The organism is Azospirillum sp. (genome assembly GCF_050789165.1).
In genome coordinates, this window is record NZ_JBOZRT010000085.1 from 1 (window position 1) to 55234 (window position 55234).

54 protein-coding genes are annotated in these 55234 nt (G+C 70.1%); 24 read left to right on the top strand and 30 right to left on the bottom strand.

All coding sequences use genetic code 11. The features are described 5' to 3' along the window. Window positions 1-186 precede the first annotated feature (186 nt). The 3 genes from ACRWK7_RS18675 to ACRWK7_RS18685 form a co-directional block, all read right to left on the bottom strand. Window positions 187-1563: a sensor histidine kinase gene (locus ACRWK7_RS18675; RefSeq protein WP_431857792.1), complete on the bottom strand. Its 1377-nt coding sequence runs from the start codon at window positions 1561-1563 to the stop codon at window positions 187-189. Between the two features lie 2 nt (window positions 1564-1565). Further along, window positions 1566-2243, bottom strand: coding sequence for a winged helix-turn-helix domain-containing protein (locus ACRWK7_RS18680; protein ID WP_431857846.1), 678 nt, complete (start codon window positions 2241-2243; stop codon window positions 1566-1568). Between the two features lie 85 nt (window positions 2244-2328). Next, window positions 2329-3867, bottom strand: a complete 1539-nt coding sequence (locus ACRWK7_RS18685; RefSeq protein WP_431857793.1) for a DegQ family serine endoprotease — start codon at window positions 3865-3867, stop codon at window positions 2329-2331. Window positions 3868-4250: 383 nt separating this feature from the next. Between ACRWK7_RS18685 and ACRWK7_RS18690 the strand changes: the two genes are divergently transcribed. The 3 genes from ACRWK7_RS18690 to ACRWK7_RS18700 are packed head-to-tail and all read left to right on the top strand — an operon-like array spanning window position 4251 to window position 8584. Beyond that, on the top strand, window positions 4251-5366 hold the full coding sequence (locus ACRWK7_RS18690; RefSeq protein WP_431857794.1) for a ferritin-like domain-containing protein: 1116 nt from the start codon (window positions 4251-4253) through the stop codon (window positions 5364-5366). Between the two features lie 51 nt (window positions 5367-5417). Continuing rightward, window positions 5418-7454, top strand: coding sequence for a LodA/GoxA family CTQ-dependent oxidase (locus ACRWK7_RS18695; RefSeq protein ID WP_431857795.1), 2037 nt, complete (start codon window positions 5418-5420; stop codon window positions 7452-7454). After that, a complete protein-coding gene (locus ACRWK7_RS18700; protein ID WP_431857796.1) occupies window positions 7454-8584 on the top strand; it encodes a tryptophan 7-halogenase in 1131 nt (376 codons plus the stop codon). The genes ACRWK7_RS18695 and ACRWK7_RS18700 overlap by 1 nt, the downstream gene beginning before the upstream one ends. A 129-nt stretch (window positions 8585-8713) precedes the next feature. On the opposite strand, the gene ACRWK7_RS18705 is transcribed toward ACRWK7_RS18700, so the two are convergent. The 11 genes from ACRWK7_RS18705 to gcvA form a co-directional block, all read right to left on the bottom strand. Continuing rightward, window positions 8714-9586, bottom strand: coding sequence for a heme-binding protein (locus ACRWK7_RS18705; RefSeq protein WP_431857797.1), 873 nt, complete (start codon window positions 9584-9586; stop codon window positions 8714-8716). A 197-nt stretch (window positions 9587-9783) separates the two neighbouring features. Continuing rightward, the gene (locus ACRWK7_RS18710) at window positions 9784-10941 is read right to left on the bottom strand and encodes a thiolase family protein (RefSeq protein ID WP_431857798.1); all 1158 of its coding nucleotides are present in this window, start codon (window positions 10939-10941) and stop codon (window positions 9784-9786) included. A 10-nt stretch (window positions 10942-10951) separates the two neighbouring features. Further along, on the bottom strand, window positions 10952-12379 hold the full coding sequence (locus tag ACRWK7_RS18715) for an AMP-binding protein (protein ID WP_431857799.1): 1428 nt from the start codon (window positions 12377-12379) through the stop codon (window positions 10952-10954). Continuing rightward, window positions 12379-12933 (bottom strand): biotin transporter BioY, encoded by a 555-nt coding sequence (locus tag ACRWK7_RS18720; RefSeq protein WP_431857800.1) that lies wholly within the window; start codon window positions 12931-12933, stop codon window positions 12379-12381. The genes ACRWK7_RS18715 and ACRWK7_RS18720 overlap by 1 nt, the downstream gene beginning before the upstream one ends. 164 nt (window positions 12934-13097) lie before the next feature. Further along, window positions 13098-13697 carry an energy-coupling factor transporter transmembrane component T family protein gene (locus ACRWK7_RS18725; RefSeq protein WP_431857801.1) on the bottom strand — a complete coding sequence of 200 codons (600 nt, stop codon included), beginning with the start codon at window positions 13695-13697 and terminating at the stop codon, window positions 13098-13100. Next, window positions 13697-14371 (bottom strand): energy-coupling factor ABC transporter ATP-binding protein, encoded by a 675-nt coding sequence (locus ACRWK7_RS18730; protein ID WP_431857802.1) that lies wholly within the window; start codon window positions 14369-14371, stop codon window positions 13697-13699. The genes ACRWK7_RS18725 and ACRWK7_RS18730 overlap by 1 nt, the downstream gene beginning before the upstream one ends. Window positions 14372-14382: 11 nt before the next feature. Continuing rightward, window positions 14383-15366 (bottom strand): zinc-dependent alcohol dehydrogenase family protein, encoded by a 984-nt coding sequence (locus ACRWK7_RS18735; RefSeq protein WP_431857803.1) that lies wholly within the window; start codon window positions 15364-15366, stop codon window positions 14383-14385. A 310-nt stretch (window positions 15367-15676) separates the two neighbouring features. Further along, window positions 15677-16816 (bottom strand): DegT/DnrJ/EryC1/StrS family aminotransferase, encoded by a 1140-nt coding sequence (locus ACRWK7_RS18740; protein WP_431857804.1) that lies wholly within the window; start codon window positions 16814-16816, stop codon window positions 15677-15679. A 233-nt stretch (window positions 16817-17049) separates the two neighbouring features. Next, complete coding sequence (locus ACRWK7_RS18745) at window positions 17050-17430, bottom strand: cupin domain-containing protein (protein WP_431857805.1); 381 nt, start codon at window positions 17428-17430, stop codon at window positions 17050-17052. Between the two features lie 36 nt (window positions 17431-17466). Further along, the gene (locus ACRWK7_RS18750; RefSeq protein WP_431857806.1) at window positions 17467-18177 is read right to left on the bottom strand and encodes a nitroreductase; all 711 of its coding nucleotides are present in this window, start codon (window positions 18175-18177) and stop codon (window positions 17467-17469) included. A 129-nt stretch (window positions 18178-18306) separates the two neighbouring features. Next, complete coding sequence (gene gcvA, locus ACRWK7_RS18755; protein ID WP_431857807.1) at window positions 18307-19182, bottom strand: transcriptional regulator GcvA; 876 nt, start codon at window positions 19180-19182, stop codon at window positions 18307-18309. A 104-nt stretch (window positions 19183-19286) separates the two neighbouring features. Between gcvA and ACRWK7_RS18760 the strand changes: the two genes are divergently transcribed. The 11 genes from ACRWK7_RS18760 (at window position 19287) to ACRWK7_RS18810 (ending at window position 28179) form a co-directional block, all read left to right on the top strand. Next, window positions 19287-19751 (top strand): Zn-ribbon domain-containing OB-fold protein, encoded by a 465-nt coding sequence (locus ACRWK7_RS18760; RefSeq protein WP_431857808.1) that lies wholly within the window; start codon window positions 19287-19289, stop codon window positions 19749-19751. 7 nt (window positions 19752-19758) lie between these two features. Next, window positions 19759-20910 carry a thiolase family protein gene (locus ACRWK7_RS18765; RefSeq protein WP_431857809.1) on the top strand — a complete coding sequence of 384 codons (1152 nt, stop codon included), beginning with the start codon at window positions 19759-19761 and terminating at the stop codon, window positions 20908-20910. Window positions 20911-20935: 25 nt separating this feature from the next. Continuing rightward, on the top strand, window positions 20936-21682 hold the full coding sequence (locus tag ACRWK7_RS18770; protein ID WP_431857810.1) for an SDR family oxidoreductase: 747 nt from the start codon (window positions 20936-20938) through the stop codon (window positions 21680-21682). A gap of 8 nt (window positions 21683-21690) precedes the next feature. Then, on the top strand, window positions 21691-22494 hold the full coding sequence (locus ACRWK7_RS18775) for an enoyl-CoA hydratase/isomerase family protein (protein ID WP_431857811.1): 804 nt from the start codon (window positions 21691-21693) through the stop codon (window positions 22492-22494). Window positions 22495-22556: 62 nt separating this feature from the next. Then, the gene (locus ACRWK7_RS18780) at window positions 22557-23096 is read left to right on the top strand and encodes a TRAP transporter small permease (protein WP_431857812.1); all 540 of its coding nucleotides are present in this window, start codon (window positions 22557-22559) and stop codon (window positions 23094-23096) included. Beyond that, window positions 23093-24379 carry a TRAP transporter large permease gene (locus ACRWK7_RS18785; protein ID WP_431857813.1) on the top strand — a complete coding sequence of 429 codons (1287 nt, stop codon included), beginning with the start codon at window positions 23093-23095 and terminating at the stop codon, window positions 24377-24379. Before ACRWK7_RS18780 ends, ACRWK7_RS18785 begins: the two co-directional genes overlap by 4 nt. 68 nt (window positions 24380-24447) lie before the next feature. Beyond that, entirely contained in the window at window positions 24448-25482 is a 1035-nt protein-coding gene (gene dctP / locus ACRWK7_RS18790) for a TRAP transporter substrate-binding protein DctP (RefSeq protein ID WP_431857814.1), read from the top strand. A 40-nt stretch (window positions 25483-25522) separates the two neighbouring features. Further along, a complete protein-coding gene (locus ACRWK7_RS18795; RefSeq protein ID WP_431857815.1) occupies window positions 25523-26761 on the top strand; it encodes a CaiB/BaiF CoA transferase family protein in 1239 nt (412 codons plus the stop codon). Beyond that, window positions 26758-27162: a PaaI family thioesterase gene (locus ACRWK7_RS18800; RefSeq protein WP_431857816.1), complete on the top strand. Its 405-nt coding sequence runs from the start codon at window positions 26758-26760 to the stop codon at window positions 27160-27162. Before ACRWK7_RS18795 ends, ACRWK7_RS18800 begins: the two co-directional genes overlap by 4 nt. Further along, window positions 27162-27863: an AzlC family ABC transporter permease gene (locus tag ACRWK7_RS18805; RefSeq protein ID WP_431857817.1), complete on the top strand. Its 702-nt coding sequence runs from the start codon at window positions 27162-27164 to the stop codon at window positions 27861-27863. The genes ACRWK7_RS18800 and ACRWK7_RS18805 overlap by 1 nt, the downstream gene beginning before the upstream one ends. Further along, complete coding sequence (locus ACRWK7_RS18810) at window positions 27850-28179, top strand: AzlD domain-containing protein (protein WP_431857818.1); 330 nt, start codon at window positions 27850-27852, stop codon at window positions 28177-28179. The genes ACRWK7_RS18805 and ACRWK7_RS18810 overlap by 14 nt, the downstream gene beginning before the upstream one ends. A 167-nt stretch (window positions 28180-28346) precedes the next feature. Here ACRWK7_RS18810 and ACRWK7_RS18815 read toward each other — a convergent pair whose 3' ends face one another. Further along, the gene (locus ACRWK7_RS18815; RefSeq protein WP_431857819.1) at window positions 28347-29159 is read right to left on the bottom strand and encodes a class I SAM-dependent methyltransferase; all 813 of its coding nucleotides are present in this window, start codon (window positions 29157-29159) and stop codon (window positions 28347-28349) included. A 227-nt stretch (window positions 29160-29386) separates the two neighbouring features. Between ACRWK7_RS18815 and ACRWK7_RS18820 the strand changes: the two genes are divergently transcribed. From ACRWK7_RS18820 to ACRWK7_RS18835, 4 genes are all read left to right on the top strand, one after another. Continuing rightward, window positions 29387-31381: a BTAD domain-containing putative transcriptional regulator gene (locus ACRWK7_RS18820; RefSeq protein WP_431857820.1), complete on the top strand. Its 1995-nt coding sequence runs from the start codon at window positions 29387-29389 to the stop codon at window positions 31379-31381. Window positions 31382-31550: 169 nt separating this feature from the next. Then, window positions 31551-32681: a CaiB/BaiF CoA transferase family protein gene (locus ACRWK7_RS18825; RefSeq protein WP_431857821.1), complete on the top strand. Its 1131-nt coding sequence runs from the start codon at window positions 31551-31553 to the stop codon at window positions 32679-32681. 8 nt (window positions 32682-32689) lie between these two features. Next, complete coding sequence (locus tag ACRWK7_RS18830; RefSeq protein ID WP_431857822.1) at window positions 32690-33061, top strand: hypothetical protein; 372 nt, start codon at window positions 32690-32692, stop codon at window positions 33059-33061. A 13-nt stretch (window positions 33062-33074) separates the two neighbouring features. Beyond that, window positions 33075-33311: a hypothetical protein gene (locus ACRWK7_RS18835; protein WP_431857823.1), complete on the top strand. Its 237-nt coding sequence runs from the start codon at window positions 33075-33077 to the stop codon at window positions 33309-33311. A 76-nt stretch (window positions 33312-33387) separates the two neighbouring features. Here ACRWK7_RS18835 and ACRWK7_RS18840 read toward each other — a convergent pair whose 3' ends face one another. Next, on the bottom strand, window positions 33388-33867 hold the full coding sequence (locus ACRWK7_RS18840; protein ID WP_431857824.1) for a VOC family protein: 480 nt from the start codon (window positions 33865-33867) through the stop codon (window positions 33388-33390). A gap of 203 nt (window positions 33868-34070) precedes the next feature. Further along, window positions 34071-34958, bottom strand: coding sequence for a DMT family transporter (locus tag ACRWK7_RS18845; RefSeq protein WP_431857825.1), 888 nt, complete (start codon window positions 34956-34958; stop codon window positions 34071-34073). Window positions 34959-35111: 153 nt separating this feature from the next. Here ACRWK7_RS18845 and ACRWK7_RS18850 point away from each other — a divergent pair, with 153 nt between their 5' ends. Both ACRWK7_RS18850 and ACRWK7_RS18855 read left to right on the top strand, forming a co-directional pair. After that, the gene (locus ACRWK7_RS18850) at window positions 35112-35555 is read left to right on the top strand and encodes a MarR family winged helix-turn-helix transcriptional regulator (protein ID WP_431857826.1); all 444 of its coding nucleotides are present in this window, start codon (window positions 35112-35114) and stop codon (window positions 35553-35555) included. Window positions 35556-35852: 297 nt separating this feature from the next. Then, entirely contained in the window at window positions 35853-38837 is a 2985-nt protein-coding gene (locus tag ACRWK7_RS18855) for a hypothetical protein (RefSeq protein WP_431857827.1), read from the top strand. Window positions 38838-39045: 208 nt separating this feature from the next. Here ACRWK7_RS18855 and ACRWK7_RS18860 read toward each other — a convergent pair whose 3' ends face one another. Continuing rightward, complete coding sequence (locus tag ACRWK7_RS18860; protein ID WP_431857828.1) at window positions 39046-40239, bottom strand: MFS transporter; 1194 nt, start codon at window positions 40237-40239, stop codon at window positions 39046-39048. 355 nt (window positions 40240-40594) lie between these two features. Here ACRWK7_RS18860 and ACRWK7_RS18865 point away from each other — a divergent pair, with 355 nt between their 5' ends. Further along, window positions 40595-41467 (top strand): LysR substrate-binding domain-containing protein, encoded by an 873-nt coding sequence (locus ACRWK7_RS18865; RefSeq protein WP_431857829.1) that lies wholly within the window; start codon window positions 40595-40597, stop codon window positions 41465-41467. A 107-nt stretch (window positions 41468-41574) separates the two neighbouring features. Here the strand turns inward: ACRWK7_RS18865 and ACRWK7_RS18870 are convergent, their stop codons facing one another. From ACRWK7_RS18870 to ACRWK7_RS18900, 7 genes are read right to left on the bottom strand one after another with little or no spacing between them, the layout of a single operon-like run. Further along, window positions 41575-42537, bottom strand: a complete 963-nt coding sequence (locus ACRWK7_RS18870; protein WP_431857830.1) for a ribokinase — start codon at window positions 42535-42537, stop codon at window positions 41575-41577. A gap of 11 nt (window positions 42538-42548) precedes the next feature. Next, window positions 42549-43025, bottom strand: a complete 477-nt coding sequence (gene rpiB / locus ACRWK7_RS18875) for a ribose 5-phosphate isomerase B (RefSeq protein ID WP_431857831.1) — start codon at window positions 43023-43025, stop codon at window positions 42549-42551. 27 nt (window positions 43026-43052) lie between these two features. Continuing rightward, the gene (locus ACRWK7_RS18880; protein WP_431857832.1) at window positions 43053-43820 is read right to left on the bottom strand and encodes a FadR/GntR family transcriptional regulator; all 768 of its coding nucleotides are present in this window, start codon (window positions 43818-43820) and stop codon (window positions 43053-43055) included. Between the two features lie 30 nt (window positions 43821-43850). Continuing rightward, a complete protein-coding gene (locus ACRWK7_RS18885; RefSeq protein ID WP_431857833.1) occupies window positions 43851-45134 on the bottom strand; it encodes a TRAP transporter large permease in 1284 nt (427 codons plus the stop codon). Next, complete coding sequence (locus tag ACRWK7_RS18890; protein WP_431857834.1) at window positions 45131-45652, bottom strand: TRAP transporter small permease; 522 nt, start codon at window positions 45650-45652, stop codon at window positions 45131-45133. The genes ACRWK7_RS18885 and ACRWK7_RS18890 overlap by 4 nt, the downstream gene beginning before the upstream one ends. Window positions 45653-45681: 29 nt before the next feature. Beyond that, window positions 45682-46680, bottom strand: a complete 999-nt coding sequence (locus ACRWK7_RS18895) for a TRAP transporter substrate-binding protein (RefSeq protein ID WP_431857835.1) — start codon at window positions 46678-46680, stop codon at window positions 45682-45684. 42 nt (window positions 46681-46722) lie between these two features. Further along, window positions 46723-47883, bottom strand: coding sequence for an ADP-ribosylglycohydrolase family protein (locus ACRWK7_RS18900; protein WP_431857836.1), 1161 nt, complete (start codon window positions 47881-47883; stop codon window positions 46723-46725). Window positions 47884-48166: 283 nt separating this feature from the next. On the opposite strand from ACRWK7_RS18900, the gene ACRWK7_RS18905 reads away from it, so the two are divergent. The 3 genes from ACRWK7_RS18905 to ACRWK7_RS18915 are packed head-to-tail and all read left to right on the top strand — an operon-like array spanning window position 48167 to window position 49869. After that, a complete protein-coding gene (locus tag ACRWK7_RS18905) occupies window positions 48167-48304 on the top strand; it encodes a hypothetical protein (protein WP_431857837.1) in 138 nt (45 codons plus the stop codon). Between the two features lie 3 nt (window positions 48305-48307). After that, window positions 48308-49255 (top strand): alpha/beta fold hydrolase, encoded by a 948-nt coding sequence (locus ACRWK7_RS18910; RefSeq protein ID WP_431857838.1) that lies wholly within the window; start codon window positions 48308-48310, stop codon window positions 49253-49255. 14 nt (window positions 49256-49269) lie between these two features. Next, window positions 49270-49869, top strand: a complete 600-nt coding sequence (locus tag ACRWK7_RS18915; protein WP_431857839.1) for a LysE family translocator — start codon at window positions 49270-49272, stop codon at window positions 49867-49869. Between the two features lie 30 nt (window positions 49870-49899). Here ACRWK7_RS18915 and ACRWK7_RS18920 read toward each other — a convergent pair whose 3' ends face one another. From ACRWK7_RS18920 to ACRWK7_RS18940, 5 genes are all read right to left on the bottom strand, one after another. Beyond that, the gene (locus tag ACRWK7_RS18920) at window positions 49900-51003 is read right to left on the bottom strand and encodes a LacI family DNA-binding transcriptional regulator (protein WP_431857840.1); all 1104 of its coding nucleotides are present in this window, start codon (window positions 51001-51003) and stop codon (window positions 49900-49902) included. A gap of 93 nt (window positions 51004-51096) precedes the next feature. Beyond that, entirely contained in the window at window positions 51097-52383 is a 1287-nt protein-coding gene (locus ACRWK7_RS18925) for a TRAP transporter large permease (RefSeq protein WP_431857841.1), read from the bottom strand. Then, window positions 52380-52871 carry a TRAP transporter small permease gene (locus tag ACRWK7_RS18930; protein ID WP_431857842.1) on the bottom strand — a complete coding sequence of 164 codons (492 nt, stop codon included), beginning with the start codon at window positions 52869-52871 and terminating at the stop codon, window positions 52380-52382. The genes ACRWK7_RS18925 and ACRWK7_RS18930 overlap by 4 nt, the downstream gene beginning before the upstream one ends. A 91-nt stretch (window positions 52872-52962) precedes the next feature. Continuing rightward, entirely contained in the window at window positions 52963-53946 is a 984-nt protein-coding gene (locus tag ACRWK7_RS18935) for a C4-dicarboxylate TRAP transporter substrate-binding protein (RefSeq protein WP_431857843.1), read from the bottom strand. 84 nt (window positions 53947-54030) lie between these two features. Beyond that, window positions 54031-55200, bottom strand: coding sequence for an AGE family epimerase/isomerase (locus tag ACRWK7_RS18940; protein ID WP_431857844.1), 1170 nt, complete (start codon window positions 55198-55200; stop codon window positions 54031-54033). Window positions 55201-55234: the final 34 nt, after the last annotated feature.

Here is a 55234-nt window from a genome sequence, read left to right on the forward strand (position 1 = left end):
CATGCGCAAGATCATCGTCATCCTCAATGCCATGGTCCGCGACGGCAAGCCCTGGGAGCACGCCACCGGGTAACCTCAACAACATGGTTGCTCCCCCACTTCGCGGGGGAGGGGGCAGAGCCGCGGAGTTCCTCCCCCCGTCGAAGACGGGGGAGGTTAGGAGGGGAGCTCAGCGCAAGGACTTTCCTACGCCCCTACCGGCAGCACCAGACTCGCCCGCAGGCCGGGCGCGTTGTCCTCCAGCCGCAGCTGGGCGCGGTGCAGGCGGGCGACCGCCTCGACCAGGCTGAGGCCCAGGCCGTTGCCGGGCGTGGCGCGGGCGGCGTCGAGGCGGACGAAGCGCTGGCGCACCGCCTCGTGCATGTCCGCCGGAATGCCGGGGCCGCTGTCGGCGACGGTGACGCGGGCCTCCGGCCCCTCCGCGCCGACGCTCAGCACCACCCGCCCGCCCTCGGGCGTGTACTTCACGGCGTTGTCCAGCAGGTTGGCCACCGCCTGCGCCAGCAGCTGCGCGTTGCCCGGCACCGACGGGCGCGCCCGGATCTCCACGGTGAAGGCCAGCCCCTTCTCCTCGGCCAGCGGTTCGTACAGCTCGGCGGCGGCCTCCGCCAGCCCGGCGAGGTCGACGGGGCGGAAGTCGTCGCGCTGGGCGTGCGCCTCCACCTGCGCAATGGACAGCAGCGCCTTGAAGGTGGCGAGCAGCCGGTCGGCCTCCGCCAGCGCGTCCTGCAGGGCGGCGCGGTAGTCCTCGGCGTCCTCGTCGGGGTGCAGCAGCACCAGCTCGATGCGCGAGCGCAGACGGCTCAGGGGCGTGCGCAGGTCGTGCGCGATGTTCTCGGTGACCTGCCGCATGCCGGCCATCAGCGCCTCGATGCGGTCCAGCATGGCGTTCAGGTTGCCGGCGAGGCGGTCGATCTCGTCGCCGTTGCAGCTGCGCGCCACCCGCTCCGACAGGTCGCCGTCCATGATGCGGCGGGTGGTGCGGTTAATCGCCTCGATGCGCGTCAGCACGCTGCGGCTGAGCAGCAAGCCGCCCGAGACGCCGAGCGCCGCCGCCACCGCGGCGATCCAGCCCAGCGAGCCGATGATCTGCTTGGCGACGAGGTCCAGCTCGGTCATGTCGCGGCCGACCAGCAGGCGCAGGTTGCCGGGCAGCGCGAACACCACCGCCTGCGCCGTCGCCGGGTTGCCGGCCGGGCCGCCGGTCTCCGACACCTTGAAGTGCAGCCAGCCCTGGTCGTCCGGCGTGGCGGACGGCCAGCCCGACAGGTTGCCGGCGAGCGGCGCGCCGGCCGGCGTGGCCACCAGGTAGAAGGAGTTGGTGTGCGGGTCGGCGCTGCGGCGGCGGATCTCCTCCACCAGGCCCGACAGGCCATAGCGCTCGAAGCGGTCGCGCAACACGCCGACGTCCTCGGCGATGGCCTCGTCCAGCTCGCGCTCGACGAAGCCGGCGGTGGAGCGGTAGACCACCCCCAGCACCACCCCGACCGAGCCGAGGAACAGGCACAGGTACAAGAGCGCCACGCGGAAGGTGGTGGTGCGCAGCAGCCGCGGCACGGACACGCTCAGGCCGCCGCGCGCAGGCTGTAGCCGGCGCCGCGCACCGTGTGGATCAGCGGCGTCGGGAAGTCCTTGTCGATCTTCTGCCGCAGCCGGGCGATGTGCACGTCGATCACGTTGGTCTGCGGGTCGAAGTGATAGTCCCAGACGTTCTCCAGCATCATGGTGCGGGTCACCACGCTGCCGGCGTTGCGCATCAGGTATTCCAGCAGCGTGAACTCGCGCGGCAGCAGGTCGATCTCCCGCCCGGCGCGCCGCACGGTGCGGGCCAGCAGATCCATCTCCAGGTCGCCAACGGCCAGCTTCGTCTGCGGCTGCGTGGCGCTGCGGCGGCGGGCCAGCACCTCGATGCGGGCCAGCAGCTCGGAGAAGGCGAAGGGCTTGGTCAGGTAGTCGTCGCCGCCCGAGCGCAGGCCCTTCACCCGGTCCTCGACGCTGCCGAGCGCCGAGAGGAACAGCACCGGCGTGTCGTTACCGGCGGCGCGCAGCACCTCGACCAGCGACAGCCCGTCGCGGCCGGGCAGCATGCGGTCGACCACCATCACGTCGTAATGCTCCGAGCCGGCGAGGAACAGCCCCTCGCGCCCGTCGTTGGCGACGTCCACCACATGCCCGGCCTCCTTCAACCCCTTGGCGAGGTAGGCGGCGGCCGTGCGGTCGTCCTCGATGACCAGAACCTTCATGGGGGTCATGCTACGCTCCGGGACGGCAGGAAGGAAAGCGGGACGAAGCCCCTCTCCCTTGACGGGAGAGGGGCTGGAAGACGGTTCACGCGTGAACCAGCTTCAGGGCCACGAAGCTCTCGGCGCCCTGGCGGTTGACCAGCAGCAGCACCGCCTTCCGGCCCTCCTTGCCGGCCTCGGCAACCTTGTGGGCCAGCTCGGCGGGGGTGGCGACCGGCTCGTCGCCGACCGCCTCGATCAGGTCGCCGGGCTTCACCGGCTGCGCGCCGGCCTTCGACACGCCGAGCACCACCACGCCCTTCGTCCCGCGCTCCAGGCCGAGCTGCGCGCGCAACTCCGGGGTCAGGGCGGCGAGCTTCAGCCCCTGCAGCGCCGGGTGCGCCGCCTGGTCCGGGCCGGAGTCGGCGGCGGCCACGCGCTGCTCGTCGGCCTGCTTCTCGATGCGGGTGGTGAGCGTCGCCGGCTTGCCCTTGCGCAGCACGTCGATCTTCGCCTCGCTGCCGGCCGTGGTGTCGGCGACGCGGCGGGAGAGGTCGCGGGCGCTGTCGACCGGCTTGCCGTCGAAGCCGGTCACCACGTCGCCCAGGCGGAGGCCGGCCTTGGCCGCCGGGCTGTCCGGCGTCACCTCGGCGACCAGGGCGCCGCGCGCCTTGTCGAGGCCGAGGCTCTCGGCGAGGTCCGGCGTCACCGGCTGGATGCGCACGCCGAGCCAGCCGCGCTCCACCGACCCGTGCGCCTTCAGGTCGGCGACCACGTGCTTCGCAAGGTTGGACGGGATGGCGAAGCCGATGCCGACCGAACCGCCGGAGGGCGAATAGATCGCCGTGTTGATGCCGATCACCTCGCCGTTCATGTTGAACATCGGCCCGCCGGAGTTGCCGCGGTTGATCGCCGCGTCGGTCTGGATGAAGTCGTCGTAGGGGCCGGCGTTGATGTTGCGGCCGCGCGCCGAGACGACGCCGGCGGTCACCGTGCCGCCCAGGCCGAACGGGTTGCCGATCGCCACCACCCAGTCGCCGACGCGGGTGCCGTCGCTGTCGCCGAACTCCAGATGCGGCAGGTCCTTGTCCGCCTTGACCTTGAGCAGCGCCAGATCGGTCTTGGCGTCGCGCCCGACCAGGGTGGCCGGCAGTTCGGTGCCGTCGTTCAGCGTGACCGTGATGTCCTTGCCGCCGTCGATGACGTGATTGTTGGTCACCACATAGCCGGCGCCGTCGATGATGAAGCCCGAGCCCAGCGAGGTCGCGCCGCCCGCCGGCGGCCCGTCCTCGTCCGGCTGGTCCTGATTGGGCTGGTCGCCCGGTTGGCCGAACTGGCGGAAGAAGTCATCGAACGGCGAGCCCGGCGGGAACGGCAGGCGGCGCATCGCCGCGCCCTCGCTCTTGGCCGGGTGGGAGGCGGAAATGGTGACGACCGCCGGCGACACCCGCTCGGCGAGCGGCGCCAGACTCTGCAGCGGGCTCAGGCTCTGGCCCTGCGTCGCGATGGGGGCCGCGACGGCGTGCGGCGGGATGGAAACCACCGCCGTCCCCGCCAGCATGGTCGTGCCCAGCAGGACGGCGGCGACCGCATGGCGCAGCCGGCGCTTCGGCGCGCCGCGGTCGGTTTGGGGGGCCGTGGTCATGGCAAGTCTCCTTCGAAGCGTCGCGGGCGGAGCCCGCTTTCCGACGATGAGGATTACCAGCCCCGCCCTGACAGCCGCCTTGCGGCCGGATGAAATGATTGTCATGCGGCGAAAGCCGGGCTTCCCCCGGCCTACGCCGTTCAGCCAGTCATCAGGTTGCATTTTGATCGAAAATAACTCTGGAAACGCGAATATTGCGTCAATAGCATCGGAATAAGAGCATGACATGAGGCACCAACAGTTAGCAGCCTCACTATACGATCGTGTGGTTTTACATACGCGAGCATTCACTCCCCGGTCATGTGACTTGGGAGACGGGAAAAGCGTGGGCATTTGCAGCCCCGACGGACAACAAATCAGCGCATCGCAAGGGAGATTTCTTCATGAGCAATGCCGGCGCGGCGGAACAGACCAGCGAGCCGACCTGGACGATCGAACAGTTGCGGGACCATCTGCAAGCGGCGGTGGACCTCGAGTTCTGGACGATTCCTTTCTACATGTCGGCCATGTACTCGATCAAGGACGCGGGCACCGCGGCCTACCAGGCCATCCTGTCGGTGGTGAACCAGGAGATGCTGCACGTGCAGCTGGCGGCGAATCTGGCGAACGCTTATGGGCTGTCGCCGCGCTTCGCGCAGCCGGTCTACTACGGGCAGCACATCCCGCACCTCGACTTCGACCTCGACCATCCCGACCCGCGCGCGACGTTCTCGCCCTATTCGGCGGAGATCGGCCCGTATGACCAGGAGCGGCTGAACGCCTTCTGCCTGATCGAATACCCGATGTGGATCGGCACCGAGACGCCGCGCGGCAACCCGGACGTCGCCACCTACGGCTCGATCGGCGAGTTCTACAGCGCCGTCGCCGTCGGCGCCGCGCAGCTGAAGGAGCACATCCGGCCGGTCAACCAGGTCAACCACTTCGCCCGCTTCTACAGCCACTTCGAGGGCATGACGATCACCAGTGCGGGCGCCGCCGGCTTCCCGCAGGTGGCCAACATCGTCCAGGCGATCTGCGACCAGGGCGAGGGGCGCAGCGACCAGGGCGTCTCGTGGACGCAGCACAGCGTGCCGAAGGAATACCAGAACACCGCGGACGACACCGACCCGAACTGGTCGCACTTCCAGAAGTTCATGACGCTGTGGAACGCCGACACCTTTCCGGCGACCTACGAGGCGGTCACGAACCCGACCGCCGGCAGCGCCGGCCACAAGGCGCAGCTGATCCTGGAGGCGAACTTCGACGCGTTCCTCGACGGCCTCGACGCCATGTTCTCCGGCGGCGACCCGAAGGCGTTCATGACGCAGATGTTCGCGCTGGGCGGCAACATCCTGAACTGCTGGAAGAACGGCGCGGTGCCGAAGTTCGGCCTGCCGATCGGCGCCGGGGTCGGCCTCGCCGCCGCGGCCGGCCGGCGGCAGTACCCGGCGCAGGACCGCCTCTCCAGGGGGTTGCCGCCGGTCCGCACGGCGCCGCGCAAGGCGGTGGTGTCGGCCTGACCGCCACGTCCCGCACCCCGCTTCCACACGCATGAGTTCACGGAGACGACAATGACGTCGAGCGTTTTCCGCATCCACCCCGCCATCGGGTTCGCCCGCGTCGGCGACAGCGAGGAGTACTATCTGGCGCCGGAGACCATGGCCGGCATGCCGGTGCCCGGCCGGCCCGGCCTGACCGGCGGCCTGCCCGTCAAGCCCGGCACCGAGGACGAACCGATCACCGCCAGCGACCTGCGCGACGCCGACGGCCGGCTGAAGCGGCAGGCCGCCCGCTTCCGGATCTTCGCCTACCCGGCCGAGGGGGCCGCCGCCTACCCGGCCGGCGGCGGCAGCGAGGTGAAGCTCGGCGACCGCATCGGCGACAAGACGGTGGTCGACATCCTCTGGACCGTCCACGTCGCCAACAAGAAGGGCAACGCCTACGTGCTCGACGTGCCGGGCTACGACGGCTCGATCATCGAGCGCTACGCCGACGGCCGCACGCCGCCGCTGCGCAACGTCCCGAGCGAGGTGAACCAGACCTCGCTGACCGTCCAGGTGCCCAACATCAACGATCCCGAGCGCGTCAGGGCCTGGACCACCGACCCCGGCCCGCGCGCCGTCGGCAAGGACCGGCGCAAGGCGGCCTTCGACGCCGCCACCGAGGCGCGCGCCGGCCTCACCCCGCTGCCCGGCTATCCCAAGCTGTTCCCGGCCGGCGATCCCAACACGGTCTACGCCCCGCGCGGCCCGATCGACACGCTGGGCCACATCGAGACCGACGAGCAGGGCCGGCTGATCGTGCTGGGCGGCTACGGCCGCGCCTGCTCGGTCAACGGCTATCAGGTGCTCGGCTCCGACGTGGACAACGACGGCTGGTTCGACGACACCAGCGACGGCCCGGTGACCGCCACCCTGGTGCTGCGGGGCGCGGACGGCGTGCTCGAGCACGCGGACGCCGGGCAGGCCTGGGTGGTGACCGCCGACCCGGCCTACGCGCCGCAGATCCTCAACACCGTCTCGCTGTGGGACGAGCTGTACGACACCTTCGTGCGCTCCTTCGACCTGCAGCCGGAGCTGTACACCCGCAAGGACGGCTACAGGCGCGACTACGCGCCGTCCTTCCCCGACCATGTCGAGCCGGTCTTCAAGGCCGCCTCGCTGCAGGAGTGGACGACCAACCTGCCGGGCATGGCGCGTCAGGCGCACAAGGTGGTCGGCGAGATCTCGGCCAAGGACGACCCGGCGCGGACGATCATGGCCGGCCTCGCCTTCGTGCGCGATCCGAACCTGCCGACCCAGTCCAACCTCGGCGCGCCGCTGATGCCGCTGGGCCTCGGCGATTCCGGCAAGGCGTTCCTGTCGCCCACCTACACCCAGTACTTCTTCCTGGAGCAGTGGGACACGGGCCGCTTCGAGGCGGAGCCGTCGCGCCCGCTGGGTTCCGGCGAGCGGCTGGACCGCGCGGCGCTGTCGGCCTGCCTGGGCGGGCGCTTCAGCCCCGGCATCGACCTGACCTTCACGGTGCGCCAGCCCGACGTCTATCAGGCGGACTGGTGGGAGGTCGGGCCGTTCCGCATCGCCGCGCGGCCGCTGAACTATTCCCGCGCCGTGCCGGACCAGCCGTTCCTGACCGGCGGCTACGTGCCGCTGAACAGCGGGCACGACACGGTGGAGCCGGGCGACATGACCAAGTTCATGTCGGTGCCCTGGCACACCGACTACAACTCCTGCGCCACCCACCCGACCTCGCCGTCGATCCGCAACATCACGACGCTGTACTGGTCGTGGCCGGCGCAGCGCCCGGTCCACGTCCGCGTCGCCGCCGAGGTGCAGCCGGACGGCGCGCTGGGTCCGTACCGCTACTCGGTGCGCGGCACCGGCACCGGCGATCCGGATCCGGCGAACCAGGGCCGCTACCAGGACCGCGGCCAGATCATCCCGAACTGGTCGAACATCGGCGTGGTGCTCCAGGGCTCGGCCATCGACACGGTGCCCGGCAGGACCATGCCGCCCGACGCCTTCCTGGAGGCGGAGAGCCGGCTGGACGGCCTGCCCGACCCGGCGGTCGAGGTCTGGCCGATGAACGAACTGGAGCCGACCGCCTGATGTCCCGCTGGGACGTGGTGATCCTGGGCGGAGGGCCGGCGGGGTGCGGAACCGCGCTGGCCCTCCAACGCCGGGGGGTGGAGCGGGTGCTGGTCGTCGAGGCCGGCGCCTACGGCGCGGTGCGCATCGGCGAGAGCGTGCCGCCCGACATCCGCGCGGTCCTCGGCGGGGACCTCGGCCTGTGGGACGCGTTCCTCGCCGAAGGGCACGAGCCCTGCTTCGGCAGCCGTTCGGCCTGGGGCAGCGACGTGCTGGGCTTCAACGACTTCCTGTTCAACCCGCACGGCCACGGCTGGCACCTCGACCGCCGCCGCTTCGACGCGTTCCTGGCGCGTCAGGCGGCGGAGCGCGGGGTCGCCGTGGCCACCGGCGTCCGCTTCGCCGGGTCGGAGCCGCTGGAGGGGGGCGGGCACCGCCTGCACCTGTCCGGCGCCGACGGCAGCGCGGCGACGGTGGAGGCCGGCATCGTGGTCGACGCCACCGGGCCGCGGGGGCGCTTCGCGCGCCTCCAGGGGGCGCGGCCACGGCCGCTCGACCGCTTGGTGTTCGTCGCCGGCTTCTTCGCCTTGCCCGAGGGCGGCCCGCTGACCCGGCAGACCATGCTGGAGGCGGCCGAGCACGGCTGGTGGTACGCCGCCCGCCTGCCGGACACGCGCTGCGTGGTGGCGCTCGGCGCCGACGCCGAGGAGGTGCGCGCCGCCGGCCTGACCCGGCCCGACGCGTTCCTGGACCGGCTGCGCCGCACCCGCCACCTGCTGCCGGCGCTCGACGGCGCGGGCCTGGAGGACGGCGGCGTGGCGACCTGGGTGGCGGTCTCCTACCTGCGCGAGCGGGTGGCGGGGAGCGACTGGCTGGCGGTCGGCGACGCGGCGTCGGGCTACGACCCGCTGTCCTCGCAGGGCATCCAGAAGGCGCTGACCGACGCGGTGGACGCCGCCGGCGCCATCGTCGCGCGGCTGGGCGGTGGGGAGGATCTCGGCACGCATTATCCGCATGCGGTGAATGGGCGGTTCGCCGACTACCTGCTCAACCGCAACCGCTTCTACGCAACGGAAGAGCGCTGGCCCGACGCCCCCTTCTGGCGCAACCGCCGCGCCCGCACGGAGTTGAGGCCGGCGGGGCGGGCGTGAGCGCTCGGCCCGAACCCGCTCATTTTCGTCATCCCCGCGACGGCGGGGATGACGAATAAAATAGTGACTGGCCCCTTGGAAACGTTCTGAAGGGAACCCCTCTCCCGCAAGGGGAGAGGGGCTTCTGCGTCACTGCTTGACCAGCGTCGCCACCGAGATGTGCGGCCAGTCGATGTTGTCGAAGTTCAGGATGACGGTCTGCGTGTACTGCAGCTGCTGGAACTGCGTGCCGTCGGCCTGCTCGACCGTCTCGATCCAGAAGATGGCGTCGAGCTTCGTCGCGTTGGCGTTGGCGGTGACGAAGGGGATGTTGACGATGCCGCCGACCGGCTGCGTCGACACCTGGATCACCTGGGTGCGCACCACCTTCATCCCCTTCTCGGCCTGGGCCTCCAGGGCGTTGGTCAGCAGGATGTTGGGGTTGATCTGCGCGCCGCGCGGGATGCCCGCGGGCAGTGCCGGGTTGAGGTACGGGTCGGTATAGCCGGTGCGCTTCAGCTTCGGGTCGTCACCGGTGGGGATGGTGCTGACCTCGTCGATGGTCGGACCGCCGGCGATGTCCGTCAGGAAGGTGCTCTGCGCCAGCAGGGAGTCGCCGTGCGGGATGGTCGACTGGCGCACGATGGTGGCCGGCGCCTCGGGATCGGTGGTCGCCGGCACGTTCAGCCACAGGCCGGGCTCGACGTGCAGGCCCTCGAAGGTGGTGGAGTCGCTGACCTGCTGCAGGTAATGCAGGCCGAACAGGCTGATGTCGCCCTGCACCGAACCGCGGTTCGGAATGGCGCCGCCGACGGGGGTGAAGCTCAGCGTCTCGATGGTGGCGTTCAGCTTGAGACGGAAGCCGCCGTGGCCGGTGGGCAGCGCCACCACGTTGAAGCCGCCGCCGACCCAGGTGCCCGGCAGGTCGGCCAGCAGGCCCAGCTGATCGGCCTGGGTGGCCGGCGGCGCGCTGGCGCGCAGCGGACGGCGGAGCCCCTCGTCGAGTTCTATAACCATAGTCATGCCGTGATCTCCTCGCCTTGATTATTGGGCGCGTCGGGAACAGACGCCCCCGTTCCGGCCCGCAGAGCAGTACCGGTGGCGCCGTTGACGTCGTTTTTGGATCGCGCGAGTTGAAGGCTATGGATGCAACCGACGGGACGCAACGCCAATTGTCGTAAATGCTGTGGCGATATGCGGCAATTCTCTGCGCGCGTCGATCAGGCCACCCGCTCCAGCAGCGTGGCCAGCCCGAGGCCGCCGCCGATGCCCAGCGTCGCGAGACCGCGCTGCCCGGGCGCCAGCTCACCGAACAGCCGGGTCACCAGCACCGCCCCCGACGCACCGTAGGGGTGGCCGAGCGCCAGCGCGCCGCCGCCGACGCTGACCCTGTCCTCGGGGATGTGCAGCGTGTCCAGGCAGGCCAGCACCTGCGCGGCGAAGGCCTCGTTGAACTCGATCAGGTCGATGGCGTCGAGGCGGAGGCCGGGGTTGCGCGCCAGCAGCCGGCGCACGGCCGGGATCGGGCCGGTGCCCAGCAGGTTCGGATCGACGCCGGCGGCGGCGGAGTCCGCCACCAACAGGCCGCGGGCGCCGGCCATGGCGGCGAAGCGCCGCTCCGACACCACCGCCACCACCGCCGCGCCGTCGTTGACCGGACAGGCGTTGCCGGCGGTCACCGTGCCGCCGGGCACGAACACCGGCGGCAGGCGTGCCAGCTTCTCCGCGCCGGTGTCGGCGCGCGGGCACTCGTCACGGTCGACGACGCGGCCGTCCGGCAGCGCCAGCGGCACGATCTCGCGGGTGAAGCGGCCGGCGGCCTGGGACTCCACCGCCTTGCGGTGGCTGGCCAGCGCGAAGGCGTCCTGGCGCTCGCGCGTGATGCCCCAGGCGCGGGCGACGTTCTCCGCCGCCACGCCCATCTCCGGGTCGCCGACGCTGTCCGGCGCGAAGCGCGCGCGGTCGTAGAAGCGCGGCGAGCGCCAGGGGGTGGCCGGCTTCTCGACGCGCCAGGGCGCGGTGCTGGTGCTCTCGACGCCGCCGGCCAGATAGACCTCGCCGGCCCCGGCCTCGATCAGGCGGGCGGCCATGTTGATGGCTTCGAGGCCGGAGCCGCACTGGCGGTCGACGGTGACGCCCGGCACCTCCACCGGCAGCCCGGCGGCCAGCGCCGACAGCCGCGCCACGTTGCCGCCGGGGCCGACGGCGTTGCCCAGCAGCACGTCGTCCACCTCGCCCGGCTCCAGGCCGGCGTCGGCCAGCACGGCGCGGAGCACCGGGGCCGCCAGATCCTCCACGGTCCGGTCGCGCAGGGTGCCGCCGATGCGGCCGATCGGGGTGCGGCGGGCGGCGACGATGACGGCGCGCGGCCCACTCATGAGTGCCTCCTCATCGGATCTCCTCCACCCGCGGGTCGCCGGCTTCGATCCAGGCGCGCAGGGTGGCGCCCGCCAGCTTGCCGCTGGTGGTCAGCGGCAGCTCCCGCACCGCGTAAAAATGGCGCGGGCACTTGTGGGCGTCGAGCCGGCCGCGGCACCACGCGCGCAGATCGGCCAGCGACGGCGGAGCATCCCCGCGCCCGCGCAGCACGGCGCAGATCTCCTGGCCCCAGTAGGGGTCGGGGCGGCCGAAGACGTGCGCCTCCTCGACCGCCGGATGAGCCTTCAGCGCCGCCTCGACCTCCGCCGGGTAGGCGTTGAGGCCGCCGGAGATCAGCATGTCGCCCTCCCGCCCGATCAGGTGCAGGAAGCCGCGCCCGTCCACCCAGCCGCGGTCGCCCACCGTCGCCCAGCCGTTTTCCATGCGGAAGCCGGCGCCGTCCGCCGGGCCGACGTAGCCGCGGCTGAGCATGGCGCTGCGCACCCACACCGTGCCGGGCTCGTCGGGGGCGGCCGGGGCGCCGTCGTCGCGGCGCAGGTCGATCTCCACGCCGCGGAAGGCGCGGCCGACGGACTCCGGCGGGCACGCCTCGGTCGAGGCGGCGACGCTGACGAAGCTCAGCTCCGACGCGCCGTAGTATTCGTAGACGATGGCCTGCGGGAACAGCCCGGCCAGCTCGGCGCGCAGCTGCGGCGACAGCTTGGCGCCGGCCGAGACGATGCGGCGCACGTCGGGCAACCGCGCGCCATCCGCCGCGCGCAGCAGCGCCACCAGCATGGTCGGCACCGCCACCACCGCGGTCAGCCGGTGCCGGGCCAGCGCGTCCACCGCCTCCGCCGCGTCGAACCTGCGCAGCAGGTGCACCGAGGCGCCCGCCGCCAACCCCTCCACCGCGCCGTACAGGCCCAGGCCGTGCACCAGCGGCCCCGGCACCAGGATACGGTCTTGCGCCGAGACGCCGAACTCGGCCCAGCCGGCCTCCAGCGTCGCCGCCCAGGAGCCCTGGTCGCGGGTGAACGCCTTCGGCCGGCTGGTGGTGCCCGACGTGAAGCCGATCAGGAACGGCCGGTCCGGCGGCACCGGGCGCAGAGCCGCCGCCGGCCCCTGCGCCGCGATCCAGGCGCCCGCGGCGTCCGCGTCGTCGAACAGCCGGTCGAGCGGCAGGGAGTCCAGCACCGCGGCGCGCTGCGGCGGGCTCCATTTCGGGTCGAGGATCACCGCCACGCCGCCGGCCAGCACGGTGCCGAGGAACAGCGCCAGGAACTCGACGCCGTTGCCGAGCAGCAGGCCGACCCGCGCCCCCTCCTCCACCCCCGCAGCGGCCCGGCGCGCCCGGTCGAGCAGCGCGCCGAAGCTGACGGCCTCGCCGCCGATCCACAGCGCCGTCTTGTCCGGATGCCGTTCGGCGATGGCGGCGAAGGGGGCGGCGAAGGACATCAGTGCGCGGCCAGCGTGGGATAGCCGCGCCGCACCGCGGCGGCGGCGAACGCCGCGATGCCGGCCTTGACCAGATCGCCGGGGACGAAGGCGAGCGAGCCGTACAGCGCCTTCTCGAACGGCAGGCCGCCGACCAGCACCAGCCACGGCACGCCCAGCGCGTACACCGCGCCGATGCCGCCCAGCGCGCAGGCGACGAACAGCGTCAGCACGTTGCCGCTGCGCGGCAGCCGTTCGGCCAGCAGGCCGATGACGAAGGCGCCCAGCGGGAAGCCCAGAACGAAACCGCCGGTCGGCCCGAGGAAGATGCCGATGCCGCCGCGCCCGCCGGCCAGCAGCGGCAGCCCCGCCGCCACCAGCAGCACGAACAGCACCAGCGCCAGCCCGCCGCGCTTCGCGCCCAGCAGCGCGCCGGCCAGCATGACGCCCAACGACTGCGCGGTGACCGGCACCGGGATGAAGGCCAGCGGGATCGGCGGCAGGAGGCCGAGCGCCGCGACGATGGCGGCGAACAGGGCGCAGTGGACGAGGTCTCGGGTGGACAGGGTGGTCACGTGTGGTTCTCCAAAATGCAGCGATGCGGGCGGTGGCCGGTGACGTCTCTTCGTCCGTCCCCCACCCTAACCCTCCCCCACTTCGCGGGGGAGGGAACCGACTCCTTCCCCCGCGAAGTGGGGGAAGGCTGGGATGGGGGCCCGATGCTGGCGCTTCCCCGCCCTCATCGCGGATCATACCCCCGCGCTTCCAGCGCATCGCCCAGCGTGTCGGCCATGCGCAGGGTCTTCACCAGGAGCGGGACCAGCAGCGCCAGCGCGCTGCGCTCCACGCCGCGGGCGCGCTGCGCCATGCGGATCTCCTGCACCAGGTCGAACAGCACGGGGATCAGCCGGATGGTCAGCGCCAGCATCAGGCTGAGCTTCCCGGCGTTCACCCCCAGGGGCCGCAGCACGCCCAGCACCCGCTCCAGCGTCTCGATCATGTCCGACGCGCGGGTGGTCAGCGTCACCAGGGCCGACAGCAGCACCAGCAGGCACACCCGCGCCGTCACCACCGCCGCGGTCTGCCAGTCGGCGAAGACCGCCTGCGCCGCGAACAGCACCAGCAGGATGGGCAGCAGCGGGCGCAGCTGGTCGGCCGCCGTGCGCGCCGGCAGCCGGGCCAGCGCGAACAGCCCCAGGCACGCCACCAGCGCACCCCCCAGCAGCGCCAGGTCGGCGACGAAGAACACCCCCGTCGCCGCCACCGCCAGCCCCGCCAGCTTCCAGCCGGCCGGCAGCGCGTGCACGGGGGATTCGCGGTGCAGGTACAGCCCAAGCATCAATCCATCCTCGCCACGTAGGCGGCGAGCGCCGGCCCGGGCGCGCCGTCGGCGACCACGCGGCCCTCGTCCAGCACGATGACCCGCTCGGCCTCGGCGACGAGGTCGAGGTCGTGCGAGACGACGATGGCGGTCTCCGGCAGGTCGCGGATGACCCGGGCGATGGCGCGGCGGTTGCGCAGATCGAGCAGCGTGGTCGGCTCGTCGAACACCACGTGCGCCGGCTCCAGCACCAGCACCGAGGCGATGGCCAGCAACTGCTTCTGCCCACCGCTCAGCAGGTGCGCCGGCCAGCTGCGGTGCCCGGTCAGGCCGAAGCGCTCCAGGGCCGCGTCCACCCGCCGGGCGATCTCGTCGCGCGGCAGGCGCAGGTTCTTCAGGCCGAAGGCGACGTCCTCCTCCACCGTGGGGTAGACGATCTGCACGTCCGGGTCCTGGAAGACGAAGCCGACGCGGCGGCGCACCGCCCTGGCGTCCTTGCGGGTGTCGAGGCCGTCCACCAGCACCTGGCCCTCGTTGGGCACGATCAGGCCGTTGAGCAGCCGGGCCAGCGTGCTCTTGCCCGAGCCGTTGCTGCCGACGATGGCGATGCGCCGTTCGGCCAGGGTCAGGTCGATGCCGCGCAGCACCTCCCGCTCGCCGTACCGGTGCCGCACGTTGCGCAGCTCGATCACTTCCCGTCCTCCTAACCGACCAGCAGCACCTTGCCGCGGCGCCCCGAAGCCTCGGCGGCGCGCACGGCGGATGCCGCGTCGGCAAGGTCGTAGGTCGCCGCGACCGGCAACGCAAGCCGGCCGTCGGCCACCCGCGCGATCACCGCGTCGAACGCCGCCCGCCACTCGGCGGCGGAACACCGGTCGACCCAGCGGCGCAGCCAGTAGTCGGCGGCGCGCAGGCCCCGCCGCGCGAGGTCCGCCGGGTCGGGCCGCAGCAGCGCGCCCGAAAGCAGGCCGTAGGACAGCAGCACCCCGCCCGGCGCCAGATGGTCGAGCAGCGCCGCCCCCTCCGCCCCGCCGACCGCGTCCAGCCCGGCCGCCGCGCCCTCCGCCGCGCCGAGGCCGGCCAGCACCGGACCGAGCGGCTCGCGCGCCGTGTCGACCACCGCGGCGGCGCCGAGGGCCAGCAGCTCGTCGGTGTAGGCGCCGCTGCGCACCAGGGCGACCATGCGCAGCCCCAGTTCCCGGCACAGCCCGGCGGCGAGGCGCCCGCAGGCCGAGCCGGCTGCGTTGACCAGCAGCACGCTGTCCGGCGGCAGCCGCAGCTCCTCCGTCAGCATCAGCCAGACGGCGACGGGGTTGATGTAGAGCTGCGCCGCCGCTCCGTCCTCCACCGCGTCCGGCACCGGCACCGCCCATTGGGCCGGGGCGGTCACCAGCTCCTGCCACGTCCCGGCGCCGCGCAGCGGCAGCACGCGCCTGCCGATCAGGTCCGGCGGCGCGCCGGGCCCGGCGGCGAGCACGGTGCCCACCCCTTCCCAGCCGGGAACGGAAGGCAGCGGCGTGTGCTTCGCGTAGGTGCCGCGGATGGTCAACAGGTCCGAGGGGTTGATGGAGCGCGCGTGCACGCGCACCAGCAGCTCGCCGGGGCCGGGTTCCGGAGGCGGCGCCTCGGTCAGACACAGCACCTCCGCCGGCTCGCCGAAGCGATCGTAACGGAGGACACGGGGCATGGCGGGACTCCCTTGGTGACGGCGCCGTCGCATTTATTCGCAAGCTTCGCACCGCCACAAGGGGGCGCGTTGCGGAATCGTGCCAATCTGCAAGGAGATTCGCCGGAACGCGAACGAATTTGCGAAGGCTGCGAACAGCCGTTCCTGCCGTGCCTGCTTCGCTCGACGCGCCTTCGCCCACGTCGCCCGCCTCCGGGTTCCAGATGCGAAGCAGGCAATTCGCCTTTCTCGGATGTGCTCTGACGGCCCGAATGCGTCCCGCCTGTGGGCAGGTCAATTCCGCAATGGAGAAGGTGGCCGCCTGCGCGAGCTATTTTGACACGATGAAATCAATGATGTCGCAGATGCGGTGTGCGTCGTTCAGCGTGAGCGCTCCGAAGAACGGCAGGCAGAGGACTTCGCTGGCCACCTTGTGCGCAACAGGAAGACAAGCATGGCTGGCGCTTGGCAGCGTTCGATAATAAATATAATCACTGCACAGTGGGTAGAAATATTTCCTCGACATGACGTTGAATTTTTTCATTTCGTCATAGATGTGATCACGACTGACGCCGCATTCGATGTCATCGACACGAATCGCAAAATATTGCTGGCTGACATCAACCCCCTCCTGCACAACGGGAAGCGTGATGCCGGGCCGCGTTCCAAGGCGTTGACGGTAAATATCCGCAACCCCCCGTCGTCTCGCCTGCTCGTCCTCGACCATGTCCAAGATGATCAGACCGAGGGCGGCCTGGAGTTCGCTCATCTTTCCGTTGATGCCGGGCATCAAAACGGTGAACTCATCTTTGATGCCGAAATTCTTAAGAAGATCGACCTGATTTTTGACCTGCGGGTCGCGCAGAACAAGGGCGCCGCCTTCGGCTGTATGGAACAGTTTGGTTGCGTGAAAGCTGAGCATCGTCGCGTCACCGAAGTCGGTGACCGAGCGACCATGGATCCGGCTACCGAACGCGTGCGCCGCATCATAGATCACGCGCAGCCCATGGCGGTCAGCGATCGTCTGCAGCCCTTCGACATCGCAGGGAGTGCCAAAGACGTGGACCGCCAGGATGGCGGTGGTGTTGTCAGTGATCAACGGTTCAATATTCGCCGGATCCAGATTCATCGTTGCCGCATCGATATCGGCAAAGACCGGCGTGATTTTGTTCCACGAGAGCACGTGGGGTGTCGCAGGAAAGGTGAATGGCGTGGTGATAACCTCCCCGCTCAGGCGCAAGGCCTGACAGGCGGTCACCAACGCTGTCGTCCCGTTGCTAAAAAGAGAGATATTCGGGTTTGAAAAATACGCCCCCAACGCCTTTTCGAGGGCGATGTGCTGAGGGCCGCCGTTCGTAAGCCACCCGGACGACCAGATCTGGCTCAGGCGTTCCACATAGGATGCAAGCGGCGGCAGCATCGGTCTGGTAACGTAAACCGGCTGGTCAAACGCGGATGGAATGGCGGCCATGTGGCTCCTGGCAGTTCGCGAATGTGCCGGACGTCTTTCCAGATTGATCGAGGGGCCCAGATTGATCGAGGAGCGACGAGTCAGATCACGGTACGCGGCGGCAGCCATGACGGCAAGCGGGGTGGGGCGGCGTCGGACTGGCCGGCCTCATCAACCATGCCCAGGTCCGTCCGGTGCAACAGGCCGGAGGGAACGCCAATCCACACCCCGTTCGGCCTGGAGCAGCCGCCGATTCAGCGGATGACCCGGTCGGGATTCTCCTCGTAGGGCGGCGCGTAGACGACCAGGAGTTCGGCCGGGCTCTCCCCCAGCGCGACGACGACGTGCGGCTCCTCGGCTGGGAAGAAGCAGCAGTCGCCGGCCGTGAGCTCCGCCTCCTGACCACCGACTTTCACATTGATGCGTCCGGAGAGCACGTAACACACCTGTTCAAGACCGGGATGCGCGTGCGGCAGGGCGCCTTCGCCCGGCTCCAAGGTTCCGTGGACCACTTCGACGTGCTGCGCCCCGACCGTGTCGCGCCCGATCAGGCGGCGGTTGGTCGTGCCGGTGTGGTTGGCCGGGTGATAGCCCTCGACCTCGTTTCTGCGCACGAAAAAGCGCTGTGCGGCCATGGTGTTTCCGCTCCTGTGTTCTTGCGGTGGGGGGTGTCAGGCGGGGTCGTTCCAATGGAACGCGGCGAAGCGCTCGAGCGGTTCGCGGTGGGTCTCCAGGCGGTTCTCCGCGGCCGCCTCGTCGGCGTGGCCGAGCGCGATGCCGCAGACCAGGACGTCGGCATCGGGGATCGGCAGGTGCTTGCGGATGAGGCGGTGGTGCTTTGAAAAGGACTGCTGCGGGCAGGTGTGCAGCCCGAAGCCGCGGGCGGCCAGCATGATCGACTGCACGAACATGCCGAGGTCCAGCCAGCTGCCGACCTCCAGGTCGCGGTCGATGGTGACGAACAGGCCGACCGGGGCGTCGAAGAAGGTGTAGTTGCGGGCGTACTGCCGGTCCATCCGCTCCTTGTCGCCCTTGCCGATGCCGAGCAGCCCGTAGAGGTCGAGACCGAGACGGCGCCGGCGCGCCAGGTACGGGTCGCGCCAACTGCGGGGATAGTAGTGGAACTCCTCGTCGGTGGACAGGCCGCGGTCGTGCGCGTCGAGAAGGTCGCGGCACAGCGCGTCGCGCGTCCGGCCGGCGACCACGTGGACCTTCCAGGGCTGGATGTTGGATCCGCTGGGCGCGCGGGCGGCGAGGCGCAGAATCTCCTCGACCACCCCGCGGGGCACCGGCGTTCCGGTGAAGGCGCGGACGCTGCGCCGGGTCCGGATGGCGTCGAACACGGACACGTGGGGAGAGACGGATTCCGGCGGAATCGACATGGGTACGCTCGTGCGGAAAGTGGGGGAGCCGCGCTCCGGCGGCCGCGGCATGCCCCTCACTCTGCCGGTGCGGCCGATCCGGTCAATCGAGTTTTTCGCCGCGATCGTTGAGCGGAGCGCAACGGAGCCTCATTGCGTCTTCAGCCACTGGCGGAAGGCCTCCAGTTCGCGCGTGCGCTCCCGCCCGATGGGGAACACGAAGTAGTAGGTGAATTCCGCCATATCGAGTTCGACGGCGAAGGGCTGGCAGAGGCGGCCCTGCTTCAGGTCGTCCGCGACCAGGGCCTTCTGCGCGATGGCCACCCCGTGCCCCTCGGCCGCCGCTTGGTAGGACATGGCGGAGCTTTCGTACTTGATGCCGGCGTAGGCGTTGACGTCCTTCGCCCCGGCCGCGCTCAGCCAGCGCGCCCAATCGTCGGGGCGGGCCAGCGAGTGAAGCAGCAGGATCCCGGCGAGGTCGTCCGGCTGGTTCAGCCCGCGCTCCGCCGCGAAGCGCGGGCTGCACACCGGCACCAGCAGGTTCTGCATCAGCCGGTCCGCCTGCTGGCCCTGCCAGTTGCCGGATCCGAGCCGGACGGCGGCGTCCACGTCCTCGCGATCGAAGTCCACGGCGTCCAGCGAGGCCGACAGCTGCACGTCGATGTCCGGGTAGAGGCCGTGGAAGCTGGCGAGGCGCGGGATCAGCCAGCGCATGGCGAAGGTCGTGTACGCCCGCAGCTTCAGCGTCGGCCGACCCTTGTCCTCCTTCAGGTGGATGGTCGCGTTGCGCAGCCCGGCGAGGTGCCGGCTCACCTCGGCGAAATAGCGCTCGCCCGCAGGCGTCAGGGCGACGGCCCGGTGGCCGCGGGTGAACAGCTCGGTACCGAGGAATTCCTCCAGCACCTTGACCTGCCGGCTGACCGCGCCGGCCGTGACGAACAGTTCGGCCGCGGCCTTGCGGATGCTCATGAGCCGTGCGGCGGCCTCGAAGGCGCGCACGGCGTTCAACGGGGGAAGGCGATTCATGCAACGAAGCATGGCGCAATCGTTGATCTCAGGTCAACGATTTGCACAAAAATAATCGGTTGAGGGAACGCATCATCAGGCGATAGATGTCAGTCTGTCAGGGCATGGACAACGCCGCCACAGCCCAAGAAACACCACAGAATATGAGCCGCCTGCGGCTCGCAGGAGGAAATATGGCCGGTGCGCCAGGCAGTCATGCTGCGCCCAATCCCGCGCCCTTCACGAAGAATGACGCGGGTCAGGTGGTTCTGACCGCATCGCGGCATCGGACTTCGGAAAAATACTACTTTCCGGTGCTGCCCGACAGCATTCCGGTTGCGCGCGATTGCGAGACGGTGACCCTGTCGCCGGAGGCAACGCTGTACAGCTTCACCGTCGTGCATCCGAGCCCGAAGTCCGGCCAGCCGCCGTTCATCCTGGCCTACGCCGACTTCCCCGAGCGGGTCCGGGTGCTGGGCCGGCTCAAGCTGCCGGACGGCGCGCGCCCGGGCATCGGCGCGCGGCTGCGCCTCGAACTCGACGCCACGGCCGGCGGCGAGCCGACCTACGTCTTCGTTCCTGTCCAGTGAGGCGCCAATGACCCGCGACATCCACATCTCCGGCGCGGCGATGACCAAGTTCGGCCGCCACGACGCCGTCCCGATGCCAAGCCTCGCGCAGGAAGCCATCCTGGGCGCCCTCGCCGACGCCGGCCTGGGCCTCGACGATCCGCAGGCCTTCTACTGCGGCAACGTTTACGGCGGCATGATTCTCGGACAGACGCTGGTGCGCGACCTCGGCCTCGCCGGCGTGCCCATGTACAACGTGGAGAACGCCTGCGCCAGCGGCGCCACCGGCGTCCACCTCGCCCGCCACGCGCTCCTCGCCGGCATCTACGACACGGTCGTGGTGTTCGGCGTCGAAAAGCTGACCCAGCTCGGCGGCGGCTCGATCCCGCTCCAGCGCAACGACTACAAGACCGACCTGTACGCCGCGCAGGGCATGACGCTGCCGGCCATCTACGCCATGCGCGCCACCCGCTACCTGCACGAGACCGGCCACGCGCCGGAGGTGCTGGGCCAGGTGGCGGTGAAGAACCGCCGGCACGGCGCCCTCAACCCACTGTCGCAGGCCCGCACCGAGGTCTCGCTGGAGGAGGTGATGGGCTCGCGCAAGGTGTACGAGCCGCTGACCCTGCTGCAGTGCTGCCCGTCCACGGTGGACGGCGCCGCCGCGGTGGTGCTGACCACCAAGCCTCCCGCCGCCGGGCGCCCCGCCGTGCGCGTCCGCGCCTCGGTGGTGCAGTCGGGCAAGCGCGAGGAGGGGCTGGACGACATCCTCGACGCCGAGATCACCGCCCGCGCCGCCCGCATGGCCTTCGAGCAGGCCGGGCTCGGGCCGGACGACCTCGGCGTCATCGAACTGCACGACGCCTTCACCATCGCCGAGCTGCTCTACTACGAGGCCTTCGGCCTGTGCGGGCGCGGCGAGGGGCCTCGGCTGCTCGCCGACGGCGTCACCGCGCTCGGCGGCCGGGTGCCGGTCAACCCGAGCGGCGGCCTGATCGCCAAGGGCCATCCGCTGGGCGCCACCGGCGTGGCTCAGATGGTCGAAGTGGTCTGGCAGCTCCAGGGCCGCGCCGAGGGGCGCCAGATCGAGGGCGCCAAGGTGGGCCTGACGCAGTGCACGGGCGGCGGCATCGCCGGCGTCGATCACGCCGCGTCCGCGGTGCACATCCTCAGCGTCTGACGACGCGCATCCGGGAGAAGACATCATGCAGAACGAGGTTGCCGTCGTCACCGGCGGCGCCCGCGGCATCGGCTACGGCATCGCCGGAACGCTGGTTCGGGCCGGGTACGCCGTCGCCCTGTTCGACATCGACCCGCAGGCGCTCGGCGAAGCCGTGGAGAGCCTGTCCGGCGACGGTGCGACGGTCCGCGGCTACCGGGTCGACGTGACCCGCCGCGAAAGCGTCGACGAGGCGGTCGGCGCCGTGCTGACCGAGTTCGGCCGCATCGACGTGCTGGTCAACAACGCCGGCATGGCGCGCGACAAGCGCTTCGTGAAGATGCAGGAGGAGGACTGGGACGCGGTCATCGCCGTGAACCTCAAGTCGCAGTACCTGTGCTGCCGCGCCGTGGTGCCGGGCATGGTCGAGCGTCGCTACGGGCGCATCGTCAACATCTCCTCCCGCGCCTGGCTGGGCGGCTTCGGGCAGGCCAACTACTCGGCGGCCAAGGGCGGCGTGGTCAGCCTGACGCGCAGCCTCGCCATCGAGCTGGCCAAGGACGGCGTCACCGTCAACGCCATCGCGCCGGGCATCGTCGACACGCCGCTGTTCCAGACCTACACGCCGGAGATCCGCGAGAAGCTTGGCAAGACGGTGCCGGTGGGCCGGGTCGGCACGCCGGAGGACGTGGCACAGGCGGTGCTGTTCTTCGCCGGCCGCTCCTCGTCGTACGTCACGGGACAGACGCTCTACGTCTGCGGCGGCCGGTCCCTGTCGAGCCCGAGCGTCTGAGCGCCGCCATGACCGTGCACATCGCCATCACCGAACACGTCGCCGAGATCACCCTGAACCGGCCGGACGCGCTGAACGCGCTGCGGATCGAAGATCTCGAGGCGCTCCAGTTCTGCCTGACCGAGGCGCGCGACAACCCGGACGTCCGCGTCGTGCTGCTGACCGGCTCGGGCACCCGAGCCTTCTGCGTCGGCGCCGACCTCAAGGCGACGCTGCCGCCGTCGGCCAGCTTCGCGGAAGCCTACCTGCTCTCCACCGACATCTCGGCGCACAACGGGCTGTACCCCCGCCTGATGGACCTGTCCCGGCTCAAGCTGTGGAAGCCCCTCGTCGCGGCCGTGAACGGCCACTGCCTGGGCGGCGGGCTGGAGATCGCGCTCCAGTGCGACCTGCGCGTCGCCTCCAGCACGGCGAGCTTCGGCCTGCCGGAGGTGGTGGTCGGCAGCATCCCGGCGGTGGGCGGCATCCAGCACCTGCTGCGCGGCATCCCCAGCGCCATCGCCATGCGCATGCTGATGACCGGCGAGCGCATCGGCGCCGAGGAGGCGCAGCGCATCGGCCTCGTCAGCGACATCCACGCGCCCGAGGACCTGATGCCGAACGCCCGCGCGCTGGCCAACCGCATCGCGCGCAACGCGCCGCTGGCCGTGCAGATGGTGAAGAAGCTGGCCGTGGACAGCGCCAACCTGCCGGTGCGCGAGGCCGTGGCGCTGACCGAGATCGGCTGGGGCGTCCTGCGCGACACCGAGGACCGGATCGAGGGCCGCAAGGCCTTCGCGGAGAAGCGTACCCCCGTCTACCGCGGCCGGTAAGGAACGGCGGCGCCGCGCCGGCGCCGCTTCATAAGTCAAGGGCTCCGAGGGAGGACGCCATCATGGACCGCATATTGGCGGGATCGAGGCACGTGGAGCGGATCGCCACCTGGGGCGGATGCGCCTGCCTCATGTTGCTCATGCTCGTCGTCACCGGCGACGTCGGCTTCCGGTATTTCCTGAACCAGCCGTTCTCCTGGTCGCACGACGTCATCACCCTGTACATCACGCCGGCACTGTTCTTCCTGACCCTGTCGGACGCCCATCGGGTCGGCGCGCAGGTCAACGTCGATGTCCTGCAACGCGCCCTGCCGGTGCCGGTCCGCCGGATCACCGACGCCCTGTGCGACCTGGCGGCCATCGCGGTGTTCGCGCTGATCGCCTACGGCGGCGCGCTCCGGGCCCTGGAGAGCTGGGAGAACGGCGACGTGATCGCCGGCCACATCGCCTGGCTCACCTGGCCGTCGGCCGCCCTCGTTCCGCTCGGAGCCGGGATGCTGGTCCTGCGCCTCATCTCGTCGCTGATCGCCAATCTGGTCGGCAACGGCGATGCGTACGCCCGGCCCCACGAGCGCCTGCACGCCGAAGGAGCCTTCGAATGACCGTCGCCATGATCATGCTCGCGCTGTTCGGCCTGCTGGCCCTCGGCGCCCCGGTCGGCTTCGCCATGCTGATCTCGGGAACCGCCGGCCTGCTGCAGGTCGGCAACCTGGAAGGGGTGCTCGGCATCCTGCAGACCGCGCCGCTGACCGTGGCCGGCGCCTACGAGTTCATCACCATCCCGCTGTTCCTGCTGATGGCGGAGTTCATCCTGCTGAGCGGCATGGCCGACGACCTGTTCCGCGCCACCGCCGCCTGGGTCGGCAAGGTGCGCGGCGGTCTTGGCATGGCGACCGCGCTAGCCGGCGCCGGCTTCGGCGCGGTGTGCGGCACCAGCACCGCGTCGGCGGCGACGCTGTCGGCCACCAGCCTGCCGGCGATGATCAAGCAGGGCTACGAGCCGAGCCTGGCGGCCGGCGTGGTGTCCATCTCCGGCACGCTGGCGATGCTGATTCCGCCCAGCGTGGCGATGGTGGTGTACGGCCTGCTGGCCAACGTCAACATCGGCCAGCTGCTGGTCGCCGGCCTGCTGCCCGGCATCCTGGTGACGCTGACCATCATGGTCACCGTTTACATCCTGGCCTGGCGCCGTCCCGAGGACGCGCCGTCGGCCGAGCCGGTGTCCTGGCGCGAGAAGATCGCGCTGCTGCGCGTCGTCGGCCCGATGCTGACGCTGTTCGGCGCGGTGACCGGCATCATCTACACCGGCATCGCCACCCCGACCGAGGCGGCGGCGGTGGGGGCGTTCGGCGCCTTCCTGCTGCTGTGGCGCAGCGGCCGGATGACCGGCGCCAACGTCCGCCACGCCCTGCTGCGGGCGGCGCACGGCAGCTCGATGGTCATGGTGATCCTGCTGGGCGCCAGCGTGTTCGGCTACTTCTTCGCGCTGACGCAGGTGACGCAGGACCTGGTGGCCTGGGTCGGCACGCTGGAGGTGTCGCGCTGGGTCATCCTGGGCCTGGTGCTGATGGGCTACATCGTGCTGGGGTCCTTCATGGACCAGATCGCGATCCTGGTGCTCACCGTTCCGGTGGTGGTGCCGCTGATGCAGTCGCTGGGCTTCGACCTCGTGTGGTTCGGCGTCATCAAGATCGTCACGGCGGAGATCGGCATGATCACGCCGCCCATCGGCCTCAACTGCTACGTCGTGGCCCGCTATTCCGGCCGGCCGGTCAGCGAGGTGTTCCGCGGGACCCTGCCGCACTTCGTGGCGCACATCGTCGCCATCCTCATCCTGGTGGCCTTCCCGCAGATCGCGCTGTGGCTGCCCGGCCAGATGCGCTGACCCCGGCCGTCTTCCGTCAACCGACAGACCCGACACAACCAACCAACGTTCCCGAGGGAGGATCACCCATGAAGCGCATCATCCTGTCGTCCGTCGCCGCGATCGCCATTGCCGGCTGGGCGTACGGCGCCCAGGCCCAGGGCAAGGTCACCCTGCGCGTGGCCGACTCGCTGCCGGCCGGGCACATCATCTCCGACACCTCGACCAAGCCGTGGATCGAGCTGGTCCAGAAGCTCTCGAACGGCCGCATCGAAATCCAGTACTACCCGGCCGAGCAGATGGGCAAGGCCAAGGACCTGCTGCAGCTCACCCAGGCCGGCATGATCGACGTGGGCTACGTCGGGCCGTCCTACATCTCCGAGAAGATGCCGCTGTCGGCGGTGGCCGAGCTGCCGGGCTCCTTCTCCAGCACCTGCCAGGTGATGTCGGCCTATTGGGAGCTGGCCGGCCGCGAGGGCGGTTACCTCTACGAGCACGAGTTCAAGCCCAACAAGATCCGCCCGCTGTTCATCGCCGCGCTGCCGCCCTACCAAGCGGTCCTCGGCGGGTCCGCGCACGTCGCCAGCGCGGCCGACCTCGCCGGCAAGAAGCTGCGCGCCAGCGGCGGCGCCCAGGACCTCACGCTGCACAAGCTCGGCATGGTGCCGGTGCGCATGGCGCCGCCGGAGATCTACGAGGCGATGTCGCGCGGCACGACCGACGGCACGCTGCTCTCCTTCGTCAGCGTCGAGTCCTACAAGCTGGCCGACATCACCAAGAGCGCCACCACCGGCCAGAACTTCGGCACCGTGATGGTCACCTATTCGATCAGCGACGCGAAGTGGCGCGGCCTGCCGAAGGAGGTCCAGGAGATCCTGAAGAGCGCCGGCGACCAGATCACCCGCAGCGCCTGCCAGAACTTCGACGCGCAGGAGACGGCGGCGACCGAACGGCTGAAGGCGCAGGGGGTGAAGTTCGTCACCTTCGGCAAGGAGGACCAGGACAAGATCGACGCCGCCACCAGCCAGGTCGCGCTCGACTGGGCGAAGGCCCTGGACCAGCGCGGCAAGCCGGGCACCGCGACGCTGGAAGCCTTCCGCGCGGCGTTGGCGAAGAACAAGTGACCGGCGCGCCGGCGCAACGCGGGATTGTTGGAGACGCATCATGACAGCGCCTTTGCAGGGAATCCGCATCGTCGACATGACGACGGTGATGATGGGCCCCTACGCGACGCAGATCCTGGGAGACTTCGGAGCCGACGTCATCAAGGTCGAGTCTCCCGGCGGCGACAGCATGCGGGCGGTGGGGCCGGCCCGCAATCCGGGGATGGGGGCGCTGTACCTCCACGCCAACCGGAACAAGCGCAGCGTGGTCATCGACCTGAAGGCGCCCGAGGGGCGGTCGATCCTGCTGAAGCTGCTGGAGGACGCCGACGTGTTCGTCTTCAACGCCCGCCCGCAGGCCATGCAGCGCCTGGGCCTCGGCTACGAGGCGGTGGCGGCGGTGAATCCCGGGATCGTCTACGCCGGCGCACACGGCTTCGGGTCGGACGGCCCGTACGCCGGGCGTCCGGCCTACGACGACCTGATCCAAGGGCTGGGGGCGGTGCCGTCCCTGGCCATGCAGGCGGGGGGTGGGCACCCGCAGTACGCGCCGGTGGTGCTGGCCGACCGGGTCGTCGGCCTCAACCTGGCGAACGTCATCATGGCGGCGCTCCTGCACCGGGCGCGGACCGGAGAGGGGCAGCAGGTCGAGGTGCCGATGTTCGAGAGCATCGTGCAGTTCGTCCTGGGCGACCACATGGGCGGTCGCACCTTCGACCCGCCGCTGGGCGACATGGGGTACGGCCGCCTGCTGGCCGAGCATCGCCGGCCGTGCGAGACGCGGGACGGCCACATCTGCGTCGTCGTCTACACCGACCGCCACTGGCGCGCCTTCTTCGAGCTGATCGGCAAGGGCGACCTGTTCGACCGCGACCCCCGGCTGCGCGACATCACCGTGCGCACCCGCCACATCGGGGAACTGTACGGCATGGTGGCCGACGAGCTGAAGACCCGCACCACCGCCGAATGGCTGGACGCGCTGACCCGGGCGGACATTCCGGCGATGCCCATGCACACGCCGGAGAGCCTGCTCGACGACCCGCACCTGAAGGCGGTGGACTTCTTCCAGCCGGTGGAGCATCCGACCGAGGGACGCCTGCTGACGATGCGCGTGCCCTCGCGCTGGTCGGCGACGCAGCGCGAGAGCCACACGCCGGCGCCGCGCCTCGGCGAGCACACCAAGGCGGTGCTGGCCGAGGCGGGCTTTCCCGAGGCCGAGATCCGGCGCTGGCTGCACGACGGGACGGTCGGAGCACCGGCCGCCAGAGTCGCGGCCGAGGGATCGGCGGACGCCGCATGAGCCTCGACCTCGACGACAATCCCTTCCTGACCATGCTCGGGCTGTCGCTGGTGCGGTGGCGGCCCGATCTGGCGGAGTTCGCCCTGGAGATCGAGCCTCGCCACATGAACCGGCAGGGCACCCTGCAGGGCGGCGTGGTGGCGGCGATGCTGGACGCGGCCTGCGGCTATTCCGGCCTGCACACGGACGCGGAAGACGTCGAGCGGCACGGGCTCACCCTGTCGCTCACCATCAACTACGTGGCCCGCGTCTGCAGCGGCCGCATCCGCGCCGTCGGGCGGGTGACCGGCGGCGGGCGGAGCATCTACTTCGCCAGCGGCGAGATCCGCGACGAGCAGGATGCGATCGTGGCGATGGCGCAGGGCAGCTTCAAACGCCGGGAGCACAGGAAGGGGGCGTAATGGACGCGCAGTCGGCCTGGGTGCAGATCCGCGATGGCGTCCTCGACGGCGCTCCGCTGGCGGTGTCCTACTTCATCCTCGCCTGGAGCCTGGGGCACTACGGCGTGGCCGTGCTGGGCTTCGATCCCGGGTACGTGTCGCTGCAGTCTGTCCTCATGTTCTCCGCCCAGGCGCAGTTGGCCGCGCTGAAGACGCTGAGCGCCGGCGGCAACGTCATGCTCGCCGTTCTGCTCGCGCTGTTCATCAACGCCCGCTTCATGCTGATGGCGGCGTCGCTGGCCCCGCACTTCCGCGGCCATCCGCTTCCGGTGCTTGCGGTGCTGAGCCACGTCGTCGGCAATGGGCCGTTCGCCACCGCGGTGCGGCGCTTCTCCGTCACCGGCGGCCAACCGCTGTTTTTCGGCACCGCCGGGTTCGTAGGGTATGCCGGATACTGCTTGGGCGCCTGCGCCGGGGCGTTCCTCGGCACGGGGCTGCCGGAGAGCATCGAAAGGGCCGCCAGCTTCGCGCTCCCCGCGTTCCTGATCACCATGATCGTGTCGGGCATCAGGGCGGGCGGACGCTCCATGGCCCTGCTGGCCGTGGCCACCGCTGCGGCGACGCTGGCGACCGCCCGCATCGCCGGGGCGGACGCGGCGCTGATGGCCGGACCGATGATCGCCGCAACCTGGATCATCTGGAGGAGCCATGGACGCACTTGATCCGCCGACCCTGGCGCTCGGGCTGATGACGATCGGCACCTATCTTCTGCGCGCGGTTCCGCTCGCGCTTGTCTCGCGCCTGACGCTCCCGCCGGCCGTGGACTTCTGGCTGCGTTGCGCGGCGGAGGGCGTGCTCGCCGCCTTCATCACCCTGCTGTTCTTTTGGGACGGTGGGGAGCAGGTTCCGCTCATCCGCTTCGACCATCTCGTCGCCGGCGCCGTGGTGGTCTCCGTCCATTTATGGCGGGGAAACGTGCTGCACTCCGTGCTCGCGGGAACGGTCTCCTACGGCCTGATCGCCGGCCTGACGCACTGAGGCTCAAGGGGGGAGGCACCGTCAATGTGGTGGCGGCGAGCGGCATTGGCCTTGTGCGGACATGCAGACCATCCGCCGCCGCAGAAGCACGGAGGCGGCAGGTTCACGGCGGCCCGCCCGAACGTCCGGCGGGATCGCGTCACCGCGGTCCCGCCGGCTCCAGGCCTCTACCGCCGCACGCCGAGGGTGAGCACGAAGGTGCGCGGCACGTGGATGCCCTCACCCTCGCGGTAGCGCTCGTGGAAGGCGACGAAGTCCCGCTTCAGGGCGGATCGGCGCTCGTCGTCGAGGCTGGCGGCCAGGGCACGCGTCGGGCCGTAGCCGGAGACGAAGGTGTTCCAGGCCGCCTCGCCGCCGGTCTCGACGTAGTGGCTGGTCTGGGTCGTGATCGTCAGTTCGAAGGCGTCGCCCAGCAGTTCTTCCAGCCGCTCGCGGCGGCCCCAGGCGAAGGGTGACACCGCCGGAGCCGCCGCCATGTACGGGCGCATCACCGAGAACATCTCGGCGACGGTGCCGTCGGGCGTCCAGGTGGCCAGGGCCAGCCGGCCGCCGGGCCGGCACACGCGGGCGAGCTCCCGGGCTGCCGCTTCCGGCTTGGCGGCGAACATCACCCCGAACGTCGAAACCACGGCGTCGAAGCTGCCGTCCGCACAGGGCAGCGCCTCGGCGTCGCCCAGCCGGTAGTCGATGGCCAAGCCTTCGGACAGGGCGCGCGCGGCGTCCAGCAGGCCGGCGGCGATGTCGATCCCGGTGACGTGCGCGCCGCGCCGGGCGCAGGCCCGCGCCGTGATGCCCGTGCCGGTCGCGACGTCGAGGATGCCCTCCCCCGGCCGGGGTGCGAGCCCGGCGACGGCTGCGTCGATGCCGTCGTAGACACCGCGGATGATCTCTTCGTAATCCCGGCCGCCGGAACTCCACACGGCGGCGGCGCGTTCGTTGTGCGGCTGAATGGCGGGGGCGTTGGTGATCAGGCCGTCCATGGTGCTCTCCTTGGTGAAAGGGGATGCCCGATGCCGTCGGGCTTCGGCCAGGAGGATGACCGGGCCCCGTCCGACGCGCGTCGCCCGGCCGTCAGCCGACGCGTCAAGGACGCGTCAAAACGCAGCCCCCTCCTTCAGAGGTAACCCCCTGCGGCCGACGCGTGTCGGACAGGCGCCGTCCAGCCTGCTATGGTCCTGGCCGTGGGCAACCTCCTCTTCGGTGCGGGATGGACGGGCCGACGCTTCGGCTGCTGGGCGGCTTCTCGCTCGCCGATGCCGGCGGGCAAGCGCTCGGTCTGCCCGGACGCAACACGCAGTTGCTGCTCGCCTGCGTGGCGCTGAACGCGCCACGGCCGGTGCCGCGCGAGCGCCTGGCCGGCCTGCTGTGGGACGAACGCGAGGAGCGGCGGGCTTTGCACAGCCTGCGCCAATGCCTGATGGAGTTGCGCCGCCTCGGCGATCGGGCGGGAGGCGAGCTGATCCGCGCCGACCGGACCTCGGTGTCGCTGGCCCTGCCCCTTGAGTGCGTGGACGGGCTGGCGGTTGAACGCTTGGCGCGGGAGGGCACGCCCGACGCCTTGCGCGCCGCCGCCGCCCTGTGCGCGGGCACGCTGCTGCCCGAGGCGGAGGCCGTCACGGAAGGCTTCGACGACTGGCTTGCCGGCGAGCGCGCCCGCTTCGCCCGGCTGGCGGCCGGCGTCTTCGCGCGCCTGACGGCGCTGTGCGAGGCGGAGGGGCGCTGGGAGGGCGTGGTGTCCGCCGCCGAGCGCTGGCTGGCCCTCGACCCGGCCTGCGAGGAGGCGCACCGCAGCCTGATGCGGCTGCACGCGCGGCACGGGCGGCGGTCGGACGCCGTGCGGCAGTACCAGGTCTGTGCCGCGGCGGTGCGTCGTTGCCTCGACGCCGAACCGGAAGAGGAGACGGTCGAGCTGTTGCGCAGCATACGCGGTCGCCTTCCGGCCGCACCCACGGTCGGGGCGCCTGCCGGACCGCTGCTCGACCTTCCTCAACCGGAGCGCCCGGCCTTGCCGGATCGGCCATCACTGGCCGTGCTGCCCTTCGGAACGCTTGGCGGACCGGCCGAAGCGGGTGGCTTCGCCGACGGGGTCGCCTCGGACGTCCTCGTGCGGCTGTCGCGGCTGCGCTCGCTGTTCGTCATCGCCCGCGGCTCGTCCTTCCGCTTCCGCGGCGCCCAGATCGACCCGTGCACGGTCGGCCGGGCGCTCGGCGTGCGTTATCTGGTGACCGGGTCGGTCCGCACCCACGGCGGGCGGCTGCGCCTGACGGTCGAGCTGGCGCAAGCCGAGACCGGTGCCGCGGTGTGGAGCGATCTCTACGACCGGCGTCTGGACGATGTGTTCGCGGTCCAGGACGAGCTGGCCTCCCGCATCGCCGCCGCCCTCGACGCCGAGATCGAAGCGGCCGAAATGCGGCGCGCCCTGACGGCTCCGGCGGCCTCCCTGGACGCCTGGAGCGCGTATCACCGCGGCCTGTGGCACATGTTCCGGTTCACCCGCGACGGCAACGAAACGGCGCGTGCCCTCTTCCAGCACGCGCTCCGAACCGATCCGCTGAGCGCCCGGGCGCACGCCGGCCTGTCGTTCACCCACTTCCAGGATGCCTTTCTGCACCACACCGGCCATCGGGAGATCGAGGCGGAGCGCGCCTATCGCTTCGCCGAGCAGAGCGTTTCCCTGGACGAGCGCGACCCGGCGAGCCACCTGGCCCTGGGCCGCGCGCTCTGGCTCCTGGAAAGGCAGGCCGACGCGGTCGAGGAACTGGCCCTTGCGGTCGATCTCAACCCGAACTTTGCGTTGGGTCACTATTCGCTCGCCTTCGTCCAGGCCCAGGGCGGCGATGCGCGGGCCGCACTGCGCGCCGCCGACGTGGCGCAGCGGCTGAGCCCGTTCGACCCGCTGCTGTTCGGCATGCTGGGCGCGCGGGCGCTCGCATACCTGGATCTGAGGGAGCATGCCCAAGCGGCGGTGTGGGGTGAACGGGCGGCGCGCCGGCCGAACGCCCACGTCCACATTCACGCCATCGCCGCCTTCTCTACCGCCCTGGCGGACCGGCGGGAGGAGGCCTGGGGCTATGCCCGGCGGATCAAGGAGGTTGCGCCGTCCTACCGGTGCGGCGACTTCCTTGCCGCGTTCCGCACGCTGAGTCCACCCGTGGCCGAGCTCATCCGCCGCGTCGGACCGTGCATTGGCATTCCGTCCTGAGGCCTGCCGCGGCGTTCCCCTTCGCCACACTCCAAGCCACCGATACGCTGTGACCGGCTCCCTGCCCTCCGAACATGGCTTCTCGCGCCGCTGGTCGGGTGGGGCAGGCGCCTGGCACGAGGCCGCGGGCGCACTACAGTTTGATGGGCCACCACGCGCGGAGAACGCCATGGGTCCGCTGACCGGACTGCGAGTTCTTGATTTCAGCACCCTCATTCCGGGTCCGCTTGCGACCCTGCTGCTGGCCGAGGCCGGTGCGGAGGTTCTCAAGATCGAACGTCCCGGCCGCGGCGACGAGCTGCGGAGCTACGAGCCGAAATTCGGTCCGGACAGCGTGAATTTCGGCCTGCTGAATCGCGGGAAGCGCAGCATCGCCATCGATCTGAAGGCGGCGGACGCCATCGAGCGCCTGACGCCGCTGCTGCGCAGCGCGGACGTGCTGGTTGAGCAGTACAGGCCGGGTGTTATGGATCGGCTCGGACTCGGCTACGCGGCGCTATCGGCCATCAACCCGTGCCTGATCTACTGCTCGGTCACCGGCTATGGACACGACGGGCCCAAGGCGCAGACGGCCGGGCACGACCTGAACTTCGTTGCCGACGCCGGACTGCTGTCGCTCGCCGCGGACGGCGACGGCACCCCGGTGCTTCCATCCACCTTGGTCGGGGATATCGGCGGCGGCGCCTACCCGGCCGTGATGAACATCCTGTTGGCCCTGATCGAACGCACCCGAACCGGACGGGGCCGTCACCTGGACATCGCGATGACCGACAACCTCTTTGCGTTCCAGTATTGGGCGATGGGCGGCGGGCTTGCCGCCGGTCGGTGGCCGAAGCCCGGCCGCGAGCTGCTCACGGGCGGGTCGCCGCGCTACCAGATCTATCGAACAGCCGACGGGCGCTTCGTCGCCGCCGCTCCGCTGGAGGACAAGTTCTGGGCGACCTTCTGCAACATCGTGGGCGTGCCTGAGGATCTGCAGGACGACAGCCGGGACCCGGACGCCGCGCAACGCGCGGTGGCGGCGCTCCTGGCCGGACGGGATGCCGAGCATTGGCGCGCGGCGTTCGCTGGTCAGGACGTGTGCTGTTCCATCGTCGGCACCGTCGAGGAGGCCATGGCGGATGAGCACTTCGTCGCCCGCGGCGTCTTCGCGCGCCGGCTCGCCGCGGATGGCCGGACCATCCCGGCGCTCCCCACCCCGATCGCCATGGGCCTGCGGTCGGCTTGTCCGGAGGCCGGCTACCCGGCCCTGGGCGAGGCGAACGGCCTGCTGGCTCCCGGCCGGCAACAAGGCCTTTGAGCGCGCGCATGGATCTGCTTCAGGACGCCGTCGAGCCAGTCCGGTATGAACAATTCCTTCTTCGATCCCTGGCCGAACAGGCGTGGCATCGGAAACCGGATGGCCGCCCGTACCACTTCGTCGTCGGGTATGACGGCAACGGTCGGCTCGTCCGCTGCTTCGCCGACGGGGACGGGTTCTGCAGCGGGCTGGACACGGTTTGGTGGACGGACGGCGGTCGCTGGTACGGGCGTTGGCGTGAGGCCGGCGACGCGCCGTCCACGTTCCGCACAAGGATCATGCCGCTGGGCCCGACGGACGTCCTGAACATGCAAGACGAGGTGCGTCTCCTGCCGCGACGCGCGGAACACGTCTGCATCCAGGGAGACATCCCCGCCTAGGGAAGCCTGCACGATGACGGAATCACCGCCGCACGCCGCATGGCTCATCGATGGCGCCGGCACCACCCGCCGCCTCGTCGCCGGTGAAGCGGTCGCGGTCGTGTGGTTGGGAGAAACCGAATGGAACTGGCTGGTCACGAGGGCGGACGAGGACGTGGCGCGCGGCGGCTGCAGGACGGTCCGGGAAGCGCTCGCCATGGCTGAAACGGCGTTGCAGGCCGCGCTCTCCGGATGGCACGGCACGGGCTGAATAGCCATTGACGACACACGCCATTCCCGGCCCGGAGCGGATCTTCGCCCGGTCAGGATGGGCGCGCCCGGGATCGTCAGCCGCGCCGCGCCGCCTCGATCGCGGCGACATCGATTTTCGTCATGCCCATCATCGCGTCAAACGCGCGTTTGGCTTCATCGCCACCGGCCGCCAGCGCCTCGGTCAGCGCACGCGGCGTGATCTGCCAGGAGACGCCCCATTTGTCCTTGCACCAACCGCAGGCGCTTTCCTGGCCGCCATTGCCCACGATGGCGTTCCAGTAGCGGTCGGTCTCGTCCTGATCGTCGGTGGCGATCTGGAACGAGAAGGCTTCGGTATGATTGAACGCGGGCCCGCCATTGAGACCCAGACAGGGAATGCCGGCAACGGTGAATTCGACCGTCAGCACATCGCCGGCCTTGCCGGACGGGTAGTCGCTGGGAGCACGGTGGACGGCCTTCACCGAGCTGTCGGGGAAGGTCTCGGCGTAGAAGCGGGCGGCCGCTTCGGCGTCCTTGTCGTACCACAGGCAGATCGTGTTTTTGGCTATGGCCATGGCCTGTCCTTTCGCTCTTGAAGCCAATTCCGGCTTGGCTTCCCACGCCTTCGGAGGCGTTTCACAGCCAGGCTCAACGATACGCCACGATCAGCGAGGGCGCGTGCGCCATCTTACGCCCCGCCAGCGTGTCCTGGAAGATTATGGCGGTGGCACGAACCCCGGCGCGAGGTTCGTTCTCCTCCCTGTCAGCCGGGGCCTTCTCACGCCCTGCCCTCCGCCTTCGTGGTCATCAGCACGCCAACCGTGATGATGGCCGCTCCGGCCCAGGTCATCGTCTCGTACCGCTCGCCGAGGATCGACACTCCGAAGACGAGCCCGACCGCCGCCCCGACGTAGCCGATCTGGCTCAGGTACACCGGCCCGCCGACCGCCTGGAGCCGGAAGAACAGCGCAAACATCGCCGAGGCTGCGGCGACCTGCGCCAGCACCAGCAGCGGCGCGTCGGCGAGGCTCCCGACCGGCCCGCCGGCCCCCATCACGAGCATCCCGACCAGCAGCATGGCGGCGGAGGCGACGTGGCTGCCCACCGCCAGCTCGATCGGCCCGGCGCTCTTCGGCCAGTCTATGGTCCGGTAGATGTTGCCGGCGGCGAGGCAGACGGGGATGAGCAACCCGGCGACCACCCAGAGCGGCTCGGCCGGCTGCCCCGCCTCGCCGCGCGTCGCTGCCACCATCACCGCGCCGACAAAGCCGACGGCGATCCCGGCGATGCCCAGGGTGTTGGGCCGACGCTGGCGGAACAGGATCGACAGCCCCAGCGTGATGACCGGCGACAGCGTGTACATGACCCCGGTGTAGCCGGCGCCGAGGTGCGGAATCGCCGAGAACATCAGCAGGTTCGGAATGACGTAGGAGATCGCCGCGGTCACCGCGAAATAGCGCAGCCGGTGCGGCGTGAGCCTCACCGCACCCCGCCGCGCCAGCAGCGCGCAGAGCAGCACGGCCGCCGCTCCGGACGACACGACGAAGGCCCACAGCGGCGCGCTCACCCCGCCGTGCGTCGCCATCTTGCCGAACAGCGGCGTCAGACCGAGCAGCCCGCCGGTGGCGAGCAGAAGGCCGATGGCCGAATCCCAGAGTTTGGTCATGGAGGCATCCTGCTTGGCAAGGATCGCATATGGCGGTAATATTTTACATAAAGAATCTTTACGTCAAGATACTCGATGGTGAGAGGCATGGATCGGGCGGCTAGGGCGCTTGAACAATGGCGGCGGGAACGTCCGGACCTGGATGTCCGCCCGATGGTGGTGATCGGCCGGCTCAACGAGGCGGCGCTGCTGGTGTCGCGTGACCGGCTTGCCCCGGTCTTCGCGCGGTATGGCCTGCAGCATGGGGAATTCGACGTGCTGGCGACGTTGCGCCGCTCCGGCAGCCCCTACGCGCTAACGCCGACGGCGCTCTACGAGGCGACGATGGTGTCGTCCGGGGCGATGACCAACCGCCTCGACCGGCTGGAGCGCGCCGGCCTGATCCGGCGGGAGCCGCACCCCGGCGATCGGCGCGGCATCATCGTGCAGCTGACCGACCAAGGCCGCACCCTGATCGACGACGCGGTGACCGCCCACGTCGAGAACGAACACGCCATCCTATCGGGCCTCACGAACGGGGAGCAGGACACGCTCTCAGCCCTTCTTGGGAAGCTGATCGCCAGCCTGGAACCCCAGGGCGGCAAGAGCGGCGGCTGACGGGCCCGACCCCGCCGCCCTCCCCTTTTGCCACACCGACAGCGGCCCGGTAACGGGCCACCTCGGGCACGACCGCAGGTCATTCGAAGCGGCCACGTCGAATATCCGCACTTAGAAATTCGTTCAAAAGAAGAAACATCAGAAAACCTAAGGCACGCGTATTAATGAGCGGTATGTTAAAACAGAATTCACGCGAACAAGCATTGTAATTTTCAGTAGTGACAATTTGTGGATGGCATTGAACGCACCGCCGATCAGCCGATACACTGCCGATCTCAGAATAAATGGGAGCCTGCAATGGAGTTGCGCGGGACGGCATACGGCGACATCCTGCTTGGGACGGTCCATGACGACGTCATTCTCGGTCTGGACGGCGACGATCAGCTGACCGGAGATCTCGGCGCCGACCATCTGGATGGGGGGCCGGGGCGCGACACCGCCGTCTACCGCGACGCCGCCGCAGGCGTCACGGTCGATCTCTCGCAAGCGGGCCCCCAAAGCGGAGGCGAGGCGACCGGGGACGTTCTGGTCGGCATCGAAAACCTGTCCGGATCGCGCTTCGACGACCAGTTGACCGGCGATGCCGGAGACAACGCCCTGTGGAGCGACGGCGGCCGCGACACGCTCAGCGGCGGGGACGGCAACGACACCGTGGGCAGCGACGGCATCGACGACCATCTCGACGGCGGTGCCGGGATCGATCTCCTGCAACTCTACCTCGACGGCTCCCCGGCGCCGATCCGGGTCGACCTCGCGACCGGCATCGTCTCCACCGGCGCCACGGCCCTCGGCTTCGAGCGCGTCCAGATCCAGACCGGCAGCGGCGACGACACGGTTGTCGGCGGTGACGGGAACCTCATCGGCGACCCTTGGACGGTCAGCGGCGACACGATCTACACCGGCCGGGGCAGAGACCTGATCCAGGCGGGTGGCGGCGACGACCGGATCATGCCCGGCGACGACAGCGACACCGTCTCCGGCGGGGACGGCAACGACACGATCTACGGCGGCAGCGGTGACCGGATCGACGCCGGGGCGGGCAACGACCTCGTCTACGGCGGAGACCGCGCGACCCTCGACGGTGGGGCCGGACAGGATCGCCTGGAACTCACGCTGTGGAACACGGACGTCCTGTTCGATTTCGCCGGCGGTGCGAACTCGGTGCAGGTCGAGGTCCGGAACTTCGAAAGCCTCGGCCTGCGCACCGGTTCCGGCAGGGATACGCTGATCGGCGGGGATGGCGACGATCGGCTGGACGGCAGCTACGGCAACGACAGCCTGGCCGGCGGCGGCGGCAACGATGTGCTCATTGGTGGCTACGACGACGACCGCCTGGCCGGCGATGCCGGTGATGACCAACTCGACGCGGGGTATGGCAACGATACCCTCGGCGGCGGCGCCGGCAACGATGTCCTCAATGCGGGCTACGGCAACGACCTCCTCGACGGCGGCGAGGGCGACGACCGGCTTGACGGTGGCTTCGGCTCCGACACGCTGCGAGGCGGCGCCGGCAACGACGAACTCAACGGCGGCATGGACGCGGATGTCCTGGACGGCGGCGATGGCGACGACATCGTCACCATGTACGGCACCGGCGTGGCCGACGGCGGTGCCGGCAACGACCGGTTCGTCTACAGCGTCCGCGGCGGGGTGGGCGTTCGCGTCGATGCGCTGGAGGGCACCGGCCTGCCGGGGGTGCGGTTCAGCAACTTCGAGCACGTCTCGCTCTCGGGCAATTACGCCGTCGGCGACGACACGCTCCTCGGCGGCGCGGGCGACGATGTCCTGGCCGGCCGCGCCGGCGCCGACCGCCTCGACGGGCGCGGCGGCAACGACACCCTCGACGGCGGCGAGGGCGACGACACCCTCGACGGTGGCGCGGGGGACGACCTCGTGGTGATCCAGGGCGCCGACATCGCCACCGGCGGCGCCGGCCGCGACCGCCTCTCCGTCACCGTCGCCGACGCCGGCGACGTCCAGTTCGACTTCCGCGGCATGGACAGCTGGCGCGGCGCCCGTTTCAGCGGTTTCGAGGAGGTGCACCTCAGCCGCGCCGGTGCCGCCACCGGCAACGACCGGATCCTCGGCGGCGGCGGCAGCGACGTCCTGGACGCCGATGGTGGACGGGACTTCGTCGATGCCCGCCAGGGCAACGACAGCGTCGGCGGGGGCGACGGCGACGACACGCTGCTGGGGGGAGCGGGCGACGACAGCTTGTCGGGCGGCGAAGGCAACGATCAGTTGTGGGGCGGCGCCGGAGCCGACCGGCTGGACGGCGGCGGCGGCCGCGACATGGCCGTTTACCTGTCGTCTGCGGAGGGGGTCACCGTCGACCTGCGGCTGGACGGTGTGCAGGACGGCGGCAGCGCCACCGGCGACCGCCTCACCGGAGTCGAGGATCTGACCGGGTCGCGCTTCTCCGACCGGCTGATCGGCGATGCCGGAGACAACATGCTGCGCGGCGCCGCCGGGGCCGACAGCATCGAAGGGGGTGACGGCCTGCACGACCGCGCGAGCTATGCTTACTCGGCCGCCGCGGTGGATGTCGATCTCGGCCGCGCCGGCAGCCAGGCCGGCGGCGACGCCGAAGGCGACGTCCTGTCCGGCATCGAGGACCTGACGGGCTCCGACCACGACGATGCCCTGCGCGGCGACGCCCGTGCCAACAGCATCCGGGGGGGCGCCGGTGCCGACCGGATCGACGGGGACGGCGGGGTGGACACCGCGGACTTCACCGGCTCGGCCGCCATCGACGTCGATCTCTCCCGGGACGTCCAGCGTGGGGGCGACGCCGAGGGCGATCAACTGACTGCGATCGAGAACGTCCTGGGCTCGGCCTTCGGCGATCGGATCAGCGGCGATGCCGGTGCCAATCTGCTGGTCGGCCTCGATGGCGAAGACACGCTGTCCGGCGGCGCCGGCGCGGACACCCTGAGAGGCGGCACCGGAGCCGACGTCCTGGACGGCGGAGCCGGCGACGACGAGCTTGCCGGCCACACCGGCGACGATGTGCTGAGGGGCGCCGCCGGTGCGGATGTCTTCGTCTTCTCGGGAATCCGCAGCGGGCACGACCGGATCGAGGATTTCGACGCCGGCGAGGGTGATCGCCTCCGCTTCAGCCAATCCTCCCTGCGCAGCTTCGCCGACGTTCAGGAGAGCCTCAGGCAGACCGCCGACGGTGTCCTGATCCAGTGGCACGACGATGCGGGAGCGAGTCACGACATACTGCTCGTCGGGGCCGAACTCCGCGGCCTCGATGCTTCCCAGTTCCTGTTTGACTGACTGGGGTGAGCGAAACGAGGCGGGGCGGTTCAAGCACCGTGCGCAAACACTCCGCTGGTGCGGGTCCATCCCGGCTTGCCACGCGCCAATCGGCAGTTCGTGATCCTGCGGCCCTTTGCTTGCCTCGCACCGGATGGCCCGGGGCGGGGCGGCCTCTCCTGGAGCGCGGAAAGCTACGGATTTGCCGCGCCCCAAGGGCATCGCGCCTTTATCGAGCATGGCGCCGGTCGGCCGACTGCAGCGCGAAGGCGGCAACGGCCAGCAGCACGCCGAGAGCCGATACGCCGCTCCCGCCGCCGACGTTCCAGGTCACGCTGGCCGCGCTCGAACCGAGCGCGCCGCCGAGGAACATGGTGCCCATGAAGATCGTGTTGAGCCGGGCACGGGCCTCCGGGCGCAGTGCGTAGACGATGTGCTGGTTGGCGACGAGCGCCGCCTGCACCGCGAAGTCGAGCAGAATCACGCCGACGACCAAGCCGGCGATCGAGGTCCACAGGCCGAACACCAACCAGGACGCCAGCGTCAGCGCCGCACCCAGCGCGATCACCCGGCGCGGGCCGCTCCGGTCGGCGATCCGGCCGGCGATCGGCGCGGCGAGGATGCCGACCGTTCCGACGACGCCGAACAGGCCGGCCGCATCCGCGCCGAGGCCGAAGCGCGGCTCCGCCAAGTGCAGCGCAAGAATGGTCCAGAAGACCGTGAAGGCGGCGAACAACAGGCCCTGGGTAACGGCCGCCAAGCGCAACTCGGGGAATTCACCCCAGAGATGTCCAAGCGAGCGCATGAGCGCCGGATAGCGGACGCCGGCATTTGGGCGGCTGTGCGGCAGACTGACGGCCATCAGCGCGCCGGCGGCGAGCGCCAGCGGCGCACCAAGCCAGAACATCGCGCGCCACCCGGCGTAGGTCGCCACAAGGCCGGCCAAAGTGCGGCTGAGCAGGATGCCGGCGAGCAGACCCGCCATCACCGTGCCCACGACGGCCCCACGCCGTGCCGGCGGCGCGAGGTGGGCGGCGAACGGAACAATCTGCTGCGCCACCGTCGCGGCGCCCCCGAGCAGCACCGACGCGGCAAGGACCTGACCGACGCCGTGCGCCAGCGCGGTCGTCACCAGCGCCGCAGCCAGCAGCACGAACTGCACGACGATCAGCCGGCGCCGCTCGACCACGTCGCCGAGCGGCACCAGCAGCACAAGGCCCGCGGCGTAGCCCAGCTGCGTGGCGGTGGGGATCATGCCGGTCAACGCGCCGGGCAGATCGTGCTCGATCAGGCCCAGCATGGGTTGGTTGTAGTAGATGTTGGCAACCGCCAGGCCGGCCGCGGCGGCCATGGCGAAGGTCAGTCCACGGCCGAGTTCGGCCGCCTCCGGTGCCTGCGCGGGCGTCGTGGAGGTGATGCTCATGATTCGGTGTCCTTGGTTCGGGGGGCCGCCGGCCAAGCCCGGAGACCGGGTGCCGGCCGCTCCCGCCGGTGGGTCGGGATGGCGGGAACCCGCCCCCATCCCCTGTGGCCGAACTCTAGCTCTATTTCACCACGTGCATCAGACGAGTAGATTGATAAGCCTGTGCTTCAAAATATGAAGCACTCACCGCCTTACGCGACGTGGCGCGATGGGTCATGGCCGATCCCTCACGGCGTTCTCTTTGGGGCGGAACACGAGGGGGGCCGGCGTCCATCTCTGCGGCCGGCCTTAATCGGCTTTCGCAAATCCCATGAGTCGGGCAAAATAAGCAGCCTGCACTTCAAAATCTGAAGCAATGGACATCGCCAGCCTCACCGTCCTGGTCGAAGCCGCCAACGCCGGCAGCCTCGCCGCCGCCGCCCGCCGCCTCGGCCTGTCGCCGCTCACGGCGACGCGGCGGCTGGCGGCGCTGGAGGCGGAGATCGGCGCCCGGCTGATGCAGCGGAGCACGCGCTCGCTCGCGCTGACGCCCGAGGGGGAGGCTTTCCTGCCCTACGCGCAGGCAATCCTGGAGAACGAGGCGGCGGCGCTTGCCAGCGTCCGCCCGTCGGCCGCCGGCGCCTCGGGGCTGCTGCGGCTCACCGCATCGGCGGCGTTCGGGCGGAAGGTGGTGGCGCCGGTGATCGCGGACTTCATGAAGGCGAACCCGCAGGTGTGCGTTGACCTGCTGCTCACCGACGCGCTGGTCGATATCGTCGCCCAGGGCATCGACCTCGCCATCCGCATCGCGCCTCTGAAGGACAGCACCCTGATCGCGCGGCGACTGTCCACCAACCCGCGCGCCCTGTACGCCACGCCCGCCTACCTGGACGAGCACGGCACGCCCGGCGTCGTCGCGGATCTCATCCGGCACCAGTGCCTGGCCTTTTCCGGCACCATGCACTGGTCGTTCGCCGGAGGCGGCCACACCAACCGCGTCCAGGTCCGGGCCCGCTTCTCCGCCAACTCCATCGAGGGGTTGCGCGAGATGTGCCTCGCCGGCCTCGGCATCGCCATCCTGTCGGACTGGGATGTGCACGAGGCGGTGGACGACGGCCAACTCGTCCGGTTCACCCTCGCCGATGGCGAGCCCGAACCTCTGGCGATCTGGGCGGTGTACCCCTCTTCCCGCTTCGTGCCACCCAAGGTTCGTCTCTTCATGGCTGCGCTGGAGACGGCGCTTCGCTGAGCGGTTCGGGTCGCGTGACCGGGACCCGGTGGCTCAATTGGATCGGAGTGCTGTTTCGTCGGATACGGTGGACGGCAGCTCCGGCCCCCCGGAACGATCTCGCCACCTTATTCGTGACGCACCAGTTCCACGGGCAGCTCGCCGACCGGCGGCATCTTCGCCCGGGATGCACGGATCTGAGGGGCATGCGGCATGCTGTCCTGGGCACCGTGACCGCAGCACGCCAGGGCTGCAGCGGTGGAGGCCCAGGACAAGGCCAGAGGCAGCGGCTCGCCGGCGTCGAGCGCGGCGACCAGCGCACCCGTGAAGGTGTCGCCGGCGCCGGTCGTGTCGACCACCGTGACCGGCAACGCGCCCACCGACCAGACCCGTTCCCCGTCGCAGGCCAGCACTCCCCGGCCGCCAAGGGTGACGACGCAGACGACGCGCAGCGATTCCGCCAGGCGGCAGCACAGCGCGGCGGCGTCCGCCGATGCGCTGCCCTCGTTCGGTCCGCCCGCGAGGGCCGCCGCCTCCAGTTCGTTGACCACGAGGATGTCGACGGTGTCGCGCAGCGCCGCCGTCAACGCCGGCGTCGGTGCGGGGGCGGGTGCGAGGTTGAGCACCGTGCGCATGCCGGCGGCCTTCGCCCGCCGCAGCACCGCCCAGTTCTCCTCGTCCGGCACCTCCATCTGCGCCACCAGGAATCCGCCGGGGATCAGCGCCGCGTCCGGCACATCGGTGGCGCGGACCTCGAGGTTGGCACCGCTGGCGACCGCGATGGCGTTTTCGCCGTGCGGATCGACGGTGATCGCGGCACAGCCCGTCGGTGCCTCGGCGGTGCGGAGGTCGCCGTCCGCAATGCCGTTGGCCACGAGGTTGTCCCGCAACGCCGTTCCGAAGCCATCCGCGCCGACGCGGCCGAACATCCGCACCGTCCCGCCGGCCCGCGCCGCGGCGACGGCCTGGTTGTTGCCCTTCCCGCCGGGCAGGGCCCGGTAGGAGGGGCACAGCACCGTCTCGCCGGGCCTCGGCAGCGCCGGAACGGCCATGACGAGGTCGATGTTGAGGGAGCCGAAGACGACGATCATGAGGGCACCCCTCAGGCGCCGGCCGCGCGGGCTTTGTCCATGTCGTGCAGCTTGGCGACGCGCCGCACGTGGTCCTCTGTGGCGTCGAAGCGCGCGGCGATGAACGCGTTGACCAGATCCTCCGCCAGCCAGGGGCCGACGATCTGGGCGCCGATGCACATGACGTTGACGTCGTCGTGCTCGACGCTCTGGTGGGCCGAATGCACGTCGTGGCAGACCGCGGCCCGGATGCCGGCGACCTTGTTGGCGGCGATGGAGGCGCCGACGCCGGTGCCGCAAACCAGCATCCCGCGGTCGGCACGGCCATCCACCACATGGCGGCAGACGTTGCCGGTGATGTCCGGAAAGTCGACGGGGCGCTCGTCGTAGCTGCCGACGTCGATCACCGTGCAGCCCAGCTTCTCCAGAAGGGCTATCACCCGGCCCTTGAGGGGAAAGCCGGCGTGGTCGGAACCGATGACGATGCGCGTGGGGGCGGGCGATGACATGGGAGACGGTCTCCGTCTTGAGGGTGGCTATTGGCCGGCGGCGGGTGCGGGTGCGCCGCCCAGCACCTGTCGGACGGTCTGTTCCTGGGCGAGCAGGAAATGCTCGCGCATCTCCGCCTCGGCGCGGTCGGGATCGCGGGCGACGATGGCCTCGACGATGCGCCGGTGCGCCTGGCTCAGCTTGGCGATGTAGTCGCCCTGGCCGATCACCGCGGCGCGGCGCTCGACGTGGCTGCGGCGCAGAAGCGTGCCGATGGCCTCGTGGATGAACACCAGCACCTCGTTGTGGCTGGCGCGCAGGATGGCCTCGTGGAACTTGAAGTCCGCTTCGGCACCGCTCTCCAGATCGTCCACGGTGTCGAGGACGCGCTGGAGTGCCGCCTGGAGCCGCCGCACATCCTCGGCCTCGGAGCGCAGGCAGGCCAGCCGGACGGCGTGGCACTCGATGGCGATGCGGGCCTCCAGCACGTGGTCGTAGACGGTCGGCTGCATCGCCAGCACCACGCCGAAGAAATCCTGCAGGATGCGCAGGTCGGGGGAGCGGACGAAGGTCCCCTGCCCCGGCCGGATCTCGATCACCCCCAGCAGCGCCATGGCGCGCATCGCTTCGCGCAGGCTGGCGCGGCTGACGCCCAGGCGCTGCGACAGCTCGCGTTCCGACAGCAGGCGGTCGGTGGGCTTCAGCTCGCCGCTGGCGAGCTGGTGCTTGAAGAATTGGAAGATCTCCTCGAAGACCTGCGCCTCGCTGGGCGCGACGATCGACGCCTCCGTGGTGATGCGCCCTTTGTGCACCATGTTTTTCCCGTCCGTTAGCCCGTGCATCGGTCAGTACCCCACCAGCCGCGGCAGCCAAAGCACGACGTCGGGCAGCAGGGCCAGGGCCAGCGTTCCGCCGAAGAGGACCACCAGGAACGGCACCATGGCCCGCGACACGTCCTCGACCGTCGTCTTGGCGATGCTCGCGGTGACGAAGAGTACCACCCCGACGGGTGGCGTGCAGGCGCCGAGTGTCAGGGCGACCGAGACGATGACGCCGAAGAACAGCGGGTCGATGGCCGCCGCCGCCGCCATCGGGGCGAGCACCGGCGTCAGGATGATCAGGGCCGAGATCGTGTCGATGAAGCACCCCACCACGATCAGGAACAGCACGACCCCGATCATCAGCAGCTGCTGGCTGGACACCCCGCTCAGGAAGAACTCGGCGGCGCGGGTCGGCACCCGCTCGAAGGCGAGGATCCAGCTGAACACCGCCGCCACCGTCATGACCAGCATCACCACGCCGGTCACCACGGCGGTGTTGAGGAAGATGCGCGGCAGGTCGGAGAAGCGGATCTCGCGGTAGAGGAACATGGCGATCAGCAGCGAGTAGAGCGCCCCCACCGCCCCGGCCTCGGTCGGTGTCATGATGCCGCCGAGGATGCCGCCCATGATGATGACCGGCGCGATCAGCGCGGGCACCGCCTCGCGCGCCGAGCGCCAGATCTCGCGCAACGGCGCCGGTTCGTCGAGCGGGAAGCCGCGGCGGTGCGCGGTCCAGCCGATCACCAACGCCAGACCGAGGCCGAGCAGGAAGCCCGGCACGTACCCGGCGACGAACAGCCCGCCCACCGACACGCCGGCGATGCTGCCGTAGACGATCATCGGGATGCTGGGCGGGATGATGGCGCCGAGGCTGCTGGACGAGGACTCCACGGCCGCCGCCGTCCCCCGCGGATAGCCGCTGCGGATCATGCCGGGGATGGTGATGGCACCGGTGCCGGCGGCGTTCGCCACCGCCGACCCGGAGAAGCTGGCGAAGATGATGCTGGCGAACAGCTCGACGATGCCCATGCCGCCCGGAAAGCGGCCGACCAGGGCGCGGGCGAAGTCCACCAGCCGGCGCGAGATGCCGCCGGCGTTCATCGCCTCGCCGACCAGCACGAAGAACGGAATGGCGGTGAGCGCGAAGGAATCCGCCGCCGCGAACATCTGCTGCGGGATGACGTCGAGCGACAGGTGCGGCAGGAAGAGCAGGAGGTAGAACAGAGCCGCCAGGCCGAGGGCGAAGGCGATCTGCACGCCGCCGGCGAGGAACAGGCCCATGAGGCCGACGAGGAGAGCCGCGCTCATGGTCCGACCTCGTGCATGCCGGCCGCCGGCCGGATGGCGCCGTGCGCGCGGAAGGGCCACGCCGCGGCGATGCCGGCCAGCGTCTCGATGGCCATCAGCACCGCGGCGGTGGGCACGCTGAGGTAGGCCCACGCCGCCGAGATGCCGAGGATCGGCGTGACGCGCCCGAACTCGAGCGTGGCGAGGACGAGGCGCCCGCCCGCCCAGGCGATGACGATCAGGAACATCAGCACCACCAGCCGCGACGCGAGCGCAAGACGGTCGCGCGCCGCCGGGGCCAGGCGATCGACGACGATGTCGATGGCCATGTGCGCCTTGCGGCGCAGCGCCACGTAGGAGCCGAGGAACACCACCCACACGAAGAGCAGCCGGCTCACCTCCTCGGCCCAGAGGATGCCGATCTCGAGGACGTAGCGCGCGAAGACGTTGGCGGAGACGAGGGCCACCAGGGCCCCCGTCACTCCCCACGTCACCGCTTCGACGGCGCCCGCGAGGGCGCGATGGAGACTGGATAGCATGCGTGCATTCCCCTGACCGTCCAACGGCGTCATTTGGCGTTCCGCACCATCTCGTAGAGGTCCTTGGAGAAGCTCTTGCCGATGTACTGCTGGTGGATCGGCAGCGCCGCCTCGCGGAAGGGGGCCAAATCGGGGCGGGACACCTTCACGCCCTGGGCCTCCATCTTCTTGGTCAGTTCCTCGGCCTGCTGCGCGGCGAACCGGCTCTGGTGCGCGATGGCTTCCGAGGCGGCCTCCTGCACCGCCTTCTGCTGGTCGGCCGGCAGCGACGCGAACAGGCGGTCGTTCATGACCAGCACCGTGAACGACAGCAGGTGGTTGGTCATCGTCATGTGCTTCTGCACCTCGTAGAGGCGCGCCGGGTAGATGTTGATGACCGCGTTCTCCTGCCCGTCGATGGTGCCCTGCTGCAGGGCCGTGTAGACCTCGCCGTAGGGCATGGCGACGGGAATGCCGCCGAAAGCGCCGGTGACCGCCAGGTTGACCGGGCTCTGCGGGCTGCGGATCTTCAGGCCCTTGAGGTCGGCCGGCTTGTCGATGGCGTGCTTGCTGTTGGTGTAGACGCGCGCGCCGTTGTCGCCCCAGGCCAGCACCCGCAGCCCCTTCTTGCGCAGCCCCTCGCCGAAGGCCTTGCCAAGGTCGCCCTGGAGCAGCGCGAGCGCCTGCTCGTGGTCGCGGAACAGGTAGGGCTGGCTGAGCAGCGTGGTCTCGGGGGCGAACTGGGCCAGCGGGTCGTGGCCGATCAGCGTCGCCTCGATGCTGCCCATCTGGACGTTCTGGATGACCTCGGTCTCCTGGCCGAGCTGGCCGCCCGGGAAGACCTCGCCCTTCAGCTTGCCGCCGGTCTTCTCGGCCAGCAGCTCGGCGAAGCGCTTGGCGCCGACGTCGAAGTGGCTGCCGGCGGCGCAGCAGTGCGGAATGCGGATGGTGGTCTGGGCGGCGGCCGGCGCGGCGGCGAAGCCGGCGGCGAGCAGGCCGAAGGCCGCGCCCAGAAGGTGACGGCGCAGGCGGTCGATGGACGTGGTCATGCTGGTTCCCTCCCCAGGGATTGATTGCGTTCGTTGGTCGGCTTACTCGGCTGCGCGCGCCGTGCCGGGCGCGGCGGCGGACAGGGAGTCCAGCTCCTCCACCTGCCGTCGCAGGTCGGCGGCGCTGGCGAGCAGGGCGCGGGTCAGGCCCTCGGCGGTGTCGCGCATGGAGAGCTTCTGCATGGTGTAGGCGTTTGAGTCGATGGCGCGCTGCACCGTGTCCACCCACTCCACCGGCACACCGTCGATGCCCTTGAAGGCGCCGCAGATGGAGCCGAGCATGCCGCCGATGCAGTCGGTGTCGCGGCCCAGGTTGGTGGCGCCGATCATGCCCTGGCGCACGTCGCCCTGGGTGATACGGAACAGCGCCAGCACCTCGGCGGCGGTCTCCACCGCGTCGGCGTAGGGATAGGTGGGCATGAAGTGCTGCCGGATCGGCTCGCGGATGGCGCGGATGTCCGGATGGCGGTCGGCGATCTCCAGCGCCTGATCGAGGATCTGGCGGGTGTGCAGCGAGACGTTGGCCCGCGCCGCCTCGATCACCGAATCCACGGTGGCGCCGGGGCGGAACGCCTCGGCGGTGGCGGCGGCGATCACCTTGGACCCCTCGACGCCGCCGCTGCCGGCCGGCTGCATCAGCAGGCAGATCTCCTCGGTGTCCTGCGCCGCCTGGCGGGGATTGCCGGCGTTGATGATGCCGACCGGGCCGATCATGTGGGCGGCGTCGACCAGCCCGGGCCACGGCGTCATACCGCCGATCAGGCGCGGGTTGATGCGGGTGTTCTCGTCGCCGGCGCTCAGCCGGTCGAAGTGGATGACGATGTGCGGGTTGACGAGACGGCCGATGTGCTCGCGCTTGATCTCGCGGCGCCACATGGCGGCCAGATCGTCCACCGTGATGCGCCCGCCCTTCTCGATCATCGCCAGCGCCAGCAGGTAGCGGATCTCCGCCCCGTCCTCGGTCATGCCGGGCGCCATGTCCATGTGCCGGTAGAGCAGCGGCGGGCTGTTGTTCCAGTAGCGGACCTCACGCTCCTTCTGCACCCAGGGGAGCAGGTCCTCGACCCAGCCGAAATGCTCCTCGACGGCCTTCCAGCCGCCGCCGGGGACGCTGACCCATTCCACCGCCGCGCCGATGGCCGAACCGATGTTGGCGGCGGCGACGGAACCCAAAACCTTCTTGAAGAGCGGAGTATCCTGCACGTCTGTGCTCCCTGCGTGGTCAGACCGCGGTATGAGCGCGTCCAGACAGATTGAGCGCAGAGTGCGCGGGCGCTGTCAATTAGGCAGATTGTTTGGTCGCTAAGCATTATGTGCATGGCGCGCTGGAACGCATGCGCAGCCACGGCATCGGTGTCCCCCCGCCGCCGGCACGCGTGTGCCACGCGCCAAGGATGAATGCCGTTCACCCGAGGATGAGGAATGTGAACTTGCCGCCCCCACCCGCGTCCGCTTTGCTTGGCGGGCAACCAAGGGGGAAGGGAACATGTTCGTTCCGGCCGATCCGAGTTTCGATCCGCGCGTGCGCGCCAGCTTCGCGCTCCGGACCTTCATGCGGACGCTCGGCGTGCGGATGACCATCCTGGCCACCGTCATGGGCATGCGCGGCCTGGAGGAAGCGTAGGCGATGCGCGCTCCGGCGGGGACCCCGCGAACGGCCGTCCGCTTCGCCGACGGACGAATCGCCGCCAACGGCAGCGTTACGTGGATGGTGGACGCCGACGGCGTGCTCCTGCGCGTGCGGCACTGGCCGGGCCGCGGCCATGGAACGCCGGCGCTGCTGTCGCACGGCACGGGGTTTACGGCGGCGACGTGGAACGGGGTGGCCGAACGGCTCCGGGCCAGCCGCGACGTGTTCGCCTACGACCGGCGCGGCCATGGGACGAGCGACAAGCCGGCGGGTCGCCTGTCCATCGACGATTTCACCGCCGACGTGCCGGCCCTGTGCCGTTCGCTGGGGCTGCGGCGCTGCCTCGGGGTGGGGCACAGCGCCGGGGCCACCGACCTTCTGCTGGCCTCCTTGCGGCAACCCGACCTGTTCGCCGGGCTCTTCCTGCACGAGCCGACCATCGCCAACGCCGGGGCGCGGGCCGCTTGCGACCCGTTCCCCGCGTCCATCGCCGACCGGCTCGAGCGTGTCGCGCGGCGGCGCGGCACCTTTCCGAGCAAGGGCGCCGCGCTGGAGCAGTACGCCACTCGGCCGCTGTTCGCGGCTTGGCGAAGCGACCTGCTCCAGGCGTACGTCGAAACGGGCTTCGAGGAGGTGAACGGGGAGGCGCGGCTGCTCTGCGCACCGGAAATCGAGTGGGAAATCACGGAGAACATCGCCCACGCCATGGACGACCGCGACCCGGGAAATGGCACCTTCCTGCGCCTTCCGGAATTGGCGGCGCCCTATGCACTAGCCCGGTCCGCATGGTCCGACCCGATCTTCGGCACCATGGCGGACAGGCTCACGGCCTGGACCACCCCCTTGTGGACGACCCGTTTCGAGTGCGGCCATTGCGCGCCCATGGAGCGCCCGGACCTGTTCGCCGGCGCCGCGCTGAAGCTCGCCGCCGACACCGGCGCGTAAGAGGCAAAGGAAACATGCCCGAAACGTTCGTCTCGCTCATCGTCTTCGCTCTGGTCACGACGATGACGCCCGGCGGGGCCACGACGCTCGCCACCGCATCGGGCGTCCGCTTCGGCCTTCGACGCAGCCTTCCCCTGCTCGCCGGGATCGCCGCCGGCCTCGCGTCGCTCGCCGCCGCCGCGGGGGGCGGGCTTGCGGTGCTCCTGCTGGCGAAACCGGCCCTTCACCTGGCGCTGAAGATCGCGGGATCCGCGTACCTGCTCTGGCTGGCCTGGAAGATCGGCGCCGGCGGAGCGCCCGGCACGGGCCCCGGCGGCGCCGCCCTTCCGACCGGCTTCTGGACCGGCGTCCTCCTGCTCTGGCTGAACCCCAAGGGGTGGGCGACCGCGTTGGGAGCGGCGGCGTCCTTCGCGGCGCTCACCGCCAGCCCCTTGCACCTGGCGCTGCTGCTGGCAGCGGTGCTGGGGCTGTCCGCCATCGCGTCCATGGTGCTGTGGTGCGTCGGCGGCCTGCTGCTGGTGCGGCTTCTGCGGACGGATCGGCAATGGCGCGCGGTCAACGCCGCGCTCGGTCTCCTCCTCGCCGCGTCCATCCTTCCCATCTGGCTGGAATGAGGGGACACCGCCGAGGTCAGCGACGGCGGCCTACCGCAGATCCGATGACGCGGTCGCGTCCCGGCGGGCCAACTCCCGTACCGAGGCGCCGGGCGCGAGCACCGGCGACAGGATCACCGCCCGCCCGCTCCGGCGCCGGTCCGCCCAGCGGCCACGGATGCACTCGATGGCGGCAGCGGCGATATCCTCGATGGGCTGGCGGATCGCCGTCAGTTGAGGCGACGAGAACCGCGACAGCAGCGTGCCGTCGATGCTGATCACCGCAATGTCGTTCGGCACGTGCAACTGGAGATCGTGCAGGCCAGCGAGCAGGCCGAAGCCGATGGCGTCGTTCATGGCCACCACGGCGTCGGGGCGCGGCTCCATGCGAGCGATCTCCTTGGCGAGCGCGCGGCCGTAATCGGCGAGGCGGGCGTCACCACTCGCCGCCGGCGATGCCGGCAGGAATTCGTCGGTGACGACCCGCCCCTCGCCGAGGCCGTGGCGGCGCATCGCCCCGTGGAAGCCTTCGATGCGCTCGGCGCGGTGCGGCGTCAACGGCGTCGCCGTCGCATAGACGATGTCGCGGTAGCCGTTGGCGACCAGATGGTCGACAGCGAGCGCGGCGGCCTGGATGTTGTCGGTCGCCACGCTGTCGACATGGGCCACACCGGGATTGCGGCCGGGAACCTCGAGCAGCACGAAGGCGACGCCGCGCTCGACATGGCGGCTGAGCATCTGCGTGTCGCTGACCGCCGAAGCGGCCAGGATGCCCTTGACGCCGTCGGCCACCAGCTGGGCGATGAAATCGGCCTCGCGGGCCGGATTGCGCTGGGTGTTGCAAAGGATGACGCGAAGCCCGACCGCCTGCGCCGCCGCGTCGATGGCGACCGCCAGCTCGCCATAGAACGGATTGGCCACCGTCGGCAGAAGAAGGCCGAGGATCGGGGACCGGCCGGTCTTCAATTGGCGCGCGGCGGCGCTCGGCACGTAACCGAGGGCGCTGATCGCCTCGGCGATGCGAGACCGCGTCGACTCGCCCATCTCGCCGACGCGGCCGTTGAGATAGTTGGAGACACTTGTCGGCGAAACACCGGCGCGCCGGGCGACGTCCTGGATGGTTGCTCCCCGCACGAGGAGATCCCTTTCGAGCAAAAGGCCGGATCCGCGCCCCGTTACCCAGGTCGAGATCCGGCCATCCTTCAAGGCTCAAGGCACGACCATGCCCCGAGGGTCCGAGGCCGCGCCTCAACCGGGCCCGAACACCCAGTTGGGAACGGCGAGAACGAGGTCGGGCAGGAAGATCATGACGACGATCAGGCCCACCACCGCGCCGAGGAACGGGATCGCCTCGCGGGTGTAGACGTTCATCGGACATTTCATGATGCCGCACACCGCGAACATCGCCACACCGACCGGCGGCGTCATCGAACCTAGCGTGGTGGCCGTCATCATGACGAGCCCGAAATGCACGAGGTCGATACCCGCCGCCTGCACCACCGGCACCAGGATGGGCGTCAGCAGCAGCACGATCACCGTGCTCTCCAGGAGGCAGCCGAGGAACAGGATGAACGTGACCAGGAGCAGCATCAGCACGTGCTTGTCGCTGGTCAGGCCGGTGAGGAACTCGGCCGCCGTCTGCGGCACCGCCTCCAGCGTGATCACGAAGCCGATCATCGACGACAGCATGATGATCAGCATGATCATGCCGATGTCCTGCGCGCTGTGCCGCAGCGCATCGACGAGCTTGGCGAAGGACAGCTCGCGATAGACGAGGACGCCGATGGCGATGGCGTAGGCGATCGCGAAGGCTCCCGCCTCCGACGGCGTGAACACGCCGTAGCGGATGCCGACGATGAGGAAGACCGGGAAGATCAGCGCCCACTTGCAGTCCCACGCCGCCCGGCCGATCTCGCCGGGTGAGGGGACCGCGTCGAGTTCCGGCTTATAGTTGCGGCGGCGGGCGATGACGTAGGCCGTTCCCATCAGCGCCACCGTCATCAGCACGCCCGGCACGATGCCGCCCGCGAAGAGGCGCCCGATGGAGACGTTGCCGAGATAGCCGTAGATGATCAGGCCGACGCTCGGCGGGATGGTCGCCGTGATCAGCGAGCCGACCGACATCGCCGCGCAGGCATAGCCCTTGGACAGACCCGACTTCAGCATGGACGGCCCGAGCACGCGGGCTTCCATGGCGGCGTCGGCGACCGCCGAGCCGGACACGCCCCCCATCAGCGCCGACAGCATGATCGCCACGTGGGCGAGGCCACCGCTGATCCACCCGGTCAGCACCGTCGACAGCCTGATAAGCCGTTCGGTGATGCCGGAATGGTTCATCAGGTGGCCGGCGAGGATGAACAGCGGGACCGCCAGCAGCGGGAAGGACTGCGTCGCGCCGACGATCTTCTGCACCGAGATCATCGCCGGCGCCGGGCCAAACAGATAGAACATCATGAAGGCGACGCCGATGGCGAAGGCGACCGGCATGCCCAGGAACATCAGTCCAAGGAAGAGAAGGGTCAGGATACCGGTCACAGCGCTTCTCCGTCGTGGCCCTGGATGGTGGTGGGCTCAAGGCCGCGGATGAGGTCGCCGATCCGGATCAGCGTCGTCACGAGCATGAGCGCCGCGCCGACCGGTATCGAGGCGGTGACCCAGGCGTAGCTGATGCCGAGGTCGCCGATCACGCGCTGCGTGTTGACCAGCGTCAGCTTCACGCCGAGGTAGACGAGGATTCCGAGGAAGATCGCGATCACGATCTGCCAGAGATGGGACAGCACCGTCTGTCCGGCCGCCGGAATCGTGCGCACGAGAATGTCGATGACGATGTGGCCGCGGTTCTTGAGCGCGATGTCGGCGCCGAACACGCAGGACCAGGCGAACAGCGCCTGCGCCAGGTCGACGGACCAGATCTGCGGCACGCCGGCGGTGCGGCCGACCGCACCGACGAACACCAGCAGCACCGTTCCCGCGAACAGCACCATGGCAAGAGTTTCTTCGATCGCATAGAGCGCTTTGCGCATGGGAATCCCCAGGAGCCAAGTGGAACGGCGCGGAGGGCGCCGCTCCGCCTGCCCCGGCGCGACCGGGCCGATGGAGCGGCGCCCGCCAGCGTTACTGGGCGATGGTCTCGGCGACCTTCTTGCGCAGGTCGTTGTAGCCGAACTTGTCGTAGACGGCCTGCGAGGCGTCCTTGAACGGCTTCAGGTCGACCTCGGTGATCGTCATCCCCTTGCCCTTGAGGTCCTTCTCGATCTGGTCGAGCGAGTCGATGGTCAGCTTGGAGGCGTAGTCGCCCGCCTTCACCGCTTCCTCGGAAACGATCTTCTGCAGATCGGCCGGCAGCTTGTCGAACCAGGCCGCCGAGCAGATCAGGCCGGTGACGAGCTGGATGTGCCGCGTCTTGGTGACGTATTTGGTCACCTCATAGAGGCGCGACCCCCAGAGGGAGGGATGCTGCACCTCGACGGCGTCGATGGCCTTCATCGAGAGCGCCGAATAGGCCTCCGACCAGGGGAGCGGCGTCGGCGTGGCGCCGAGCGCGCGGCCGGTCTCGATCCACATCGGCGCGCCGGGCGTGCGCATGCGGACGCCGGCCATGTCGGCGGGCGTCTTGACCGGCTTGTTGGTGACCAGATTGCGCTCGCCCTGGTACCAGTTGAACGACAGGACCTCGAAGCCGGCCGTCGCGTGCAGCTTCTTGTTCCACTCGGCGAACAGCGGCGACATCGAGAACTTGCGCATGTCGGCGAAGCTGTCGACGATGTAGGGCGCGGTGAGGATGCCGAATTCCTTGACGTAGGGCTCCATGCGGGCGCCGTCGGTGACGAGGGCCACGCCGGAGCCGGCACGGATCTGCTCGATGATGTCCTCGTCGGAACCGAGCTGCGAGGCCGGGAACGCCTTCACGGCGATCTTGCCGCCCGACCGGGCCTCGACGTTCTTCTTGAACTCCAGCAGACCCTTGAACATCGGGTCGTCGGCGACCTGCGAAGTGCTGACGTTCAACGTGTACGTCTGCGCCCGGACGGGCGTGGCGACGGCGATCACCGTGGCGATCGCGAAGGCGGCTGCCGATGCTGCCAACTTGATGGTCATGATCTCTTACCCCCCTTATTGCTGTCTCTTAGCGAAGTCCTCGTTTGTGCGAGCCCCCTGCAGGCGGCCCGCACCGCAACCTCGTCACACGACGTTCAGGACTTCGTAGCAGGCGCCCATCGTGTGATAGTCCATCTTGTTGCTGTATGATTTCCTGTCGTCATAGCGCTTGTTGTCCGGCGTCAGGATCCTGTACCAGGCACCGTAGGCGTGATCGACGAAATACTTGTCCGCGTAGGACCACAGGCGATCGTAGTGTTCCCAGTAGCGTTCGTCGCCGGACGCCGAAGCCAGCAGCGCGGCAGCCGCGATCGACTCGGCCTGGACCCAGAAATACTTGTCGCGGTCGCACGGCGTCCCGGAAAGATCGTAGCCGTAGATCAGGCCGCCATGCTCGGCATCCCACCCAAGCGCCATCGCCCGGTCGAAGAGCGCCCGCGCCCGCGGCAGGCGCCACGGCTCCGGCGCGTGACGATCCAGGATCAGCAACAGCTTCGCCCATTCCGTCTGGTGGCCGGTCTGCACGCCCCAGGGCCGGATGTGGTTCGAGGTGTCGCCACGGCCGTACTCGAGGTCGGGGCTCCAGTCGGCGTGGAAGTGCTCCCAGACGGCGCCGCCGGTCGCCTCCGCGAGGCTGACCGTCATCGCCCGCGCGATGCCGGCGGCGCGTTCGAGGAACCAGGCATCGCCCGTCGCCTCGTACGCGGCGATCATCGCCTCGCAGGCGTGCATGTTGTCGTTCTGGCCGCGATAGCCGCTGACGACGCCGTCGGCGTCGGCCTCGCTCGCGTAGAGGCCGTCGGCCGGCAGCCAGAAGCGGCGTTCCAGCAGATCGCGCGTCTCATAGATCCAGGACCGCGCCTCCTCGACGCCGGCACGATGGGCCTGCGCGTAGGCGAGCAGCACGAAGGCGAGGCCGTAGCAGATGTCGCTCGCGTCGGCTATATGGTCGCCGACGACACGCCAGGCGTATCGCCCCGTCTTCGGGTCGAAATGGCGCTGCCGCAGGTCGGCGAGCGCGTGCAGCATGGAACGGTGGTGCCGCTCCTCGCCGAACTGGCGCCAGGCCAGCGCGTAGTTGAAGACGACGCGGGAAGAGCCGACCAGCGAGCGCGTCGCCGGGTCGAACACCCGTCCGTCCCGCATCAGGCACTGGAAGAAGCCGCCGGCCGGATCGAAGGCGTGGTCGTCGTAGAACGCCAGGATGTGGCGGATGTGATCGAGCAGGAATGCCCTGCTACGATACAGTGTCATCGTTTCCTCCTTCTGACGCCACCACCCGTCTTGT

Excerpts from the sequence above, each read along its gene's own strand:
- gcvA (WP_431857807.1), bottom strand. The coding sequence starts at position 19,182 with ATGAATCGCCTTCCCCCGTTGAACGCCGTGCGCGCCTTCGAGGCCGCC.
- ACRWK7_RS18690 (WP_431857794.1), top strand. The coding sequence starts at position 4,251 with ATGAGCAATGCCGGCGCGGCGGAACAGACCAGCGAGCCGACCTGGACG.
- ACRWK7_RS18845 (WP_431857825.1), bottom strand. The coding sequence starts at position 34,958 with ATGACCAAACTCTGGGATTCGGCCATCGGCCTTCTGCTCGCCACCGGC.
- ACRWK7_RS18885 (WP_431857833.1), bottom strand. The coding sequence starts at position 45,134 with ATGAGCGCGGCTCTCCTCGTCGGCCTCATGGGCCTGTTCCTCGCCGGC.
- ACRWK7_RS18820 (WP_431857820.1), top strand. The coding sequence starts at position 29,387 with ATGGACGGGCCGACGCTTCGGCTGCTGGGCGGCTTCTCGCTCGCCGAT.
- ACRWK7_RS18800 (WP_431857816.1), top strand. The coding sequence starts at position 26,758 with ATGAGCCTCGACCTCGACGACAATCCCTTCCTGACCATGCTCGGGCTG.
- ACRWK7_RS18840 (WP_431857824.1), bottom strand. The coding sequence starts at position 33,867 with ATGGCCATAGCCAAAAACACGATCTGCCTGTGGTACGACAAGGACGCC.
- ACRWK7_RS18810 (WP_431857818.1), top strand. The coding sequence starts at position 27,850 with ATGGACGCACTTGATCCGCCGACCCTGGCGCTCGGGCTGATGACGATC.
- dctP (WP_431857814.1), top strand. The coding sequence starts at position 24,448 with ATGAAGCGCATCATCCTGTCGTCCGTCGCCGCGATCGCCATTGCCGGC.
- ACRWK7_RS18680 (WP_431857846.1), bottom strand. The coding sequence starts at position 2,243 with ATGAAGGTTCTGGTCATCGAGGACGACCGCACGGCCGCCGCCTACCTC.
- ACRWK7_RS18860 (WP_431857828.1), bottom strand. The coding sequence starts at position 40,239 with ATGAGCATCACCTCCACGACGCCCGCGCAGGCACCGGAGGCGGCCGAA.
- ACRWK7_RS18940 (WP_431857844.1), bottom strand. The coding sequence starts at position 55,200 with ATGACACTGTATCGTAGCAGGGCATTCCTGCTCGATCACATCCGCCAC.
- ACRWK7_RS18915 (WP_431857839.1), top strand. The coding sequence starts at position 49,270 with ATGCCCGAAACGTTCGTCTCGCTCATCGTCTTCGCTCTGGTCACGACG.
- ACRWK7_RS18910 (WP_431857838.1), top strand. The coding sequence starts at position 48,308 with ATGCGCGCTCCGGCGGGGACCCCGCGAACGGCCGTCCGCTTCGCCGAC.
- ACRWK7_RS18855 (WP_431857827.1), top strand. The coding sequence starts at position 35,853 with ATGGAGTTGCGCGGGACGGCATACGGCGACATCCTGCTTGGGACGGTC.
- ACRWK7_RS18880 (WP_431857832.1), bottom strand. The coding sequence starts at position 43,820 with ATGGTGCACAAAGGGCGCATCACCACGGAGGCGTCGATCGTCGCGCCC.
- ACRWK7_RS18935 (WP_431857843.1), bottom strand. The coding sequence starts at position 53,946 with ATGACCATCAAGTTGGCAGCATCGGCAGCCGCCTTCGCGATCGCCACG.
- ACRWK7_RS18760 (WP_431857808.1), top strand. The coding sequence starts at position 19,287 with ATGGACAACGCCGCCACAGCCCAAGAAACACCACAGAATATGAGCCGC.
- ACRWK7_RS18795 (WP_431857815.1), top strand. The coding sequence starts at position 25,523 with ATGACAGCGCCTTTGCAGGGAATCCGCATCGTCGACATGACGACGGTG.
- ACRWK7_RS18825 (WP_431857821.1), top strand. The coding sequence starts at position 31,551 with ATGGGTCCGCTGACCGGACTGCGAGTTCTTGATTTCAGCACCCTCATT.
- ACRWK7_RS18815 (WP_431857819.1), bottom strand. The coding sequence starts at position 29,159 with ATGGACGGCCTGATCACCAACGCCCCCGCCATTCAGCCGCACAACGAA.
- ACRWK7_RS18830 (WP_431857822.1), top strand. The coding sequence starts at position 32,690 with ATGGATCTGCTTCAGGACGCCGTCGAGCCAGTCCGGTATGAACAATTC.
- rpiB (WP_431857831.1), bottom strand. The coding sequence starts at position 43,025 with ATGTCATCGCCCGCCCCCACGCGCATCGTCATCGGTTCCGACCACGCC.
- ACRWK7_RS18930 (WP_431857842.1), bottom strand. The coding sequence starts at position 52,871 with ATGCGCAAAGCGCTCTATGCGATCGAAGAAACTCTTGCCATGGTGCTG.
- ACRWK7_RS18905 (WP_431857837.1), top strand. The coding sequence starts at position 48,167 with ATGTTCGTTCCGGCCGATCCGAGTTTCGATCCGCGCGTGCGCGCCAGC.
- ACRWK7_RS18775 (WP_431857811.1), top strand. The coding sequence starts at position 21,691 with ATGACCGTGCACATCGCCATCACCGAACACGTCGCCGAGATCACCCTG.
- ACRWK7_RS18710 (WP_431857798.1), bottom strand. The coding sequence starts at position 10,941 with ATGAGTGGGCCGCGCGCCGTCATCGTCGCCGCCCGCCGCACCCCGATC.
- ACRWK7_RS18765 (WP_431857809.1), top strand. The coding sequence starts at position 19,759 with ATGACCCGCGACATCCACATCTCCGGCGCGGCGATGACCAAGTTCGGC.
- ACRWK7_RS18705 (WP_431857797.1), bottom strand. The coding sequence starts at position 9,586 with ATGACTATGGTTATAGAACTCGACGAGGGGCTCCGCCGTCCGCTGCGC.
- ACRWK7_RS18895 (WP_431857835.1), bottom strand. The coding sequence starts at position 46,680 with ATGACCACGTCCATCGACCGCCTGCGCCGTCACCTTCTGGGCGCGGCC.
- ACRWK7_RS18685 (WP_431857793.1), bottom strand. The coding sequence starts at position 3,867 with ATGACCACGGCCCCCCAAACCGACCGCGGCGCGCCGAAGCGCCGGCTG.
- ACRWK7_RS18695 (WP_431857795.1), top strand. The coding sequence starts at position 5,418 with ATGACGTCGAGCGTTTTCCGCATCCACCCCGCCATCGGGTTCGCCCGC.
- ACRWK7_RS18870 (WP_431857830.1), bottom strand. The coding sequence starts at position 42,537 with ATGATCGTCGTCTTCGGCTCCCTCAACATCGACCTCGTCATGGCCGTT.
- ACRWK7_RS18700 (WP_431857796.1), top strand. The coding sequence starts at position 7,454 with ATGTCCCGCTGGGACGTGGTGATCCTGGGCGGAGGGCCGGCGGGGTGC.
- ACRWK7_RS18735 (WP_431857803.1), bottom strand. The coding sequence starts at position 15,366 with ATGCCCCGTGTCCTCCGTTACGATCGCTTCGGCGAGCCGGCGGAGGTG.
- ACRWK7_RS18770 (WP_431857810.1), top strand. The coding sequence starts at position 20,936 with ATGCAGAACGAGGTTGCCGTCGTCACCGGCGGCGCCCGCGGCATCGGC.
- ACRWK7_RS18745 (WP_431857805.1), bottom strand. The coding sequence starts at position 17,430 with ATGGCCGCACAGCGCTTTTTCGTGCGCAGAAACGAGGTCGAGGGCTAT.
- ACRWK7_RS18865 (WP_431857829.1), top strand. The coding sequence starts at position 40,595 with ATGGACATCGCCAGCCTCACCGTCCTGGTCGAAGCCGCCAACGCCGGC.
- ACRWK7_RS18750 (WP_431857806.1), bottom strand. The coding sequence starts at position 18,177 with ATGTCGATTCCGCCGGAATCCGTCTCTCCCCACGTGTCCGTGTTCGAC.
- ACRWK7_RS18740 (WP_431857804.1), bottom strand. The coding sequence starts at position 16,816 with ATGGCCGCCATTCCATCCGCGTTTGACCAGCCGGTTTACGTTACCAGA.
- ACRWK7_RS18780 (WP_431857812.1), top strand. The coding sequence starts at position 22,557 with ATGGACCGCATATTGGCGGGATCGAGGCACGTGGAGCGGATCGCCACC.
- ACRWK7_RS18805 (WP_431857817.1), top strand. The coding sequence starts at position 27,162 with ATGGACGCGCAGTCGGCCTGGGTGCAGATCCGCGATGGCGTCCTCGAC.
- ACRWK7_RS18850 (WP_431857826.1), top strand. The coding sequence starts at position 35,112 with ATGGTGGTGATCGGCCGGCTCAACGAGGCGGCGCTGCTGGTGTCGCGT.
- ACRWK7_RS18835 (WP_431857823.1), top strand. The coding sequence starts at position 33,075 with ATGACGGAATCACCGCCGCACGCCGCATGGCTCATCGATGGCGCCGGC.
- ACRWK7_RS18785 (WP_431857813.1), top strand. The coding sequence starts at position 23,093 with ATGACCGTCGCCATGATCATGCTCGCGCTGTTCGGCCTGCTGGCCCTC.
- ACRWK7_RS18725 (WP_431857801.1), bottom strand. The coding sequence starts at position 13,697 with ATGCTTGGGCTGTACCTGCACCGCGAATCCCCCGTGCACGCGCTGCCG.
- ACRWK7_RS18715 (WP_431857799.1), bottom strand. The coding sequence starts at position 12,379 with ATGTCCTTCGCCGCCCCCTTCGCCGCCATCGCCGAACGGCATCCGGAC.
- ACRWK7_RS18890 (WP_431857834.1), bottom strand. The coding sequence starts at position 45,652 with ATGCTATCCAGTCTCCATCGCGCCCTCGCGGGCGCCGTCGAAGCGGTG.